A 41,851-nucleotide genomic window follows, 5' to 3' on the forward strand; every position below is an offset into this window, starting at 1 on the left:
TTTCTATAAACCGGAATGTTAAAACAAAAATATTTTCTTACGGGCATTTTTATTTTATCGGCTGAAAGACAGCCGATAAAATTGGCGTGGCGGAAAATAGTATGGTTACGGAAGCAAAGGCTTTTACCGCTTTAATGGTTCAAGGAGAATGACTGTTATTATTTGACTTAATAGACTATCATAGTTCTCTTTTGCTGCCAAAGATATCTCTTATTATAATGGAAGAATTTTTATAGATAATAACAAATGTGAAAACAATATCTGACTATTAATCATGTCGGAATTATGTGCTGCAAAACATAATCAAGAAAGAACTATTTGTTCTAGAGCAACAATACTACTGCTGAAACACGGCTATAATCAGTTCTCTACGGGACTCATGTAAAGAATGTGATGTTAACCCGAGAAAATGACTGAATAATCGGCAAGCATTCTTATTATCTTGCTTCGAAATCAAACAGAGACTTAAATGGACTGTTACTAGATGTATGAAAAAGTGGGATGGCTTTGGGAAAAAAGGGACTGTCGCTCCCCAAATATACTAATGACAAAATAAGGGTGTCTTTATAATGGAATTCTACTTGAAAAAATGAATGCATAAGGTGTATTTTGTGAACCGCTAACTTTTAATCTTGACAAGAAGGTTGATGTGGTATGAAAATTTGAAGACTAGAATGAGAAAAGTCAGAATACCGATTTTATGAAAAAATGCACTAAAATATTTTATTCGTTAGTTGTAGGAAAACGCCGTGTGAGTGATTTGTGCGCCCGTAGTGGATGTGTAGTAAATATGTCGATAGCAAGGCATTAGGTAACTTTCCCAAAACCTATCATCACCCGACTTATCTGTTCAACGAAAGACGGCAGGGAGTGTAGCATGTTGGGGAAGTCATAAGTCAGATAGTTCTTAAATTTGTGACCGAATGATGAGATGAAAGATATAGATACGAGGATAAAATCCTGATTGATTGAATGGCAACCTAAGTGGTCGTTGCAAAGACTTTGACATGAGAATAGCTAAACTCGTCATATTAAGATACTTCTGATACAGAAGATCAGTAGCAAAAGCTGGAAATTATCGTAACGCAACCATTGGCAATGGTAAAGGGTGGAAACCATATCCGACAATCTATCATGCTGTTGTTAGTACACAGCTAAACGGGGATTACCTGACTCGGAATGCTGCAAGGCTATGAGGTTTAGCCTCTGAATATCCGACACAACGGAGTTTCTGTAGTAATTTGAGTAAGGGAAAGTCTTGTAAATGGCAAAAGGGAGCAGTTAAAGGTTTAATACAATTTTAGAAAAAATGTGCGAGACATTATGAGAAATTCAGAGAAAGTATTAAACGGTCTATCAAAGCCTAGTCCGCAAGTAAATTACAAGTTCAATCGACTGTATCGAATCTTGTTTAACGAGGAGATGTATTATGTTGCCTACCAACGCATTAATGCAAAGGAAGTAATATGACTGAAGGCTCTGATGGGAAAACAATAGACGGTATGAGTTTAACTCGGATTGCTGATTTGATTGACTTACTCCGAAAGGAGACATATCAGCCAAAACCTGCAAGACGGGTGTATATTTCAAAGAAAAACGCGAAAATGCGACTGTTAGGGGGCCATCTTTTGACGACAAATTGGTACAGAAAGTAACACGGATGATTCTCGAAGCCATTTATGAAGGGCAGTTTCAAGACTGCTCACATGGTTTCAGATCCAATGCCTTCTACGATTGATAAGGAAATTCTTGAAAGCGGGTTATCTTGAAGATTGGACATTTCACAATACTTTCAGTGGCACTCCGCAAGGAGGAATAGTTAGCCCTATTTTGGTTAACATCTATTTAGACCGACTTGAGGAGTTCATGATGGGAATACATCCAGAGATTTGATGTGGGAGTCACAGCGACTCGCAAACCTTTCGAGGGGCACAGAAGTCTTGATTTTCAGAAGAAAGTGGCTATGCAAAAACTTAAAACGGTAACGGCTAAGAGTGAACGCAAAAAAGCTGTAGAACAGCTCAATGTTATTGACAGAACAAGATTGCAGATACCCAGTTTGATGAAATGGACAATGGATACAAAAGGCTTAAATATGTGAGATATGCCGATGATTTTCTGATTGGTGTAATTGGTAGTAAGGAAGATTGTTAAAGAATTAAAGAGGATATTAAGAACTTCCTTGAATCCGAATTGAAACTCGAATTTTCTGACGAAAAAACTCTGATTACCCACAGTCAAAAAGCGGCGAAATTCCTTGGATATGCGGTCTTGGCAAACCGTTCCAATCTTGCCAAACGAGATAATACGGGTAGATTGTCAAGGGTATATAACAAGAAAGTTCTATTGAGAATTTCTATGGAAACCATTAAGAAGAAATTACTTGATTTCGGAGTGTTGGAGGTAAAAACTCACAACGGGAAAGAACACTGGAAGCCGAGGGAGCATAGAAAAATTATCTGTAATGATAACTTGGAAATCCTTCAAAAGTATAACTACACGATTAGAGGATTCCACAACTATTATGCGATTGCAAACAACAGTTCTTTACTCAACTCTTACAAGTATATCATGGAGTATAGTATGTATAAAACGTTTGCCGGCAAATACAAGAGCAAAGTATCCAAGATTGCCCGCAAATATAAACAAGATGGTTTATTCACTGTACAATATCAGGGCAGTAAGGGAGGAGAGAAGCAACAGACATTTTACAACGAAAGTTTCTCAAGAAGAAAAACCTGAGATAGGAGAAAATATTGATAATTCTACCGTAGTTTATCATGCCAACAGAACAAGCCTTATTGATAGGTTGAAATCTGAAGTGTGAGATATGCGGAGTAACAGGCAAATTGGATATGCACCACGTTCGCAAATTAAAGGCTTTAGGCGGTAAAGGATATGCCGACAAGCTAATGATTGCAAGACGCGGGAAAACCATAGCCTTATGTTGAAGTTGCCACTTCAAGGTTCATTCGGGCAGTATAGGCTGACTCTTTAATGGAGAACTGGATATACGGAGACGTGTACGTCCGGTTCGGAGGCGAGTACTTGGAAACCTACCATAGAAATATGACAAGGAGCTGGTACTTGGCCTACTAATATACTTATCATACAGTCTGGTGTGGTTACGCGCTGTTAGATTGATGTAACTGTAAGTTTTCCCGATTTGTTTGTACTAGGTAATGTGATTTCTAATAATCCTTGATGGTATACTCTGCTTTCCACCACTTTCCCATTGAAAGTTACCTGGTAATCTTTTTCCGGATTCATACAAACAAGAATTGTTCGTTGATGAGGGACTGTTGAATCATCAAAAGCTATTTCTGCCTGATACTGTGTATAATCATCATTGAACTGACTGTTAGAAATCCATACCTCGAAGCCGGTTGAAACTTTCCCTATCCGGTAGTATGCAGCAAACCAGTTGAGTATGGGAGATGATAAACCGGAGAATTGATGCCATCCGGCTCCACGTTGTGAGGAGATAATGAAGTGTTCGAGGTATAATAACTCTCCTTACATTCTTTTTCCCATGTATTTAATGCGGTAGTTGCTACTTGATGGGCTTTTTCTCCTTCTCCAAGGTCCAGCAAGGCTTTCCACACCATCCATTGATGAGGAAACCAAACGGCTCCATTCCAATAACCGTCTGTACGATAATAAGGAGCAGACTGGTCTACTGTAGAAATTCCTACTTCTGTCCACATTTCATCAGGAGAAAACACATGGTTTATCATTCTGCGTGTTTGCTCTTTGGAAGAGATGTTTGCAATAAGTGGGCTTACTCCGTCCAGTCCCTTATTAAAGTTGGAACCATCTTTATATCGATAGATGCCTTTAGGTTTGCCATCGTTATCGTGCATTACATATCCGAAATAACCGGTTTCCTCATCCCATGAATAGGTCTGTAATGCATTTGACAGTTGTTTGATGGTTTGCTCATACTCTTTTACATCTTTTTTAAGACCTAGTTCTTTTGCTGCTAAACGTAAAATTTTAGCAGCTCTGATATAATAAGCCGAAGATACTACTGGAGTAACAGAAGCCTTGTCACGTAAAGCATGTTGAGGCGGATAATCATCCCATCCTCCTGAATTATAGAAGTAATCCCATGTTCGTAGCAGACCAGAACCTTTCATTCGGGTTGTGGAGTAGGGATTCTTACCTGTCATAAAATCAAAGAACTGTTTCAGTCGTGGGTATAGAAATTGCAATGCTTCTTTTGACTGTGTATTATTCCATAAATCGTAATAGGCATACATCTGTATGGGCAATGGAGTGCCATGATGAATAAATGCGGATTCACTGCCTACAGGAGTTGTATAAGCTCTGATACACTCAAAAGCCTTAGTAATATCCACATCTATTAATCCCAGAGCTATGAAACCGGAATCCCATGTATAAAGGCTATTCCAATTTTTGCCGGGCGTAAAATGCCGGATATATTGCCTTGGGTATGGACGGGATAAACAATGTTGGATAATAATGCTGATTGCAGCAAGCGACGTCCGAATTCATACTTTTTGCCATCTGCTAATATTCTGTCTTCAGAGTTATTCGAATCCTTTTGTATTAATGAAGTTAGAGTTTCCGGTGTGGAATGAAACTTTTGAATCTGCTCATTGACTTGTTGGGACGTTCCGGTGCAGACTAAGGCGTATATGGTTTGTCCGGAGTGAGGTGCCAGGACAATCGGACGTAGAAAAGCATTAGAATAATGCCATTCTCTGTTTCCTATTAGTCTAGATGATACATGGTCGTGAGTCTTTTTGCGGAAGAAAGATTCCAGATTGTCATCCAGAACTTCCCGAATCTGAGATTCTTGGTAATTCCATGCTATTCCATAATAGTTATCACATTCCGAATATTTTAATATAAAATCTTGTTTTGTTTTTCCCGATTTAATTTCGGGAATAAAAGAAAGCTTCCTGGGTAGTATTTTGATTTGCTTTATATCTTCTTCGCTACCGATAAAGAAACCATCTAAATCAGTACTATAAGTACCCTCTGAAGTTAACTCTAGTGTATATTTACCCGGTTCTTTGCAGGAATAAGGGATTGAGACTATGCTGTATTCTCCGGTGCCTTGTAATTCCAGGCGGCTTTCAGTTATTCCTTTTACTTGAAAAGTACTTGTTTTTCCTTTAGGAGTATTGTATCTGAATCCTATCATTCCTTTTTCTTTTCCAGGTAGGATATTTATTTCATAGCTCACTTTGTCTCCCTTATCTCTCCCAAATCCTTTTCCTAGAACAAAACCACTGAGTGATTGAGAAGTTCGCATTTCGTTCCTTTTCCATCCGTCGTATACTAAATTATACTGTGGAGATTTGCGTACAGGCTCATTTGATATATAATCGGTTGCATTATACCACTGTATATTTGAATCTTCAGGGATTTTGAACTGAGGTTGTTCTCCTTCATAATCGATATATGCCATCAAATTGAGAACTAAGTTTTGATTGACAGCAGTATTATTGACGCAATTCATACCTACCAGTGTTCGGTGTTCATCTAATATATAATAGGTGACATCGGTAAATACTCGGTCTTTCCACTCCATTTCATAGCGGTATGTGATGCGGCTCATGGATGAATTGATATCCCATGGGTAATAAGATGATTCGAAAAGCACATGAGGAATCAGTTGACGATTGCGGTAATAGCCTGGCATTACAGAGAAATCGAAACGCATTCCGGCTTTCATATCGGGGATATGCGAGATTCCGGCGTATCGTTTAGAATAAGGCCCCCAAGTTTTCAGTGAGGTGATGTCGTGACTATCAGTAAAACATGAAGGAGGGATTGTTTGTTGTCCCAATGTAGATGTTGCTGTCCAAACAACTGTCAGGAACATCAATAATGATTGCTTAGTTCTCATATTAGAATGTAAAATAGTTCATGTAACAAAGGTATGACTTTTGAAAGTTATGGAAGAAAGAATCTGTTCAATAAAGAAAAGAAAATATTCATAATACAAATAGTAGATTACTATAATCTTATAGAACCCTTTTCGCTTGTTGGTCTCTATTGAAAAGGTGTAGCGGTGAATTATACTATTTTTGATAGTTTAATATACATGTATTGTCCATCGAGATATGCTCATTTTGGTAATTGGCTGAATGCGACTATTGTTAATATAGCAACTTCAGTTAGAAAAAGAAGAGATACTTTCATTTTTTGAACAATTAATTTCTTCTTTTTCTTCTAATTTCCCTTTCTTTGCAATGCTTTACAGAGCTTATATTCGCTAATTAATACTATAGAACATGAAACGAAAATCTCCAGAAACACTATGTGTATTGCCTATCTGTAACTCGATATTCACACGTATGAGCAATAAACACATTTTATCTACTCTAGTTGGTTCTTTGCTAATTCCACAGGTCAGTGCTGCTGTAACTAACAGACCGAACATTTTATTCGTTATTTCTGATGATCAATCTTATCCACATGCATCAGCATATGAATCTTCTTTAGTAAAAACGCCTGGATTTGATTTGGTTGCTCAAAATGGCTGGTTATTTAATAACGCTTTTGTGACTTCTCCCGGGAGCAGTCCTTCCCGTGCTTCTATACTTACAGGACTTTATCCTTGGCAGATAGAAGAAGCGGGTACGCATGCTTCTTCTTTCCCGGTTGATTATAAGTGCTTCCCAGATTTATTGGAAGAGGCAGGTTATTATATTGGATACACCGGAAAAGGCTGGGGACCTGGAAATTGGAAAATATCAGGGCGCAAGCGTAACCCGGCTGGTCCCGAATATAATAAAATGCGTATCCATCCTCCATATAAGGGGGTCTCTAACATTAATTACTCTCAAAATTTCAAAGAATTTCTTCATGGAAGAGAAGGAAAACAACCTTTTTATTTTTGGGTCGGTACAAATGAACCACATCGACCTTATGAAAAAGATAGTTGGGAAAAGGCTGATAAAAGGCTGACTGACGCAGAAGTGCCTCCATTTCTGCCTGATAATCCTACTATAAGAAAAGATTTATTGGATTATGGTACTGAAATAGAATGGTATGATAGTCAATTATCTCAAATTATCGATATATTGAAAGAAGAAGGTGAATTTGATAATACTTTAATTATAGTCATGGCCGACAATGGTATGCCTTTCCCTTTGGCTAAAGCAACCTGCTTCGAATATGGTATCCATGTTCCATTAGCGATATGTTGGGCAGATGGAATTAAAGATGGAGGAGTTAGTGATGAGCTTGTTAGTAGTGTGGATTTATTCCCAACCATACTTGATGCTGTCGGTATTCGATATAAAGAAAAGGCAGGAAATAGTATACTCCCGTATCTAAAAAAACAAAAGAAAACAACTGGACGAAATACAATTTTTGCAGGAAGAGAACGTCATAGTTCTGCGCGATATAATAATTTAGGATATCCTATGCGTGTATTGAGAACCAAAGAGTTCCTTTACATAAGGAATTTTTGTCCTGAAAGATATCCTGCCGGTGATCCTTGCTATATAAATAAGGAGGGAAATTTGACGCCGATGTATAGTGCTTATTTTGATATAGACCAAGGCCCGGCCTGGAGGTTTATTATTGATGAAAAAGATACTCCCGAAATATATCCTTATTTTCTGAAAGCAGTGGCAAAACGTTCATATGAAGAATTATATAATATTAGTTCAGATCCTGGTTGCCTTAATAATTTAGTAGGAGATAGTAAATACATGAAAGAATTGGAGCATCTTCGTAATAAGATGAATGATACACTCAAGAAGACTGAAGATGCACGCTATCTGAATAGTTCTGATCAAGATCAAAATGTTTGGGAAACCTATCCACGATTAAACGGAGTAATACGTTCTTTTCCGAAGCCTTTGTTCTGATAATAATTATTTTAATAATAGATTCTAAAAGCACCCACAACTTTCATTAATTGGGGTGCTTTTTTGACTTTGTATTTGGAAGAGAAAAATTAGTCAGTATGTTGACCTTGGTTTACAATAATATTGCAATAAATGGTAGTTTACCTTATATTAATAATGAATGAGAATATCAGAAGTTGAGTTGTTACGAATTAAAGGAGAAACAAATTGTTCAATAAAAGAAAGAATAATCCATAATAGTTAACTTGTTGGATATCTGTGGTAGATTCGTTTATATAGCTGAAATGGGCGTTATAGCATATCCTAAAGGATCTTTTTAATTCTTAAATTAGTTTGGGACTAATTTTCCATTAATTGGTCTATTTATAGTATTATAATTTATCCGAATTTTCTACTTTTGTTTCATCCAAAAGGATAAATATAAGGTTTTCAACAGGACAGAACTCAATTAACAGAAGATAATAATCTTCATGACATGAACAAGAAAGGTAAAAATAAAGATTGTAATAATAAGAATTTTGATTTAGGTATAGTTGGTTGAAGGGATTGTTTAAAGGATGACGTTTATTGTAAATATTATCATACGTAAGAAATGACAAAATTCAACTTAAATCTATATATGATGAATAATAAATTGATAAAAGAAAGTTTAGCTCTGGGTATACGCTGTTTTATATACCTATTAATAGGAATTATTTTATTTGAATCGTGTGGCTCGGACAACAGTAAAAATGAACTTACTGGAAGTGGGGGCAATACTACTAATCAATATTTGTTATTGCAGCAGAGTGGTCTGAATAAAATCACGGTAACCGGTAATGAAAAAGAGTATTGTTTTATTCTCACAGTAAAAAAACTGGGGGGGGGTAAAATAGATTCTGAACTTGGTGCAAAGTTAGAAGCATGGAATGAAGAACAGCTGGTTATATATAATGATAGACAAAAGACTTCATATAAGCTTTTACCGGCATCTTTATATTCTTATACTCCAGAGAATATAGTTTTTGATCAAAGCACTAATCAAGTGGATGTGGAAATAAAATTTGATCCGTCTAAAGTCTTTTCTGAGTTGAAAAAAACAAATGCTCAATATGTCATTGCTTTAAAATTAAAGAGTGATATACTAAAGGTGAAAGAAAGTGAGAGTGATATATTACTAAGTCTCTTTATTGATTATCCTAAGGTGAGTTTAGCCTCTTCTAATGTATATCAGGTGAGTGTAAATAAAGATGATACAAATGTAAAGATCATGACTTGTCTTAGCAGCCAACTTAATGATGAAAGTATTGGTAGTTGGTGTGACTTTGATTGTAAACTCAGCCTTCCGAATAATGCAGAAGAATTGGTCGCTGCTTATAACCAGTTGAATAAGACTGATTATGAATTATTGCCACAAAATAGCTATCAATTGGGCGATGAAATACATTATCGTGTAGGAGACTCTCAGATGGAAGGAATGATTTCTATTCGTCGGGAGAAGCTGGCTGTCAAATATTATCTACTGCCATTGCAATTAATTGGTACAGGAAATAATAATGTAATGTATGATGATGCAGTACACTATATGGTTATTTCTCGGAGTTATCAGAATCCAATTATTGATCAGAGTGCAGCGGACCCGACTGTAATTTTAGCCAATGATGGTTATTTTTATCTTTATGCAACTGGTGGAAATGTACCGGTTTATCGTTCTAAAGATTTGGTAGAGTGGAAGTATATAGGTTCTGCTTTTACTGCTCAAACGCGTCCAATTGGGAGCCGATGAAGGGCCGTGCCATATGGGCACCTGAGATTCGTTATATTAAAGATAAATATGTATTATACTATTCTTGGGCGATATGGGGAAAGCAAGATGAATGTCATATTGGTGTGGCTACAGCAGACTCTCCAGAAGGACCGTTTATTGATCATGGGTGCCTTATCAATGGGAAAGAAATCGGAGTACGCAATTCTATAGATCAGTTCTATATTGAAGAGAATGGTAAAAAGTATATGTTTTGGGGCAGTTTTAACGGCATTTATGCTACAGAGTTAACGGATGATGGTTTAGCAGTAAAAAGGAAGACGGATGGAACGCCGGTATTGTTGAAGAAGGTCTGTGGGGCTAAGTTTGAAGCAACAAATATTTATAAAAGAGGTGATTATTTTTATCTTTTTGCTTCTGTTGGGAGTTGTTGCGATGGTCTCAATAGTACCTATCGGGCGGTTGTTGGACGTTCCAAGAATCTGCTGGGACCTTATGTGGATGACAAAGGAGGAGATATGCTTCAAAATAATTTTAAACTAGTGGTTAATAAGAATAATACTTGGGTAGGTCCAGGGCACAACAGTATTTTAATAAAGGACGATGAGGGTACTGAATGGATGATTTATCATAGTTACAAAGCTGACGCTGTAGCTGACGGACGAGTTGTTTTGCTTGATCGTTTACGGTGGGATGAAAATGGATGGCCATATATTAAAGGGCTAGAACCCTCTAATTCCGATCTGATACCAGTCTTTAAATAGTTTATAATCTGAGTTTAATGATTTGCTATTGAATTTTAATATTAAGAATATATTTATTAACATTTAAAATCAATGTATTATGAAAATGAAAACAGAAAATCATGGTTGGCTTTTCCTATGGGGATTACTGACATTGGTTAGTTTTTGCTTCATTGGCTGTAAGGATGATGATGGAGGCGAGAAAGGGGCGCTTTTTGATCCAAGTAAGCCAGTGGTAATTTCTGATTTTATTCCCAAGGAGGGAGGTTGGGGATCTCGTTTATTATTGTATGGAAATAATTTTGGCGATGATCCGACTAAAGTGAAAGTAACTATCGGAGGGAAAGAAGCGAAGGTAATTACTGTAACGAACGATAATTTGTATTGTTTTGTGCCACGTGGTGCCGATGCAGGTAATATTGAAGTCACTGTTCTTGACGGACGTGGGGAAGAATTAGCTTATGGAGAGATAGATGAAAAATTTGTCTATAAAAAGAAAATGCTGGTATCTACTTTGGTCGGAGAGACAAAGCCTGATATATTGGACGAAAATACAAACTTTGATATCATAGATGGTCCATGGGGAAACTGTGGAGGATTGGAAAAAATGGAGTGGTTGGTTTTTGATCCTAATAACAAAGATCGTTTGTATGTGTGTGGAGGAGGAAAAACACATCGAATTGTTGATTTCGCTGAAGAAACGTTGGAGTCGATAAAATTTACAGGTGAAGCTGCTGGTACTGCTAATATTTTGAGTTTTACAAATGACGGTCAGCTGATGGTTGTCAGGGATATTGCTCAAGACAATAAAAATGGAATATTTTTTTATTCGCCGGAGTCAAACTTTCAAACACAGGTAAAGGCCATATATGCTCGTGGTTGTAGAGCAGCGATTCCTCATCCTATTAATGGGGAAATTTATACTTCTCGATTTGATAAAGGATGGATTGGACGGTATGACCCTGTTACGGGTGATTATAAGATGGATAAGATTCAAATGCCTTATGGTTCTATACAATGTTTTATCGCTATTCATCCCAAAGGTGACTATATGTATATTATGGTGAGAAATAAGCATGTGATTTATCGTGCGGATTATGACTTTGATGAGAAAACATTTACTACCCCTTATTTGGTTTGTGGAAAATATGAAGCATCAGGAATCGTGGACGGTGTTGGAGGTAATGTTCGCATGAACGAACCGCAACAAGGATGCTTTGTGAAAAACGATGAGTATGCAGGGCAAAAGGATGAATATGATTTTTATTTCGTAGATAAGCAAAATCATTGTGTCCGTACTCTGACACCTACTGGGCGTGTAAAAATATATGCAGGAAGACCAAATGGTGATGGTACGAAAGGGTTTAACGATGGAGATTTACGTAAAGAGGCTCGCTTTAATTTTCCTGCAAGTATAGTGTGGGATGAAAAGAGAGAATGTCTCTTGGTGGGAGACTCAAATAATCATCGTATCCGAAGAATTGCTATGGAAGACTAATAATGATAAATACACTTATGATGAGAAATATTTTATTAATATGTATGATGTTACTCGGATTCTCGGTTCATGCTTTTGCGCAGAAAGAGATTGTAGTGACAGGTATCGTAACTGATACAAACAAAGAACCGTTAATAGGTGTCAATGTATCTATTGCGAATATGCCCGGTTTAGGTGCGATAACCGATATAAATGGTAAGTTTCTACTCAAAATGCCTCCTTATAACAAATTAGTTTTTACTTATATTGGATATGAACCAGTGGAAGTATTGGTAAAAGAGCAACGAACAGTAAATATAGCTATGGAGGAAGCTAAAGCTACCCTTATTGATGAAGTAGTAGTTACTGGTACTGGTACACAAAAGAAAATTGCTGTGACTGGTGCTGTGACCAATGTAGATGTTGCAGCATTGAAAACAAGCCCAAGTGCTTCTATGGCTGATGCATTAGCGGGTGTTGTTCCTGGAATCCAGGCTATGCAATCCAATGGTCGACCTGGTTCTGTTTCTGAGTTTTGGATACGAAGTATCTCTACTTTTGGTGCTAGTAATGCTGCATTGGTTTTAGTTGATGGATTTGAACGCGACTTGAATGAGATTAATGTCGAAGATGTGGAATCTTTTACGGTATTGAAGGATGCTTCAGCTACGGCAATTTATGGTAGCAAGGGAGCTAATGGTGTTATTTTGGTTAATACTCGTCGTGGTAAAGAGGGGAAAATTAACATAAATGCTAAAGTCGAAACTTTTTATAGTATGTTTACTCAGCTTCCTGAATTTGTAGATGGGTACACGTATGCTTCGATGGCAAACGAGGCGAAGACGACTCGTAATCAAGAACCTTTGTATCAGCCTGAAGAATTGGAATTATTCCGTCTTGGTCTTGATCCGGATTTATATCCGAATGTGGATTGGATGGACTTGATATTGCGAGATGGTGCATGGAGCACTCGTGCTTCATTAAATATGACTGGTGGTGGTAGGACTGCCCGCTATTATGTTGGTGGTAGCTATCAGGATCAACAAGGTATGTACAAAACAGATAAGTCGCTGAAGAAATATAATACTAATGCTAATTTCCGAAAGTGGACATATCGTATGAATGTGGATATTGATATAACTAAAACAACCTTGTTGAAAGTTGGTGTTTCTGGTTCATTACGTAAACAGAACGATCCGGGTGTAGGAACAGATGCTATTTGGACAACGTTGATGGGATATAACTCTATTATGATGCCGATAACATATTCAGATGGTAAAGTATCCTCTTGGACTGCAAAGGAAGGTAATATCAATCCATGGGTGCAAGCTACTATGACTGGATACAATGAAAGTTGGCAGAATAATATTCAAACAAATGTAACGTTGGAACAGAAGCTGGATTTTATTACGAAAGGACTTAAATTTATTGGACGCTTCGGGTATGATACGGAAAACTCCAATTGGATAAAACGAGTGAAGTGGCCAGAACTATATAAAGCAGAACCTTATCGTGATGTAAATGGGGATTTGATTTTTACTCGTGTTTCGGAGGAGAAGAAGATGACACAAACTTCCGGTTCAAGTGGAAAAAGAAATGAGTTTTTAGAATGGGAATTGCATTATAACCGTGGATTTAAAGATCACCATGTGGGAGCGGTTGTAAAGTATTCACAATCTGCAAAAACAGCAACTCAAGGTATCGGTACAGATCTTAAGAATGGTATTTCTCGGCGTAATCAAGGATTAGCTGGACGTGCTAACTATAACTGGAAATATCGTTACTTTATTGATTTTAACTTTGGGTATACTGGCTCGGAGAATTTCCATAAAGATAATCGTTTCGGTTTCTTTCCTGCTATTTCTGGTGCATGGAATATGGCGGAAGATCTATTATTAAAGATAATTTAAAATGGGTGAATATGTTTAAAATACGTTATTCGTATGGTAAAACAGGTAATGATAATTTAGGAGATACTCGTTTCCCATATTTGTATAATCTTGAAACAATGTTGGAGAGAGACAAAGATGGAAAAGTAGTAAGTGGAAATAACCCTGTTGGGGGATATCAATTTGCGGATTTTGGCTATAACAGATATTATGGTGGTATGCGCTATACTTCTGTCGCTTCAACGAACGTGTCATGGGAAGTATCCACAAAACAAGATTTAGGTATAGATTTTTCATTTTTTGATGATAAACTATCAGGTTCTATAGATTACTTTCATGAACGAAGAGAAGGCATTTATATGGAACGTAACTATCTACCTTGGGTCGCTTCATTGGGTACATGGACGGAATATAAGGATGGTAAAGCAAATGAAAAGGATATTCACCCTTATGCCAATGTCGGAATAGTTGAAGCGCGTGGATTTGATGGAAATTTGTCTTTCCGCCATAAAATAGACAAAGTGGATTTGACTATACGTGGAAACATGACTTATAGTAAAAATGAGATTTTAGAGCGTGATGAAGAAAATACTGTCTACTGGTATAAAATGCAGGAAGGGCACCGGGTTGATCAAGCTATGGGACTGGTTGCATTAGGCCTATTTAAGGATTATGAAGAAATTCGTAATTGGCCAAAACAATTTGGTGATGTTATGCCGGGTGATATTAAGTACAAAGATATTAATGGAGACGGAGTAATTGATGATAATGATAAGGTGGCAATTGGTGCAACAAAAAAACCTAATTTTACGTATGGTTTCGGTGTGTCGGCAAAATGGAAAGGTTTAGATGTGAATGTACATTTCCAAGGTGTAGGTAAATCCACTTATTTTATAAACGGTTCTACTGTTTATATGTTCTCCGGCGGTAATAGTGATGGTGATGGTTGGGGAAATGTGATGAAAGAAATGGCTGAAGGCAATCGTTGGATTTTAGGTGTCAATGAAGATCCGAATGCAGAATATCCTCGTTTGACTTATGGAAAGAATGATAATAATAATCGTGCTTCTACATATTGGCTTAGAAATGGAGCTTATCTTCGTTTGAAGACATTAGATATTGGTTATACACTTCCTGCAAGTCTAGTTCGTAAAGCTCATATGAATACGGTACGTATTTTCTTTACTGGGACTAATTTACTCACTTTCTCTAAGTTTAAGCTTTGGGATCCGGAAATGGGAAGTTCTACAGGAAAGTCGTATCCGCTAAATAAGACGCTTTCTTTAGGTGTATCTGTTAATTTGTAAAAAAAGAATATGTATGAAAAAGATAATAACAATTTTATCCTTCGCTGTGGGATTGACCTCTTTAGTAGGATGCTCTGATTATTTAGATTCAGATTATCTATTTGATGAAAGAATGAGCATTGAAGATGTCTTTAGCAATCGGGATTATACAAACAGGTGGTTAGCAAGAGGGTATTCTTATTTAAGTAATGGTTACTTACAGGATGTTTGTAGTAAGAGAGATTATCCTTTTAATTTTGCTGATGACATGTATTATGGAGACGGTGGTTATGAGAAATGGAAGAGTGGCCAATATAGTGAAAGTGGAGTTAATAATTCCAGTAGTGGTATTTGGAAGAATGCTTATTTGGGTATTCGTCAAGTAGCTATATTCTTGAATAATATAGATAAAAATAAGGAATTTACAGAAGAAGAAATCACAGATTTTAAAGGGCAGGCGCATTTTTTGAAGGCATACTATTATTGGTTGATGCTTCGTGCATTTGGTCCAGTGCCTATCATTCCGGATGAGGGGGTCGATTACACAAAAGAATATGATGAATTAGCTTACCCGAGAAATTCGTATGATGAATGTGTGGACTACATTACTGGTGAACTTTTGAAAGCTGCAGAACGATTACCATTACAACGTTCAGTACAGGAGGTGCTTCGTCCGACGAGAGGAGCTGCCTTAGCTTTACGAGCCAAAATTCTTTTGTATGCAGCTAGTCCGCTATTTAATGGAAAAGCTCCAGAAGTGGTGTCTTCAGCTTTGGTGAATAAAGATGGGAAACGTTTGCTTCCCGAAACTTATGATGAGTCTAAATGGGCAAAGGCAGCGGCGGCAGCTAAAGATGTGATGGATTTGAATATTTATGGCATACATGTGGCATACTTCAATAGTAATACTGGTGATATTGCATATCCAGCGACAATTGTTCCACCACATGATGATGAATTTTCCGATCAATCATGGCCAAATGGATGGAAAAATATTGATCCTTTTCAATCATATCGTGAAATGTTTGATGGAAGTATTATAGTAAGTCAGAATGAAGAACTAATTTTTACTCGAGGTAAGAACCAAAGCCGTGAAAGTGTAGATATTATGGTTGTTCACCAACTTCCACGTAATGGTGCTGGTGGATATGGTTCGCAAGGTATGACCCAAAAGCAATGTGATGCTTATTATATGAATGATGGTACGAATTGTCCAGGTATGAATGATGTGTATAAGGAGTTTGATGGATATAAAGGTCGTTATGATTCCCGTCCAAGAGCAGAGGGGTATGTAGAGACGAAAGAATTAGCCGATTATCCTGAACTGGGACCGTTGGGGGTTGGTGTGTCTAAACAATATGTGCAACGTGAGCCTCGTTTTTATGCGTCAGTGGGCTATAATGGAAGTACATGGCATTTGTTAAATGCACTGAATGATAACACTCATGATGAGGAGAAAAATATACAAGTATTCTACTACCGTGGTGGAAGTAATGGGTATGCTAACTCCTCTTATTGGCTTCGCACAGGCATCGGTATTAAAAAATATGTACATCCAAATGATATCAGTTATACGCAGAAAAATTCGTATGATGTTGATCGTATTGAGCATAAAGCAGACCCGGCCATTCGTTATGCAGAGGTATTGTTAATTTATGCAGAAGCATTGAATGAACTGACGGGTTCGTATGAGGTTCCTTCTTGGGATGGTAGTAAAATGCATTCTGTTAAACGTGACATAACTGAAATGAAGAAGGGGATTCGGCCTATTCGTATTCGTGCAGGATTGCCTGATTATGATAAAGTTAAAGGCCATGAAACTGCTTATGATGATCCAAATGAATTCCGAAGGATGTTAAAACGTGAGCGGCAGATTGAGTTTTTTGCTGAGGGGCATCGCTACTGGGATTTACGTCGTTGGTTAGATGCACCTCTAGAAGAAACTACTCCTGTATATGGTTGTAATATGTTGGCATCAAAGGATATGGCTGATCAATTTCATACGCCTGTGATGTGTACGTCGTTACCGACTATTTTTGCTGAAAAAATGTGGCTTTGTCCGATTGATCATACTGAATTGAAACACAATGTGAATCTGGTTCAGAATCCTGGATGGACAAATCCAGAATAACTTTTTAGATATTAATAAAATGAGGAATATATATAATATAATTTGGGGTATAGTGTTAATTGCTTGTAGCACATCCTGTAATAAAGAGTGGGAAGATGAACAATATTTACATATGGCTTCTTTCAAAGCGAGTGTTAATGATCAGGGAGTGACCACGACGTATGTTCGATTTAAGCCAGGTGGAGTGGTAAAATATGATCTTCCGGTTATTATGAGTGGATCTACTATGACTAGTCAATCTCATACAATTCATTTTGCTTTGGATCCTGATACTTTGGAACGGTTAAATATTGAACAATATGGACATCGTAAAGAACTTTATTTCCAACAGCTGCCCAGTAAGTACTATAGTATGCCGGAGTCTGTAGAAATGCCGGCTGGTGAATGTTTGACAACATTGCCGATTGAATTTAAATTAGATGAGACGCTTGATCAGGCAGATAAGTGGGTGTTACCCATACAGATATTGGGTGACCAATCTTATGATTATCAGATAAATCCGCGTAAATACTACCGCAGAGCTATGTTGCGTTTGCTTCCGTTCAATGATTATTCAGGCACGTATGATGCGGCTCAATATCGAATTTTTCTTAAACCTGATGTGAAAAATCCTTTCACTATATCTTCGCAACGAGCGTTTGTGGTAGATGATAGGACAATTTTTATCTATGCGGGTACAAGAAATATAGATTATCTTGATCGTAAACAATACAAAGTGTTTATTCGTTTTCCGGAGAAAGGCACGGATTCGAAATTGTTAGAGGTGTGGTCTGATAATCCAGAGATTGAATTAGAACTTGATGAAAAAAAGGCGTGTACCTTTACAATGAATGAAGAGATGGATGAGTTAAAGCCTTATCTGAAGAAGATTTATATTACTCTTTATTTATATTACTCTTTTAAGGATTATACAACTGTCCCTGGTACAAAGCTTGAATACGTGGTAGAAGGTTCTTTGGCAATGCAGCGTAATTTGAATACTTTGATTCCTGACGAAGATCAGCAGATTCAGTGGTAAACTGAAGTTTGTTTAGTTCTTATAAATATTGGGGGGGATTCTATCTATGTGATAGGAAGGTTCTCCCCCTTTTTCTATTCTAATAAAACTTATAGGGAGAAGGTTGACATCTGTTTAAGTCTTCTCCTTTTTTAACCTAATTATTTACTTCTTTTAAAAGGAAAGGTATGAGAAAAAGAATACTCTTCAATATTTTGTTTATTATAGGGATGACATGCTTGGTGTCATGTAATGATGATAATGAAAAAGCATTGGATGAAGGAAAAAACACGGAAAGCGGAGATGTTCAGGAGGATAGCATGGATCCGATCACTGAGTTTACTGCTGCTGCCACATCAAAAGCTAACGAATTGCAACTGAAATGGAAAAATCCTTCAGATGCAGTATTAGTAGAGATTTCTTATGCTTTAGTAGTAGGTGGTGGGGATACTTCCTTAACTACTAATGTACGTGTATATGGTGAGGAAAATAGCAAATATACACTCCAATTACCAGAATTTGGAATATATCAAATTGGTGCTGTAGCTGTAGATAATTATGGTAAGCGTTCTGAGAAAGTGATGATTTTAGGTACTCCAGCCGAAAAAGATGCGATTGACCCGGATATAATAGCAGAGTATAAATTGCCGATTGCTGATCCTTTTGTGTTATACTATGAAGGTAAATACTATGCATATGGTACTCGTGTTAACGGCTTCGAAGTGTATATCTCTGAAGATTTGAAGCAATGGAAGCGAAATAATATTAAGGCCTTGTCACCGGAAAATTCCTGGGGAACTAAATGGTATTGGGCTCCAGAAGTGTATTATGTGAAATCAAAGAATTTGTTTTATATGTTCTATTCGGTGGAGGAACATATTTGTGTAGCTACTTCTACTAGCCCGGAAGGCCCTTTTATACAGAGAGAAAGGCAGCCTATTGTAGCAGATGAGAAAGGAATTGATACTTCGTTTTTTATAGATGATGATGGTACTCCTTATCTCTATTATGTACGATTTACCGGGGGAAACGTGATTTGGGTAGCGGAAATGAATGACGACTTGACCAGTATAAAAAAAGAAACATTGACTAAATGTATAAGTGCTACTGAACCTTGGGAGAAGAAACAAGGTACGATTGCCGAAGGTCCTTCGCTATTGAAAAAAGGGAATACTTATTATCTGATATATTCGGCAAACCATTATGAAAGTAAAGACTATGCTGTAGGATATGCAACTGCTAGTTCTCCTAAAGGACCTTGGACCAAGTATAGTGGAAATCCGATTCTTCGGAGAGACAAAGATGCTGCTAAGTCTGTAGGCTTGGTCGGTACAGGACATGGAGCGCCATTTGTCTGTGCCGATGGAAGTTACAAATATATCTTTCATGCTCATGCAAGTGAGACAAGTGTAGGTCCCCGTACTTCTTATATCAGTAACTTCAATATCTCCGATAAAGGAGTAATTAGTATTACAGGAGCAACGATTGAACCGGTGAGAATAAAGTAACCATATAAGCCAGAAATGTCATGAAAAATATCCGATTTAATATGCTGTTAGGTATCTGCATCTTTTTCTTATCTGTATTATTAGGTGCATGTGGTGGAGGCGGCTCGCCTGTCATGGATGAAATAGATGATGGAAAGCAAGACGGACAGGGGCAAAAAATAGTACCTCCGGTTGCCGATCTTATGGCGGAGAAAACGGAGAGAGCGAATGAATTGCAAGTAAGCTGGACTAATCCAGTCGGAGCTATTTCTGTGGAAATCACTTATTTACTGGAGGGAGATAAATTTGAGAACGTCACGAAGAAAAATATACGTATTGCTACAGAAAAAGTTAGTACACTATTAATTGTTGTTTCTGAACCGGGGAGTTATATTATAACTGCTGTCGCAGTCGATAATTATGGGAGACGTTCTGATGAGTTGACGGTCATTGCTACCCCGCTTCGTGAAGAGGAGGTGGTGAGAACACATTTTCTGGAAAGAGCAGATATTCTGATGACCTCATTGATGAATCTTTATTTTGGCAAATCAGCGCGTGACTGTTGGAATACAAAATATCCGCTTGCTACCGGACCGTATTGGGATGGAGATGCTGTTGTTTGGGGGCAGGGAGCGGGTTTTTCAGGTTTTGTTGCTTTGCGCGAGGTTTCTTCTAGAGTGCCTGTTTACCAAAAAAAGTATGCAGATATGACTGACCGTATGTACAACAGTATCAACCGTTTCATTACAACTGACAATAATCTTAAGGCTTATGCAGTTTATCCGCAAAATGGAAATGAGAGATATTATGATGATAATGTCTGGATTGGACTGGATATGGCGGAACTGTATGAACAAACTAAAGAGAAACGTTTTCTTGAGAAGGCAGAAATGGTTTGGGATTATTTGATGGTCGGAAATACTAATTCGTGTGGTGGAGGTATTTTGTGGAGAGAGAAACCTGTTTACAGTAATAAACATACTTGTTCTACTGCACCGGCAGCGGTGTTGGGATGTAAATTATATCAGATAACAAAAGAACAAAAATATTTGGATAAGGCTAAAGAACTATATGTATGGTTAATACAGTATATGCAAGATCCGGGCGATTATCTTTTCTATGATAATATTACTCCTTCATTGACTATTGGCAAGAGTAAATATAGCTATAATTCCGGTCAGCCGATGCAAGCTGCGTGTTTGTTGTACAATATAACAGGAGAACAACAATATTTGACTGATGCGCAGCAGATTGCCCGCTCAGCTCATAAAAAGTGGTTTACTTTATATGATTCAAAAGAATTGAGAGAAAAGATTTATTGTATCAATGGAGATCATATATGGTTCTATTCTGTATTGTTTCGTGGATTCCTAGAGTTGTATAAGATTGATGGGAGGAGAGAGTATGTAACCGCATTTGAAAAGAGTATGTTGCAAGCTTGGAAATCTGAATGCCGTAATCAGAATACTAATCTGTTGAGTAATAAGTATTTTGTTGGAAAAACAAATACTTCATGGGAGATCCTTCACGAGGGAGCTTTTGTAGAAATATTAGCTCGTTTGGCTATGTTGGAACTTGAAGGTAAATAATAAAAATAGTATATGTGATGAAAAATAATAGTCGAGTATATTATACAGGGAAAATATTATTTTATTTGTTCTTAGTCTTAATATTAGGCAATCTTTTTTATAACTGTTCCAATGAGGATGGAGAATCTGTACCGACTATTCAGGAGAGTTTAGGAAATGGAGGAAAAGAAAAATATACTTATGTGTATCAGTTGAATACGGATAATTATAATATGCCGATAGAAGGTAGTATTTCTCCTGAATATGATGACTCTCCTGAAGGCAAAAATATTGGTAATTTGGTTGATGGGGATTGGACAAGTTCTTTCTATACTCCTAATAAATCTGTCTCTATAATTTGGAAAGGAAAAGAGCCGGTTACGGTACGCTATTATTCGATAATGGCAACTGGAAATAAAGAAGGAAACGCACCTGGTGCATGGTCTCTTTATGGGTCGAACGACAATGTAGAATGGACAGAATTAGACAATAGAGTTCGTCAAACATTTGGAAAAGCGGAAAAGAAATTACTGGCATTGAGTAATAATGAAGCATATCAGTATTATAAGTTGACTATTCATTATAATCAAGGGGGGAAGGGATTGGAGATCTTGGAATGGGTGTTGCAAGCTAAGCGTACTATTGATATTCCGTCATTAATAAACTTTCCAGTCGGAAGTACTCCTAAGGAGATAGGTAAGCGGTTAGGGCATCTTTTTGCAAAAGGTAAACATAATGGAAAAACGCTAGGTTATGCTGAGACTTTTACTTGGAATGGTGCATTGAAGTATGCAGAAGTGACTAAAGATAATGAGTTGATGTCACCTTTGAAAGCTGGATTTGAATCATTCTTTTCTATTGATAAGAATTTTCTGCCTGTTATGAATCATGTTGATCGGAATATGTTTGGCAGTCTTCCGTTGACACTGTATTTGATAACCAAGGATGAACGTTATCGGGAGATGGGAATGCCTTATGCTGACACACAATGGGAAATTCCTGAAAATGCGAAAACTCAAGAAAAGGAATGGGATGCGAAAGGATATAGTTGGCAGACTCGTTTATGGATTGATGATATGTATATGATTACCATTATACAGATGCATGCTTACAGAGCGACAGGTGATATGAAGTATGTCGAACGTGCCGCTAAAGAAATGGCAATGTATTTGGATGAATTACAACGCTCGAACGGACTTTTCTATCATGCACCGGATGTCCCATATTTTTGGGGACGTGGAAACGGATGGATGGCAGCTGGTATGGCGGAGGTGCTTCGTTTTTTGCCGGAATCTAGTCCATATTATTCACGTATCATACAAGGTTTTCAGAGTATGATGGCAAGTTTGAAGAATTATCAGACAGAAGAGGGGATGTGGCGGCAATTGATTGATAAACCAGATTGTTGGATAGAAACGTCAGGTTCGGCAATGTTTGCATACGCATTTATTATGGGAGTGAAATATGGTTGGTTGTCTGTAAAAGAATATGGAGAGGCTGCTCGCAGAGCTTGGTTGGCAATGATTACTTATATTAATTCAGATGGTAAAGTCAGAGAGGTTTGTGTGGGTACCAATAAAAAAAATGATATGCAATATTATTATGACCGAGCACGTAATACAGGTGATTATCATGGCCAAGCTCCATATCTTTGGTGTACTGTTGCTTTATTGGAAGAATAATCAATTTTAATAATCAATTTTAATAATTAATGTCATTACTGTCCCGTAAAAGTGGATAAATAGTTCTTTGAAATAATTGAAATATAGTCTATTAGATACTACTTTTTAGTCGCGACGATTTGAAATCATACCTTTGAGGTCAATTAAGGTGACCTCAAATGAACCAAGATAAATATGTTTTCGCTCAGTTAGTAGAATTCTTGAACAATGATAAGTTCAGAAGACTTGTAGACAAGTATGATGGCAATCGTTATGTGAAACATTTCACTTGCTGGAGTCAGTTACTTGCAATGATGTTCGGTCAACTCAGTAATCGTGAAAGTCTTCGTGACTTGATTGTAGCTTTGGAAGCACATCAAGGAAAGCGTTATCATTTGGGATTGGGTCGTGAGCCCATTGCCAAAACTACGCTTGCATCTGCCAATCAGAATCGGGATTACAGAATCTTCGAAGATTTTGGGACTCAAATTTCATTTATTGACTTGTTTTTGGCATACCGGACAGCTAGAAAACACTATTTTTGTCCTCATCCGTTTTTAGACTTTTAAGATTATATAAACAAATAAATTGTAACGTACGAATATGCACAACATTGCTAAAACCTTTTTCCCGATTTTATTATTACTTTTTGCTGCAGTAGTGACAGCACAGAATGGGAAGAACAATGTCGGAAATGCGCAACGCATCTGGCTTGATTCTGAAATTGGTCATCAGGGCGACTACCAGTGGAAAATGATAAAAGCTGGAGATGCAACAGATCCCGGAGAAAAGATTTCGTTATCCAATTATGCAACTACAAATTGGATGCCGGCCATCGTTCCCGGAACAGTTTTGAATTCTTTGGTGTATAACCAAAAATACCCGGAGCCTTATTATGGAATCAATAATAAGATTGAATCTAAATTGATACCGGATATTTCTGAAACCGGACGTGACTTTTACACCTATTGGTTTCGGACAGATTTTACAGTACCGCAGTCATTCAAGGGAAAGACTGTCTGGTTACAGTTGGATGGTATCAACTACCGGGCAGAAGTATGGGTGAATGGTAACTTATTGAGCACAATGAACGGTATGTTTATTCAGGACTATATTGATGTTACGGATTTTGTGAAAATCGGAGGAAAAAACGGACTGGCTATAAAGGTCTATCCGGTAGATGTTCCCGGAAGTGCGAAGCCGAAATCCTGGGGAGCAGCCGGCGAATTCCATAACGGTGGAAACGGTAACATTGGTTTAAATACTACCATGTTGATGACGGTAGGTTGGGACTTTACCTTTATGGACGGTATCCGTGACCGTAATACAGGTATATGGAAAAATATTTCCCTCTATGCTACAGGCAGAGTAGCATTACGCCATCCTTTCGTTAAATCTGAATTGCGAAAACCTGATTATGACCAGGCTCGTGAGACTGTATCGGTTGAAATTATCAATCCATCGACCAGTAACCGGGTAATCAGTTGCAAGGTGAAGGGTGAAATTGTGGGTGAAAATATCACTTTCGAAAAGACCTTCCGACTGATGCGTGGAGAAGAAAAAACAGCAACCTTCTCCCCCGAAGAATTCCCGCAACTGATTATTAACTCTCCAAAATTGTGGTGGCCTGTCAATAAAGGACCACAAAACTTATATGATCTGAAACTGACAGTATCAGTTGACGGTAAAGATTGTGATTCTGTAAAGACAAGATTCGGTATTCGTGAAATTGTCTCGGATAGAAAGACTCCCGATAAATCACGTGTCTTTTATGTGAACGGCAAACGATTATTTATTCGTGGTACCAACTGGATACCGGAAGCCATGTTGAGAACTTCAGATGAACGTACTTATGCTGAATTGCGCTACTCCCGTCAGTCCGGTGTCAACCTTTTAAGAATGTGGGGAGGCGGAATTGCCGAGTCTGATTATTTCTTCCAATTGTGTGATGAATTGGGACTGTTGGTATGGCAAGAATTTTGGATGACCGGTGACACTCGTCATCCGCATGACAAGGGCCTTTATATGAGTAATGTGGAATCTACCGTAAAACGTATTCGTAATCATCCTTCTTTGGCTTATTATGTTGCTTCTAATGAGAGTACAGAAGTTACCGGTACTCCTGAATTACTGAATAAACTGGATGGTACACGTGGCTTCCAGATGCAGTCCGAATGTGAAGGAGTGCATGATGGCAGTCCTTACAAACAGGTAAATCCGATGCAGCATTATGAAAATACGGCCTCTCCCAGAGGAAGCCGTGTAGACGGATTTAATCCGGAATACGGTGCACCTACTCTTCCGACTGTGGAAATCCTCCGGGAAATGATGGATGAAAAAGACCTTTGGCCTATTAATAAGGAAGTATGGGATTATCTGGATGGAAATGGTTTCCATCTGATGAGTACTATGTATACAGACTTGGTGAATAACTACGGAAAATCATCATCCATTGATGAGTTTGCACAGAAAGGACAACTGTTGGGAGCTATTAATTCGAAGAGTATCTGGGAAGTATGGAACTACAATAAGCTGGATTATGGTGATCGTTTCTGTTCCGGACTTTTGTTTTGGTATCATAACTGCTCTATGCCTCAAGTGGCTTCCCGTATGTGGGACTGGTCTCTGGAACCGACAGCATCCCTTTATCATACTGCCAACTCTTTAGAGCCATTACATGCACAGTTTGACTATTTGAAAAATACAGTGTCTGTAGTGAATGATTATTATCGTGAATTTAAGAATTATAAAGTGATAGCACAGGTTTACGATATTAACAGCAAGAAAGTATTTGAAGAATCAGCAGTGGTTAATCTGCCTTCGGATGGAGTGGTGAATGATGCGCTGACTATTCGTTTCCCGGAAAACATATCTCAAGTTCACTTTATTAAACTGATTCTGAAAGATGAAAATGGAAAAGATGTTTCTTCCAATTTCTATTGGCGCTCCAATGACAAATATGAAGGAAGCAAGACTTTGACCGGTCCGGCTGCTTCAGGTTTTGAAGATTTGAGTAAACTGAAGCAGGCAAAAGTGAAACTTACCTATAAAGTAAGAGAAGATGATAACAATTACTTTGTAGATATTACTTTGAGAAATACCTCCGGGCAGATTGCTTTCTTTAATCAGTTGCAATTCCTGAATTCAAAGATGAGTCCGATACGTCCGTCGTTCTATACAGATAATTTCTTCTCCCTGATGCCGGGTGAAAAGAAAACGGTAACCATTGAAACCGCAAAAGGAAAGTTGAAAGATGGAGCTGTGTTGGCACTGAAAGGCTGGAATATAAATAAGCAGGAATATAAATTGAAGTAGAAAAGTAAGAATATGAATTGATTCTGCTTTCTTTGTTTCGGTAGATTGTAGAATCAATCATTGATATTGTAGAGAAATCATTTTAATCATTAAAAAGAAGTGAGATGAAACTTAAGTTTATCATAGGTGTAGTCGGTATATTATCAGCATGTGGATTTACTAATGCACCTTCTTTAGATACTACTCAGGAAGAACAGGATAATAATTGGGTGATTGGTCCGTTCCATCGTCCGGAAGGAGTTAATCCTGTCATATCACCGCAACCGACAGAATTTTATTGTCCGATGCGGAAACAGCAAGTGAAGTGGGAAGAAAGTGATACATTTAATCCGGCTGCTACTACAAAAGACGGAAAAATTATTGTACTTTACCGCGCAGAAGATAATTCGGCTCAAGCATAGGTAAAAGAACTTCACGTGTTGGTTATGCTGAAAGTAAGGATGGGATTGAGATGAAGAGGATGGCTAGCCCTGTTCTTTTTCCTGCCGAAGATAATTTTAAAGATCAAGATTGGCCGGGGGGCTGCGAAGATCCCCGTGTGGCTATGACCGAAGACGGATTGTATGTGATGCTTTATACGGCATGGAATCGAAAAAAAGCGCGTCTTGCTGTAGCTACTTCCCGAGATTTGAAGAATTGGACAAAGCATGGACTTGCCTTTGATAAGGCATATAACGGTCGATTTAATAATCTTTTCTGCAAGTCAGGTTCTATTCTAACAAAATTGAAAGGAAATCAATTGGTCATTGATAAAGTTGACGGTAAGTATTTGATGTATTGGGGAGAGTATGCGGTATATGCTGCTACTTCTGATAACCTGATTGACTGGTATCCGGTTTTGGATGAGAAGAATGAGCTAATGAAAATTATACAACCTCGTAAAGGGCATTTTGACAGTTTGCTGACAGAATGTGGTCCTCCGGCTGTTCGTACCAAACATGGTATTGTTCTTATGTATAATGGTAAGAATAGTGGTAAAACTGGAGATGCTGACTATCCAGCCAATGCTTATTGTGCCGGACAGCTGTTATTGGATGGTGACGATCCTTATAAAGTATTGGATCGTTTGGATAAGCCTTTCTTTGCTCCCGAGGCTCCTTTTGAGAAGAGCGGACAGTACAAAGATGGAACAGTATTTATTGAGGGGCTTGCATATCACAAAAGGAAATTATACCTCTATTACGGTTGTGCGGATTCTCGGGTAGCAGTCGCCGTATGTGATGATGTAAAGAAGTTGAAGATTAAATAGTAGATTATAAAACAATGAGAATAAAGCTGAATATATATATTGCTTGTATTGCTATTTTTCTGTGTTCTTCTACAGAATGTATTTATTCGCAAAAACTGAAATGGAATTTTGGTCTGCCCCGCAAGCAGAGTTCCGAGGTAATACCTCATTCAAAACATTCGTTTCAAACAGCTAATCCTAAAAAGAAGGTGATAGAACCCGGAGAATTGAGTCCGCTTTCCGATTGGGAGTATCAACTATCCAAAGGATGGGAAATGATAGAAGGGTATAAAGCCAGAGCAGCTGAAAAATCTGTAGTTGCGCAAGATTTAGATACAAGCGAATGGTATTCGGCAACAGTCCCAGGTACAGTATTAACTACATTGGTGGATCAGGGTGTATACCCTGATCCTTATTGGGGACTTAATAATTTATTGATTCCCGATACGCTTTGCCGGATGGACTGGTGGTATCGCAATTCTTTTAATATTCCTCGTAATAAAAAGGGAGAGAAAGTGAAGTTGATTCTGAATGGAATCAATTATAAAGCGGAGATCTGGTTCAATAGGCAATTATTAGGAACGATGACCGGTGCTTTTGAAAGAGGTATTTTTGATATAACTCCTTGGGTGGATTATGATAAAAAGAATCTGTTGGCCATTCGTATTCTTCCGCCTAATAATCCCGGTATTCCTCACGAGGCAAATAGGAAAGAAGGAATTGGTCCCAATGGTGGAGCATTGTGCCTGGATGGTCCTACTTTTATTTCTTCAGAAGGCTGGGATTGGATTCCCGGCATACGCGACCGAAACATGGGTATTTGGCAGGATGTCAGAATCAAATTTGGAAATGAATTGGAAATCGTTGATACACATGTTATTACGGATTTGCCTTTGCCTGACACTACTTCTGTCAATTTTATCGTTCAGACGGAGATTTATAATTCTTCTAAAACGACTCGTACTGCTAATTTGCATTTTAATATTGGCGGAGTGTCAGCTGTTTATCCGGTTTCTTTGAATGCAAATGAAAAGAGGATGATTAAGCTGACTTCTAATGAGTGCAAAGAACTGCAAATGAAGAATCCACGTCTCTGGTGGCCGAATGGGTATGGAGAACAGTATTTATATGATGCATCTTTAAGTCTGATTTCATCAGGTAAGGACACACTTGACGTAAAGAAGATGCGTATCGGTATCCGTGAGTTGGAGTATGAATTGTCTGCATACGAGGATAACTCTCCTATAGTGCGTTTGAACTATAATCCGACTGCTGCTTTGCAGGATGGAAAACCCGCTTTTGATACTGTGAAACGTAAGAAAACAGATAATAAAGTTCGCTATACGAATTACGATGGAGAGTTTGTCCCCTATTTATTAAAACCAGTATCTTCACAAGGAATAGAGTTGATAAAAGATTCACTGATGAAAGAATATATGGTTATAAAGGTGAACGGACAACGGATTTTTTGTAAAGGAGGTAACTGGGGAATGGATGATGGTATGAAGCGAGTTTCCCGGGAACGACTGGAACCTGCCTTGAAGTTGCATAAGAATATGAATTATAATATGATTCGTAACTGGACGGGTGAGAGTACGGAAGAAGTATTTTATGAGCTTTGTGATGAGTACGGAATGTTGGTTATGAATGATTTTTGGCTTTCGACAGATGGGTTTAACCTCAATCCGCTGGATAACTGCCTGTTCGTTAGAAATGTGACCGAAACAGTACGTCGTTTCCGCAATCATCCCTCTATCGCTTTATGGTGTGCACGTAATGAAGGATTTGCAACCAATGAACTTGAGTACATGTTGGCCGCCACTTTAGCTAAAGAGGACGGCAGCAGGCATTATACAGGAAATTCCCGTTCATTGAATAGTTCAGGAAGCGGGCCTTGGCGTTATCAGTTTGATGCAGGCTGGTACTACCGTTCTTTAGCAGGAGGATTCCGATCCGAAGTGGGTACTCCTTCGCTACCTACGGCTGAAACAGTTCGTGAGTTTATGGCGGAAGAGGATACATGGCCCATTAGTGATGTTTGGTATTATCACGACTGGCATAATCATAGATATGGTAGTAAGACTTTTAGTGAGCTTTATAAGGAAGGGATGGATCGTAAACTGGGACCTTCTGATAACTTGGATGATTTTTGTCGGAAAGCACAATTGATTAATTACGAAAGCCATCGGGCTATTTTTGAAGCATGGAATAGTAAGATGTGGAATGATGCTTCCGGGGTGCTATTGTGGATGAGCCATCCTGCATGGCCCAGTATGGTTTGGCAGAATTACAGTTCAAATGGCGAAACTGCCGGTGCCTATTATGGCACTCAAAAGGCGTGCCGTCCTCTTCATATTCAGATGAGTCTTAATAGTCAACATAAAGTTGATGTTATTAATACTACGCTGAAAGAATATCGGAATTTGAAAGTGGAAGTCGTGGTTTACGATAAAGTAGGAAAAAAGATACGTTCCTCACAACAGAAGGTAAGTCATGTGACAGCTAATGCACTGACTCCTGTAGCACAATTAGAGGATATAAAAGGTCTTCCTGATTTCAGTTGGGTAAAGCTGGTATTGACAACAAATAATGGAAAGTTGTTGGATGATAATGTCTATTGGCTCAATCAAAAGGAATGGGATGGAAAGGTTTTGACTGATTTACCGATTGCTTTGGTGAATGTATCTGTGAAGAATTTTGCGAAAAAAGCAAATCATTATGAGGGTAAACTTATTGTGAAAAATCCAGGACAATATCTGGCAGCCGCAATAGCATTGACTTTGAGGAATGCAAAAACAGATGCGCCCATTCGTCCAGCTTATTTTGATGACGGATATTTTTATTTGATGCCCGGTGAATCTAAAGAAATCCGTTTTCAGGTAGATTGTAAAGAAGGTGTTGATAAGATGCTTTTGCGGGTAGATGGATATAATGTTGAATCGAAAGATATATTGTTGAATAAATAAAGATTAGGTATTTATGTATAAGAAGGTATTAATATTATTATTTTTTATTCCTTTTCAGTTGTTGTTTGCTCAAACGAGTATGTTGAAAGATTTCCCGGAGCTCTACTCCGGAGGAAATAGGTAAGCGATTGGCCTATCGTTTTCTGACAGAGAAACATGCGCTTCATGTCGGAAAATGGATTGGTTATCCGGAGACTTTCTATTGGAACGGGGCTTTACGGTATGCTTATCTTGCAAAAGATAAAGAACTTCTCAATCGTTTGCAAGATAAGTTTGAACCTCTGTTTACCGAGGAGAAAGCGTTGCAACCTATTATGAATCATGTTGATGTGAATATGTTTGGGAGTTTGCCACTTGAGTTATATCTTGTGACGAAGGATAAGAAATATTGGTATTTAGGATTGCCTTATGCCGATTCTCAATGGAAAGTGCCTGCAAATGCGAAACCGGAGGAAAAGGAATGGGCTGAAAAAGGATATTCCTGGCAAACACGTTTGTGGATTGATGATATGTATATGATTACAATCGTGCAGACTCGTGCTTATAAAGTGACGAAGGATAAAAAATATATTGATCGTGCAGCTAAAGAGATGGTGATGTATCTGGATGAGTTGCAACGTCCGAACGGTCTTTTCTATCATGCACCGGATGTACCTTATTATTGGGGGCGCGGAAATGGCTGGATGGCTGCCGGAATGACGGAATTACTTCAGTGTCTGCCTAAAAATCACAAAGACCGTCCTCGTATTTTGGAGGGCTATCGGACAATGATGGAAAGTCTGAAGAAATATCAGAATCCGGAGGGCTTGTGGAATCAGTTGATTGACCAGTCTGACTGTTGGACTGAAACATCCGGATCGGCTATGTTCACTTTTGCTTTTATCAAGGGAGTTAAGAATGGATGGTTGAATGCTGAAGAATATGCTCCTGCTGCTCGTAAGGCGTGGATAGCTTTAGTCTCATATCTTAATGATAAAAATCAAGTGAGAGAAATTTGCGTGGGCACGAATAAGAAGAACAGTAAACAGTATTATTATGACCGTCCACGCCGCACGGGTGATTATCATGGGCAAGGACCTTATCTGTGGTGTGCTGCCGCTCTAATGGAAAAGTAATTGTTCCGGTATTGAGTAGTAATTGAGGCTTTTGGGAGATATTTCTTTTGATTTGGATAATTTTTTTATTTATAGCTCAATTTCTTTTATTCAATGTGAAGGATGTTCCTTAACTTTGGTTTAACAATTTAGTACAAACGGAATCAGACAGGCTGATTCGCAATCATGTTTTATATGAGTTTGAAATATTTACTTTGTGGGATGGCTTTTGTGGCATGTGCCACTATTGCTGAGGCTTTTAATAATGTGCCGGAATCGATTTCTGCATCTATTTCTTTGAAAGTACCTGGAAATGGGGCGAAACACTATCCATTGACTTTTCAGAAATCGCAGAATAATAATGGCACTTATTATTTGGAGAATTCGGAAAAGATGCCGTTGACTGTGTCTCAAAATATAGTTACTGGTAATGATGGGCTACGTATTAGTGTATCTATCACTGCATTGGAAGATGTCTATTTTAATTACAATCAACAGATGGCAACCGGCTTCCGTCATGATGACTGCCTGTTCTATATGCCGGGGTTCTGGTATCGACGTAATCTACGTTCACCCAAAGAGGCTCCTTCATTCCATACATCAGATAGTTGGATTGTAAGCGAAGACAGGTTAAGTGCACCTCTTACGGGAATTTTCTGTGAGAAGACACAACGTTTTATGACTGTCAACAGACTGGATAAGTTTGTAAACAGCACTTTGGCCACGCATCGGGAAGGTGAGATTATTCTTTCGGATAAGACATCTTTGGGGTATACCGGATTTGAAAATAAAGGTGGTGTTGCTACTCTTTCTTTCGGTTTTCCTTATCGGGAAGCTCCCAAAAGTTATATTCGTAAATTGACATTAGCTCCGGCTGTGACTGCTTATCAGCTTCTGAAAAAAGGAGAAACTATTTTGTTGACCTGGCAAATTGTTGAAGGTGAAGTCAAAGACTATTCTGATTTTGTGCGCCATACCTGGGAATATTGTTATGATACATATTCTCCCAAGCCTGTTGATACTCCCTACTCAATTGAGTATATGAAGCAGACTCTTAGCCAATTCTTTGTAAGTAGTTTTGTCGATAAATATCCGTTGGTGTATAATTCGGGCATACATCTTAGGACAGACGCATGTACAAGTAATGGGCAGGCAGAGGTCGGTTTTATCGGTCGTGTTCTTCTGAATGCATTCAATGCTTGGGAATATGGCTGGGAATGTAACCGGGAGGATTTGAAGGCTAATAGTACTAAAATCTTTGATAGTTACCTGAAGAATGGTTTCACAGAGGCAGGCTTTTTCAAGGAATCGGTTAATTTTGATAAGAATTCTGAAGATCCTGTTCATAGCATCCGTCGTCAGTCAGAAGGGCTTTATGCAATCTTCCATTTCCTGGCTTATGAAAAAGAAAAAGGACGTAAACATCCGGAATGGGAACAACGATTGAAGAAAATGCTGGATATGTTTCTGCAATTGCAAAATGCTGACGGCAGTTTTCCACGTAAGTTTCGTGACGATTTCACTATTGTAGATAAAAGTGGGGGAAGCACTCCTTCTGCTACATTGCCTTTGGTGATGGGATATAAGTATTTCAAGGATAAACGTTATTTGGATAGTGCTAAGCGGACTGCAGGTTATCTGGAGAAAGAATTGATTTCTAAAGCAGATTATTTCTCATCTACCTTGATGCGAATTGTGAAGATAAAGAAGCATCACTTTATGCTGCAACTGCTACTTATTATCTTTCATTGGTTACTAAGGGAGAGGAACATAAACATTATGCTGACCTGACAAAGCAAGCCGCTTATTTTGCCTTATCATGGTATTATTTGTGGGATGTTCCTTTTGCTCCCGGTCAGATGCTGGGTGATATTGGTTTGAAAACACGTGGCTGGGGAAATGTATCAGTAGAAAATAATCATATCGATGTCTTTGTGTTTGAATTTGCCGATGTGCTTCGTTGGCTGTCGAACGAGTATAACGAGTCTCGCTTTTCAGATTTTGCAGAAGTAATTTCAACTTCTATGCGCCAATTATTACCTTATGAAGGGCATATGTGCGGTATTGCAAAGGTAGGTTATTATCCGGAGGTTGTCCAACATACAAGTTGGGATTATGGAAAGAATGGTAAAGGATACTATAATGATATTTTTGCGCCCGGATGGACTGTTGCTTCTTTGTGGGAGCTGTTTACACCAGGGCGTGCAGAGACTTTTATGAAAAAGTAATTATAATAAATTAATTTGTAATGACGTCTAGAAGAGATTTTCTTAAAAAAGCCGGGCTGCTTAGTGCTGCTTTTGCAGTTCCTGCCCTTAATGTGAATGGCGATACCCCACAGTCTAAAATACGTCTGAAGAATACTAAGATTGCGGTGGACGATCGATGGGATGTTATTGTAATCGGTGGTGGACCTGGTGGATGTACCGCTGCAATTTCTGCAGCTAGGGAAGGTGCTAAGACTTTATTGATTGAGGCAATGGGGCAACTTGGTGGTATGGGAACTGCAGGGATGGTTCCGGCATGGTGTCCGTTTTCGGATGGTGAGAAAATCATTTATAGGGGATTGGCGGAAAAGATATTCGAGGCATCAAAAAAAGGAGTGCCTCATGAGAGAAAACAGAAGTTGAACTGGGTGAACATAAATCCCGAATATCTGATGCAGGTTTATGATCAAATGGTCGCTGATTCGGGAGCTCAGGTTCTTTTCTTTTCGAGGGTTGCAGCCGTTGAGATGTCAGCAAATGATACAATAGACGCTATCATTGTGGCAAATAAATCCGGACTTGTCGCATTCAAGGCGAAAGTCTTTATTGATGCAACAGGAGATGGTGATGTGGCTGCATGGCAGGTGCTTCCTTTAAAAAAGGAGGAGAGGATGGAGTAGTGCAAAGTTCTACTTTATGTTTCTCGTTTGCCAATGTCGATAGCTATCACTATAATCTCATAGGCCCTTCATTACATACGAGTAACAAGAATAGTCCTATTTATGATGTGATTAAGTCCGGAAAATATCCATTGATAGGCAAACATTTCAATAGTAATCTGATTGGTCCGGATGTGGTTCAGTTCAATGCAGGGCATATTGATAATGTTGATTCGACCGATCCATGGGATACTACGCGGGCAATGGCTATCGGTAGGCAGATAGCAGAGCAATATTTGGAAGCACTGAAAGAAGTGCGGCCCAAGGCTTTTGGTAGTGCTTTTGTAGTGAAGACTGCCTCCTTGCTGGGAGTCAGAGATAGCCGTCGGATTGAAGGGGATTATACGTTTACTTTTCAGGACTGGCTGGAACGCAAAACGTTTGAAGATGAGATCGGACGTAACTGTTACTATATTGATGTTCATAAGCCAGGCCATAAAGAGACACGTTACAAAAAAGGAGAGTCGCATGGAATCCCTTATCGTTGTCTGACACCCAAAGGATTAAAGAATCTATTGGTGGCTGGTCGTTGTATCTCTACTGATGAAGAGGCTTTTGGAAGTTTGCGGGTAATGCCTCCTTGTCTGGTGACGGGGGAAGCCGCTGGAATGGCTGCTGTGCATGCCATCAAACAGACAAGGAATGACGTTCATAAAATTGATACTGTTTTGTTGCGTAAAAGGTTAAAAGAAGAAGGACAATACTTTTTATAAATGCTTGGAGGAGGTATTTTATAAGATGTATCTCTTGACAAATGCTTTTAAATGTTGTATCTTTATAGTCGAAAAAAGAATCTAAACCTTGTAAATAGCAGATAAAAGAGTATGAAACTAGTGACTTAAATGATATAATATTACAACAAATATAGAGAATATTTCTAGCATACACTAAGAATGGTGGGCTGGATATAAGCAAGAAGGCTGCAAATTTTACAAAATTTGCAGCCTTCTTGTTGTAAAAAATAGAAATAAAAAACCGGAAATCAGCTTTTGGAGTTTCTAATAAACATGGATACCGTTTATAATAAACTACTCCAAAGTTTATTATAAATATGAGATGCGTTTATGTATGAACCTGTCCATATTTTTGTATACTTCAAAACAAAAGCTTGGAATAGTGCCTGTCGGAGGTAACTATAATAAACAAATTAGGAAGTAATCTAATGATACAAGTTATTCGTTTTATGCAAAATTTAGACGTGAAGTTCCAGTATGAAACGGGTTCCTTTGGTATAGCCGATATCTAGCGTTAGGCTACCATTCATTTTTGCGGCGATAAGTGAGCAGATTGGTAATCCTAGCCCATCTCCTGTAGTGAGGTCTTTCACTTCCGTGAAAGGTTTGAAGATATTTTCCTGTTGCTCTGCCGGAATACCGATTCCCGTATCCGTCACGATAAACTGATGAGTGTGCGCACCACGTTTCTTGAACTCAAGGCTGATACGTCCTTGTTCGGTGTAGAAGGCTGCATTTCTCAATAAATAGAGAAGGATACGTTCCAGTTGTTCCTTGTTTGTCTTTACCTGAAGTTTGGGAGCATTAACTGAAGGAGTAACATCTATTTTTATATGCTCCTTAACCTTGTCCATTACATTTTCGCAGAAAGTACCTACGTTGATTTCACCCAATTCATAGAGTTCGGTTAATGAATTCTCTAATGAAGACAGCTCCTGGATATCATCGCTGAATTTCTTTAGAGCAGCGACCTGGCTCTGCATTTGGCTCGCTTCTTGAGGGGCTTTCTGTAAAAGTTCATTCGCAGAAGTAGCTAACGTATTCAAAGTCGGCTCCATCTGTGAAGATATGTTCTGTATGAATTTGGTTTTTAATTCATTATGTTCATTGGCAATCTTCACACTTTTCTTTAATTTGCGGTTGTCGGCGATAAATTTCAGTAATATGGCGGCCAGTATTGCCAGTCCGGCTACGAGGATGACTACAAGAACACACAGGCCTATAATGATGTATTGTTTGGCTGATAGCGTGTCGTCTTTTTCTTGTATAGTCAGTTGGCTTTCGTCATATTTCCTTTTCAGTACATTCAGTTCGTCTTGAGCTGTCAGCGCTTTCACGGAGTCTGTCCAAACGATGTAACTTTCATAGGTGCGTTCCATTAAAGGGGCGTTATTGGCTTTACGGGCAATTCCGATAAGGTTTTTGTAGCAATCACTCACTTTGGCGTAGTCTTTCTTTTCCTTGTATTGATTAATTAGTTTGCGGAAACAGGCATCACCTTGTGTGTTTTGGTTAAATGTATAGTAATAGTTGGCTTTTGTATACAGTAAAACCTCTGTCAGTGAGTCATTCTTGGCAAGGTTAGCAGTTTCTTCCAGTTTATTCAGCTGTGTTTTTGCCTGAGCTGGATTTTTAAGTGCCGTGTACATCTGCAACCGCTCCTTGTTCACGAGGAAGCGGAGGTCATAAAAGACTTTCTTCTGATTTTGCTCTCCGGCCCATATAAGTTGGTCCATGTCACGACAAAGTTCGAATCCTTCTTTGTAAAAGTTCTCTCTGACGTATAAAGCATTAGCCTGAACACCACATTCTATTGCCTGTGGATAGTTTTCTCGGGTTGCAAATGCTTCGTATGCCTTTTTGAATAAGTAACGTGCTTTGATGTAATCTTTTTGATTGAGGCTACTTTGTGCTTGTTCTTTTAATTCTGTGGCTCTGTCTCGGGGAGTTTGAGCATAAGTCATTATACTCAAACAAAATGTCATTAAAATAGCTATTATCGATTTTCTCATATTAGAATTATTTATTTGTTACAAATGTAAAACAAATATATGAAAAAAGATAGTGCTGATGATGAAATAATTCTCTTCTGTTTGTATTCATTGTTATTATCCTGCCCAGTTCTCTCTGTCGAGATTCCGATAACTGATAGCCTCTGCCAAATGATTGGGGAGTATTTGTTCTGCTCCTTCCAAATCGGCGATTGTACGGGCAACTTTTAAAATCCGGTCATAGGCTCGGGCAGACAGATTGAGCCGTTCCATAGCATTTTTCAGTAATGCGAGCCCTTTGGCATCTGGTTGAGCATACATTGCAAGCAGTTTGCTGTTCATTTGTGCATTGCAATAAATTCCGGTATATTCGGTGTAGCGTCTTTCCTGTATTTGACGGGCTTTTATCACTCGTTGCCTGATGATATTGCTCGATTCTCCCTGTCTTTGATCGGAAATCTTATCAAAGGGTACAGGTACAATCTCTATCTGAATGTCGATGCGATCTAATAATGGACCGGATATCTTATTCAAGTACTTTTGAACCTGTCCGGGGCTGCATACGCATGCTTTTGTCGGATGGTTGTAATATCCACAGGGGCATGGGTTCATGGATGCAATCAGCATCAGATTGGCCGGATAGCTGATAGTACTTTTGATGCGGGAAATAGTGATCTGGCGGTCTTCCAATGGTTGACGCAACACTTCCAACACTCCTCGGTTGAATTCCGGCAATTCGCTATTCTTAAAATACTTGCACCATTGTAGAAACTTTCTTATCTTTGCGAGAGGTAAAGACTATTATCTGTGCTATTATATTGCATTATAGATAGTTAGCTAATAGTCTTGATTGCAATAATATTAAATGTAACAGATATGAGAGCTGCATTTTTGATTAGGTGCTCAACTAAGAAGCAAGACTATGAGCGACAGGTAAATGACCTAACTAGACTGGCTAAGAAGTTTGGTTATACGTCAAGTGATAATATGATATTTGGTGAGCATATCACTGGTAAAGATGATGCAAGTAAGAGAGATAGGCAGTCTATTCAACGTCTAAAAGATGCTGCTATTAATAAGGAATTTGATGTCGTTTTAGTGTCGGAAGTTAGCCGAATGAGTCGTGACCCTATGTCGGGTCGGTTATATGTTAGACAGCTTATCAACATGGATATTCCTGTGTATTTTAGGGATATTGATACTTGGACTATAGACCCTGTAACTGGCAAGAAAGTTAGAGATGCTGAAACTATTATAGGTGCTGCCTTTGATGCTGCTTGGAAATACATAAAGAGTATGAAAACACAAATAGCATCTGGTAGACGTGATGAACTGGATAACAATCAAATGAGTATAGGACAGCCCTTCTTTGGTTATAAAAGATATGGTGGTAGAGATAAGGGTAAGAAGAATAGTTGGGTGATAAATGATGATGCCGCTAAAGTTGTGGTAGATGTATTTGAAGAATATGTTAAAGACGGTGCAACACTGAAATCTACAGCTTTGGCTATTACTGCCAAGTATGGTGAACAATTTAATAAGAAATTCAGCATAGGGACTATAGAGCATATTTTAACCTTTGAACCTTATTGTACTGGTATAAAGGTTGTATCTCTTACTGACCCAGATACAGAAGATGTAGATGAGTTTGAAGTCGAGATACCTACTATCATAACTAGGGCTATGTTCGATAAAGCCACCACTAAGAGAGCTACAAATAGAACTGCTAGAACTCCTTATCCAAAACAGGCTACTTATATATTGAGTAAACTTCTTAAATGTCCTATCTGTGAACACTCATTAACTCCACAGAAACGTGGTGGAGATAAGGGGGATAAATATAGATTGATGAATGGGAAGGTAGCTATTAGGTGGTCATGTATGTCGGGTATCAATAATGCTACAGATTGTAGTAGTCGCATTACAATTAGTAATGAGAAATTAGAAGCTATTATTTGGGGCTTAGTTAAACAGGAGTTAATAGGATTTGCCAATTTGAATGATGAGGATAGAGTAGCTAGGGTGGTGGAACTTACCGATAAAATAACCAATTTGGAAATGAATATAGCCAACTTTACATCTCATATATCTAACATGGATAGATTGATAGAAAGAGCTTATAGTGCTTATATGGATGCTCCGGATTCTGTAATGGATATAGCTAAAGATAAGTACTATAAAACCCTAACTAAGTGTGAGAATGAGAGAGCGGAGTGCAAGGATAAGATAGAAGCTTTAAATGTAGAGAAGTTAAGATTGGAGAATATGAGGACGTTCTTCAACCAACCTACCTTGCCAAAGGATGCCATTGAGAAGGCAGAATCAGACCCTATTAAAATGAGGAACTTAGTAATGGAACTAGTAGACAAGATATATCCTTATAGGATTACAACCTATGTATCACCAGCTACTAATAGGATAATGAAGAATGGTATAGTTCTATTGGAAGTATATACTATAAATGGAATTTATAATGTCCTATATGACGGTAATCAGAGGAATAATAAGGTAGCCTATTATATTAGCGGTAATTATGCCACATTCCAAAATGGAAAGAATAAGCTTGATGCTTATGATGCCGGAGAGTACTTTGTTATCTCTAATGCCACATTGGTGACTGAAACAGAAGATGTAGATTTAACAGTAACCTTTAATGAACTGATAAAGATATGTATGCAGAATGGTTGGGAAATAGATTATACTTACAAGATGTAATATTTCACTGAATATAATTATTAACTAGTAAATGTGGTTGATTAAATTGAAAATGAGGTTGTGCCAATGTCTTGACACAACCTCACGAAAGATGCTATTGGGCGTTTAATGCAGCTAAAGCTGCTTCTAAAGCTTCTTTAGACATGCCACTCAATAACTGTGCTTGACTTGAATGTTTCAGTTCTGTACAGTTCTTAATCCATTCACTGTAAACTGCTATTCTTGCATCACACCAAGAAACAAGGTCGGAAGCTGTTGCTCCCTCTTTATACCACATTCCATAAGTTCTATGCATTTCTGCACGTTTACGTTCTTCAGCACTCTTTACATTTGCATTTTCCAAATTTGACATAGTTTTAATTATTAAGTTAATAATACATTTATTACCAGCAAACCTTACTGGATATTCAGATTATAAGCTAGTAAATTAACTATTATCTGGAAATGCGTTGCAAATGTAGTATGAAATTTAATAACCTCAAAGGAATAATAAGGATTTCTTGTATGATAATTAATTCTTATATAATAATTGATTTATACGTAATATTGTATCTAGCCTATCAAGTATTATCTAAACAAGTTATTTGAATGGCTAGGTAATAATATTACTATTCCCTACTAGTAGGGTCAAGTACATAGGAATTTACTAGCGGAAGGTAGGGTAGGATATATAGGCATACAGAGACTTTATATCCTACGTTTCTTATCATATCCCAGATTATAGAACTTCTTAAACATCTCCCAAATGTAGCCAATAAATCCAATTATGATGAATGGCAGGAAAGGCAGAAGAAGGCTACTCCAACCATATCCCAAACACAGCCCTATAATTACGCCTATGACATATAAGGCTGTTATAATTCCGCAACCTATCATTACTCCTCTTCCTCCTGCCATTACGTATTTAATTGGAGCATTAGGAGTGAAGAAGTCTGGTTCTTTATTCTCTGATTGATTATTATTCATATTAGTTTATTTATAGTTACGAGATATTAGTTTAATTCTTATCTTTGTAGTAGAATTTCATAAAAGTTGCTAGTTATGGGTGTTCTATTGGTTACAGGTATTTTGAAGGAGATAACATGTTTACAAGCTGTTGCTGATGATGAAGCGTGTAAATATGGTTACGAGTCGTGGATAGCCTACTGTTATAAAACCAATATATTTACAAGATTCATTACTATATGCCCTTGCTGTAAGAAGTCATTTACTAATGACAACCCTGCTGTTGGTGGGCATGTACTTGCTGAATACGGACGACTAAATGCAGAAGGTAGACTTATTTATACCGAGTGTCTTACTCCTATCTGTAAGGAGTGTAATGACAGTTATAAGAATCATCAGGCTTTGAAAGTATTTAAAGTCCGTGGTTATCATTTATGTCGAGTACCTAATAAGCCACCTAAACGATAAACTTTAACATCAAAGAATATATCTTAATGATTAAATCTAATAGAACAAGAATACAGCTCGACTTCTTGTGAAGTTACTCATTAGTAAGTAGTTAAACAAATGGCGGTATGTTAATCAATCGTTAAATAATAGCTTGTCTAACATCTCCTTTAGTTGTTTGGGTAACTTCTTTCTAGGGTTACAGTTTACAGGATTGTCAACCTTTACTAGTTCATTCTTATCATTCAGTTCGTATCTAGTTACACGATACTGTTGCTTCTTGTTTCTTTTCATATTCATAATTTACCTCCATTCTTATATCCTAGTTTACCTAGCTCATTTACTTAGATTTGGGTATAAATATCTCCTTACCATTCTCATCATATTCTGCTTTAAATGGGTTAAGAATCTCTTCATGCCCAGTTAAGCAATCAGTATCATCTTCATCTTTTACACCTGTATCATACTCATCATCGAATAAGAATGGCACTTCTCTCTGTACAAGTCTTCTGTCTCCAGTCTCTAAGTTAGTTACATAGTACGTACCCATATTAATATAGGTGTACTCTTTACCGTCTACAACCTCTGTATAAGGATATTCTTCCATAATATTACTCTCTATTATTTATAATTGCTGGAGCTGTTGTACCA

Annotated in this window: 19 protein-coding genes and 8 pseudogenes; 20 read left to right on the top strand and 7 right to left on the bottom strand. The window is 38.0% G+C overall.

What is annotated here, in order from left to right; all coding sequences use genetic code 11:
• Positions 1-1,323: 1,323 nt before the first annotated feature.
• Positions 1,324-2,951, top strand: a pseudogene (locus tag DXA05_RS21140) (reverse transcriptase domain-containing protein).
• A gap of 447 nt (positions 2,952-3,398) precedes the next feature.
• Here DXA05_RS21140 and DXA05_RS28005 read toward each other — a convergent pair.
• Positions 3,399-4,361 carry a trehalase family glycosidase gene (locus tag DXA05_RS28005; protein WP_284515651.1) on the bottom strand — a complete coding sequence of 321 codons (963 nt, stop codon included), beginning with the start codon at positions 4,359-4,361 and terminating at the stop codon, positions 3,399-3,401.
• A 17-nt stretch (positions 4,362-4,378) separates the two neighbouring features.
• The gene (locus DXA05_RS28010; RefSeq protein WP_284515652.1) at positions 4,379-5,881 is read right to left on the bottom strand and encodes a hypothetical protein; all 1,503 of its coding nucleotides are present in this window, start codon (positions 5,879-5,881) and stop codon (positions 4,379-4,381) included.
• Positions 5,882-6,269: 388 nt separating this feature from the next.
• On the opposite strand from DXA05_RS28010, the gene DXA05_RS21150 reads away from it, so the two are divergent.
• The 17 genes and pseudogenes from DXA05_RS21150 (at position 6,270) to DXA05_RS21225 (ending at position 35,081) form a co-directional block, all read left to right on the top strand.
• Positions 6,270-7,856, top strand: coding sequence for a sulfatase (locus tag DXA05_RS21150; RefSeq protein ID WP_225450946.1), 1,587 nt, complete (start codon positions 6,270-6,272; stop codon positions 7,854-7,856).
• Between the two features lie 619 nt (positions 7,857-8,475).
• Positions 8,476-9,621, top strand: a complete 1,146-nt coding sequence (locus tag DXA05_RS28015) for a DUF1735 domain-containing protein (RefSeq protein WP_284515653.1) — start codon at positions 8,476-8,478, stop codon at positions 9,619-9,621.
• Positions 9,618-10,364: a family 43 glycosylhydrolase gene (locus DXA05_RS28020; RefSeq protein WP_284515654.1), complete on the top strand. Its 747-nt coding sequence runs from the start codon at positions 9,618-9,620 to the stop codon at positions 10,362-10,364. Before DXA05_RS28015 ends, DXA05_RS28020 begins: the two co-directional genes overlap by 4 nt.
• 79 nt (positions 10,365-10,443) lie before the next feature.
• Positions 10,444-11,841, top strand: a complete 1,398-nt coding sequence (locus tag DXA05_RS21160) for an IPT/TIG domain-containing protein (RefSeq protein WP_074911417.1) — start codon at positions 10,444-10,446, stop codon at positions 11,839-11,841.
• A gap of 20 nt (positions 11,842-11,861) precedes the next feature.
• Positions 11,862-15,016, top strand: a pseudogene (locus DXA05_RS21165) (TonB-dependent receptor).
• Positions 15,017-15,029: 13 nt separating this feature from the next.
• Positions 15,030-17,126: a RagB/SusD family nutrient uptake outer membrane protein gene (locus DXA05_RS21170; protein ID WP_074911419.1), complete on the top strand. Its 2,097-nt coding sequence runs from the start codon at positions 15,030-15,032 to the stop codon at positions 17,124-17,126.
• A 19-nt stretch (positions 17,127-17,145) separates the two neighbouring features.
• Entirely contained in the window at positions 17,146-18,144 is a 999-nt protein-coding gene (locus DXA05_RS21175) for a DUF4973 domain-containing protein (RefSeq protein WP_074911421.1), read from the top strand.
• A 167-nt stretch (positions 18,145-18,311) separates the two neighbouring features.
• Positions 18,312-19,631: a family 43 glycosylhydrolase gene (locus DXA05_RS21180; RefSeq protein WP_074911422.1), complete on the top strand. Its 1,320-nt coding sequence runs from the start codon at positions 18,312-18,314 to the stop codon at positions 19,629-19,631.
• Positions 19,632-19,651: 20 nt separating this feature from the next.
• The gene (locus DXA05_RS21185; protein WP_081357956.1) at positions 19,652-21,199 is read left to right on the top strand and encodes a glycoside hydrolase family 76 protein; all 1,548 of its coding nucleotides are present in this window, start codon (positions 19,652-19,654) and stop codon (positions 21,197-21,199) included.
• A gap of 581 nt (positions 21,200-21,780) precedes the next feature.
• Positions 21,781-22,860, top strand: a complete 1,080-nt coding sequence (locus DXA05_RS21190; RefSeq protein WP_225450947.1) for a glycoside hydrolase family 88 protein — start codon at positions 21,781-21,783, stop codon at positions 22,858-22,860.
• 158 nt (positions 22,861-23,018) lie between these two features.
• Positions 23,019-23,318: pseudogene (locus DXA05_RS21195) on the top strand (DUF4372 domain-containing protein); the annotation flags it as partial.
• A gap of 124 nt (positions 23,319-23,442) precedes the next feature.
• Positions 23,443-26,154, top strand: coding sequence for a sugar-binding domain-containing protein (locus DXA05_RS21200; protein WP_074910483.1), 2,712 nt, complete (start codon positions 23,443-23,445; stop codon positions 26,152-26,154).
• 104 nt (positions 26,155-26,258) lie between these two features.
• Positions 26,259-27,403, top strand: a pseudogene (locus DXA05_RS21205) (glycoside hydrolase family 130 protein).
• Between the two features lie 14 nt (positions 27,404-27,417).
• On the top strand, positions 27,418-30,348 hold the full coding sequence (locus tag DXA05_RS21210) for a glycoside hydrolase family 2 (RefSeq protein ID WP_074910486.1): 2,931 nt from the start codon (positions 27,418-27,420) through the stop codon (positions 30,346-30,348).
• A 13-nt stretch (positions 30,349-30,361) separates the two neighbouring features.
• Positions 30,362-31,463: pseudogene (locus DXA05_RS21215) on the top strand (glycoside hydrolase family 88 protein).
• 174 nt (positions 31,464-31,637) lie between these two features.
• Positions 31,638-33,670 (top strand): annotated as a pseudogene (locus DXA05_RS21220) (hypothetical protein).
• A 20-nt stretch (positions 33,671-33,690) separates the two neighbouring features.
• Positions 33,691-35,081 (top strand): annotated as a pseudogene (locus tag DXA05_RS21225) (FAD-dependent oxidoreductase).
• 479 nt (positions 35,082-35,560) lie between these two features.
• On the opposite strand, the gene DXA05_RS21230 reads toward DXA05_RS21225, so the two are convergent.
• The gene (locus DXA05_RS21230; protein ID WP_128859613.1) at positions 35,561-37,114 is read right to left on the bottom strand and encodes a HAMP domain-containing sensor histidine kinase; all 1,554 of its coding nucleotides are present in this window, start codon (positions 37,112-37,114) and stop codon (positions 35,561-35,563) included.
• Between the two features lie 96 nt (positions 37,115-37,210).
• A pseudogene (locus tag DXA05_RS21235) lies at positions 37,211-37,831 on the bottom strand (ATP-binding protein); the annotation flags it as partial.
• A 108-nt stretch (positions 37,832-37,939) separates the two neighbouring features.
• On the opposite strand from DXA05_RS21235, the gene DXA05_RS21240 reads away from it, so the two are divergent.
• Positions 37,940-39,808, top strand: a complete 1,869-nt coding sequence (locus tag DXA05_RS21240) for a recombinase family protein (protein WP_224262824.1) — start codon at positions 37,940-37,942, stop codon at positions 39,806-39,808.
• 94 nt (positions 39,809-39,902) lie between these two features.
• Here the strand turns inward: DXA05_RS21240 and DXA05_RS21245 are convergent, their stop codons facing one another.
• Positions 39,903-40,160, bottom strand: coding sequence for a hypothetical protein (locus DXA05_RS21245; RefSeq protein ID WP_004296555.1), 258 nt, complete (start codon positions 40,158-40,160; stop codon positions 39,903-39,905).
• A gap of 335 nt (positions 40,161-40,495) precedes the next feature.
• Entirely contained in the window at positions 40,496-40,774 is a 279-nt protein-coding gene (locus tag DXA05_RS21250) for a hypothetical protein (protein WP_117809445.1), read from the bottom strand.
• Positions 40,775-40,876: 102 nt separating this feature from the next.
• Here DXA05_RS21250 and DXA05_RS28025 point away from each other — a divergent pair, with 102 nt between their 5' ends.
• The gene (locus tag DXA05_RS28025; RefSeq protein WP_224262825.1) at positions 40,877-41,221 is read left to right on the top strand and encodes a hypothetical protein; all 345 of its coding nucleotides are present in this window, start codon (positions 40,877-40,879) and stop codon (positions 41,219-41,221) included.
• A gap of 319 nt (positions 41,222-41,540) precedes the next feature.
• Here the strand turns inward: DXA05_RS28025 and DXA05_RS21260 are convergent, their stop codons facing one another.
• A complete protein-coding gene (locus DXA05_RS21260) occupies positions 41,541-41,807 on the bottom strand; it encodes a hypothetical protein (protein WP_070612864.1) in 267 nt (88 codons plus the stop codon).
• Positions 41,808-41,851: the final 44 nt, after the last annotated feature.

It is taken from the genome of Bacteroides sp. AM54-2NS (assembly GCF_003602935.1).
Lineage (GTDB): Bacteria > Bacteroidota > Bacteroidia > Bacteroidales > Bacteroidaceae > Bacteroides > Bacteroides xylanisolvens.

Bases quoted from the DNA above. Each gene is read 5' to 3' on its own strand.
- DXA05_RS21150 (WP_225450946.1), top strand. From the start codon at position 6,270: ATGAAACGAAAATCTCCAGAAACACTATGTGTATTGCCTATCTGTAAC.
- DXA05_RS21175 (WP_074911421.1), top strand. From the start codon at position 17,146: ATGAGGAATATATATAATATAATTTGGGGTATAGTGTTAATTGCTTGT.
- DXA05_RS21170 (WP_074911419.1), top strand. From the start codon at position 15,030: ATGAAAAAGATAATAACAATTTTATCCTTCGCTGTGGGATTGACCTCT.
- DXA05_RS21260 (WP_070612864.1), bottom strand. From the start codon at position 41,807: ATGGAAGAATATCCTTATACAGAGGTTGTAGACGGTAAAGAGTACACC.
- DXA05_RS21230 (WP_128859613.1), bottom strand. From the start codon at position 37,114: ATGAGAAAATCGATAATAGCTATTTTAATGACATTTTGTTTGAGTATA.
- DXA05_RS21200 (WP_074910483.1), top strand. From the start codon at position 23,443: ATGCACAACATTGCTAAAACCTTTTTCCCGATTTTATTATTACTTTTT.
- DXA05_RS21180 (WP_074911422.1), top strand. From the start codon at position 18,312: ATGAGAAAAAGAATACTCTTCAATATTTTGTTTATTATAGGGATGACA.
- DXA05_RS28010 (WP_284515652.1), bottom strand. From the start codon at position 5,881: ATGAGAACTAAGCAATCATTATTGATGTTCCTGACAGTTGTTTGGACA.
- DXA05_RS21210 (WP_074910486.1), top strand. From the start codon at position 27,418: ATGAGAATAAAGCTGAATATATATATTGCTTGTATTGCTATTTTTCTG.
- DXA05_RS28015 (WP_284515653.1), top strand. From the start codon at position 8,476: ATGATGAATAATAAATTGATAAAAGAAAGTTTAGCTCTGGGTATACGC.
- DXA05_RS21245 (WP_004296555.1), bottom strand. From the start codon at position 40,160: ATGTCAAATTTGGAAAATGCAAATGTAAAGAGTGCTGAAGAACGTAAA.
- DXA05_RS28020 (WP_284515654.1), top strand. From the start codon at position 9,618: ATGAAGGGCCGTGCCATATGGGCACCTGAGATTCGTTATATTAAAGAT.
- DXA05_RS21250 (WP_117809445.1), bottom strand. From the start codon at position 40,774: ATGAATAATAATCAATCAGAGAATAAAGAACCAGACTTCTTCACTCCT.
- DXA05_RS21185 (WP_081357956.1), top strand. From the start codon at position 19,652: ATGAAAAATATCCGATTTAATATGCTGTTAGGTATCTGCATCTTTTTC.
- DXA05_RS21160 (WP_074911417.1), top strand. From the start codon at position 10,444: ATGAAAATGAAAACAGAAAATCATGGTTGGCTTTTCCTATGGGGATTA.